Origin of the sequence: Hyalangium versicolor, from assembly GCF_020103695.1 — a bacterium.
GTDB lineage: Bacteria > Myxococcota > Myxococcia > Myxococcales > Myxococcaceae > Hyalangium > Hyalangium versicolor.
The window spans coordinates 115343-171798 of the sequence record NZ_JAHXBF010000014.1; the positions used below are offsets into that span (position 1 = coordinate 115343).

Genomic DNA, 56456 nt, shown 5'->3' on the forward strand with positions numbered 1-56456 from the left:
CGTCCTCGGGGGCAACCTTCAGCTCATAGAGCCGGGCGCCGTCCACCTCGGACACGCGCAGCCCCACCTGGTCCGGTTGGTCGACCAGGGCCCGCGCCAGATAAGTAAGGAGTTGCTCCACGTCCGGTCAGGCCAGCTGACTCAGGCAGTGGGGGGCGTGGCCTTGGCCGCGCGCTTGATGAGGTCAGCCACCGTCTCAGAGGGCGTCGCGCCCGTCTTCAGCCAGTACTCCAGCCGCTCCTTGTTGAACTCCACCTTCGGGGGGCTCAGGTTCGGATCGTAGGCGCCCACGGCCTCGATGAACTTGCCGTCCCGGGGGTTCCGGGAGTCGGTGGCAACCACGTGGTAGTACGGCTTCTTCTTGGCGCCCGCGCGGGCGAGACGGAGAACGACGGCCATTGAACTGACTCCAGTGAAAACAACCGGTAACGAAAAATAAAGGAGGGGCGCGCTATTAGCGTCCCTCCCTCGGGATTGTCAAGGAAGCTCGGGAGCTTGCGTTGCCTGCGAGGCAGCCTCCCCGCTCCTGTTGGCAAGCTGTCCACAGGCGCCGGCGATGTCTCGGCCCCGGTTCTGTCGGATGAAGGCGGCGATGTGACCGTCAGCGAGGATGGCGCGGAAGGCCTCGGCGCGCTCCTCCATGGTCGTGTGGAACCCCAGACCCGGGTTCTCGTTGTAGGGAATGAGGTTCACCTTGGCGGGGATGTCCTTCAACAGCTCGATGAGCCGGAAGGCGTCCTCGTCCGAGTCGTTGAAGCCCCGGAGGAGCACGTACTCGAAGGTGATGCGGCGGCCCTGGCGCAGGGGGAACTTGCGGCACGCCTCCAAGAGCGCGGCGATGTTCCACTTGCGGTTGACGGGCATCGTCTTGCTGCGCTGCTCGTCCGTGCTGGCGTTGAGCGAGATGGCCAGCTTGACGTCCGTCTCCTGGCCGAACCGCTCGATCATGGGCACCAGGCCCACGGTGGAAACGGTGATGTGGCGATGGGAGAAGTTGGGCCCGTCCTCGGACTGGAGGATGGAGAGCGCCGTCTTGAGGTTCTCGAAGTTGTGCAGCGGCTCGCCCATGCCCATGAACACCAGGTTGCTGAGCGGGCGATAGGTCTCCAGGCCCTCGAGCTGGCGCACCTCGCGGTTCACCGTGTGCACCTGGGCGACGATCTCACCAGGGGTGAGGTTGCGCTTGAGGCCCAGGGTGCCCGTCATGCAGAACGAGCACGCCATGGCGCAGCCCACCTGGGTGGAGACGCACAGCGTCTTCCGATCCTCGGAGGGCATGTAGACGGACTCGATGTAGCGCCCGTCCCGCGTCTTGAAGCGGTACTTGATGGTGCCGTCCACCGAGCGCTGCTCGAGATCCTTCACGAGCGGGACGATCTCGGCGCGCTCCTTGAGCTTCTGGCGCAGCACCTTGGACAGGTCCGTCATCTCGTCGAACGAGCGGACGCCGCGCTGGTGGATCCAGCGGTAGACCTGCCCGGCGCGGAACGCGCGCTCGCTGAGCTGCTCGGTGAGGAAGCGGGTCAGCCCCTCCAGCGTGAGGCTGGACACGTCGACGAGCTTCGCCGGCGCGGGCGCAGGCAGCGGCGTGGTGTCAGGAGTGGCGACAGAGGGCTCGGACATCTGCGGTTTCTAACGGGAGGTAGAGGGGGGAGCCTTCCCACATCTCGGGGCGGCAAGTCAAAGGCGCGCTCGCTCTGCTGCTAGGACTCCAGGTGAACTACATCGGCGCCCCCTACTCTCCTACGAGCTCCTCTCGCCGGCTGAGCGCCCGCAAGCACACGGCCCGGCCCCACGCACGAGGCGCAGGCACCGGGCCGCATGAAGCCGAGCAAGCGCTCTGCTTACTTCTTGCCCTGGTACTCGTACGAGTGGATCTCGGTCTCGCGGAAGAAGTAGGCGACCTCGTTCTTGGCGTTCTCGAGGCTGTCCGAGCCGTGCACCGTGTTCTTGTCGATGCTGGTGGCGAACTCCTTGCGGATGGTGCCCGGGGCGGCGTTGGCCGGGTTGGTGGCGCCCATGATCTCGCGGTTGGCGGCCACGGCGTTCTCACCCTCCAGCACCATGAGCACCACGGGGCCGGAGATCATGAAGCTGACCAGGTCCTTGAAGAAGGGGCGCGCCTTGTGGACGGCGTAGAAGCCCTCGGCCTGCGCCTGGGACAGGTGCTGCAGGCGGATGGCAACGGGCTTCAGGTTCTTCTCCTCGAACTTGGAGATGATCTTCCCGATGATGCCCTTCTCCAGCCCGTCCGGCTTGATGATGGAAAGCGTACGCTCGATGGCCATGTGTCTTCGGTCCTCGTGAGTCTTGAGTATGTGAAAGGTGGAACAGCTAGCGGCTCTTCTTCGGGGCGCCGCGCTTGAGCGCCTCCTGGAGCGTGGTGCCCAGCTCCGTGGGGCTCGCGGCCATCAGGAAGCCCGCTGCCTCCATCGCCTTGATCTTCTCCGCGGCGGTGCCCTTGCCACCGGAGATGATGGCGCCCGCGTGGCCCATGCGCTTGCCCGGAGGAGCGGACTGGCCCGCGATGAAGCCGGCGATGGGCTTGGTGAACTCGCGCGCCACGTACTCGGCGGCGGACTCCTCGGCGTTGCCGCCGATCTCGCCGATCATGATGACCGCGTCCGTCTCCGGATCGGCGTTGAACAGCTTGAGGCAGTCGATGAAGTCCGTGCCGTTGACCGGATCGCCACCGATACCCACCGCCGTGCTCTGGCCCAGGCCGAGCTGCGTGAGCTGGTGCACGGCCTCATACGTCAGCGTGCCCGAGCGGGACACCACGCCGATGCGGCCCGGCTTGTGGATGTGGCCCGGCATGATGCCGATCTTGCACTTGGCGCCCGGGGTGATGACGCCGGGGCAGTTGGGGCCGATGAGGCGCACGCCCGGCTTGCCCTGGAGGTAGCGCTTGGCGCGGACCATGTCGTTGACGGGGATGCCCTCGGTGATGGTGATGATGAGGGAGATGCCCGCGTCAGCGGCCTCCATGATGGAGTCCGCGGCGAACGGCGGCGGCACGAAGATGACCGAGGTGTTGACGCCGGCCTGCTTCACCGCGTCGGCCACGGTGTTGAAGATGGGGACCTTGCCCTCGAAGTCGGTACCGCCCTTGCCCGGGGTGACGCCGGCGACGAGCTTGGTGCCATACTCCAGCATCTGCTTGGCGTGGAACGAGCCCGCCGAGCCCGTGATGCCCTGACAGAGGACCTTGGTGTTCTCGTTGACGAGGATGCTCATGGGTAGCTCTCGGAAGAAGTGGGTGACGGACCTGGCTACTTGACGGCGGCGACGGCCTTCTCCGCCGCCTGCCGCAGGTTGTCCGCGGGGGTGATGGCCAGGCCGGAGTTGCGCAGCAGCTCCTTGCCCTTCTCCACGTTGGTGCCCTCGAGCCGCACCACGAGAGGCACCTTGAGCTGGACCTCCTTCGCCGCGGCGATGATGCCCTCGGCGATGACGTCGCACTTCATGATGCCGCCGAAGATGTTCACCAGCACCGCCTTCACGAGCGGGTCGGCGAGAATGAGCTTGAAGGCCGCCGTCACCTTCTCCTTGCTCGCGCCGCCGCCCACGTCCAGGAAGTTGGCCGGGCTGCCGCCCACCAGCTTGATGGTGTCCATGGTGGCCATGGCGAGGCCCGCACCGTTCACCATGCAGCCGATGTTGCCCTCGAGCGCGATGTAGGCCAGATCCCACTCCTTGGCCTGCGTCTCACGGGGCTCCTCCTCGGCCAGGTCGCGGTACGCCAGCAGATCCTTGTGCCGGTAGAGCGCGTTCTCGTCGAAGTTCACCTTCGCGTCGAGCGCCACCACGCCGCCATCCTTGAGGATGACCAGCGGGTTGACCTCGACCAGCGAGGCATCCGTCTCCACGAACATCTTGTAGAGCGCGGTGCAGAACTGGACGAACTTGTTCACGGTGGGGCCGGAGAGGCCCAGCCCGAAGGCCAGCTTGCGGCCCTGGAAGTCCAGGAAGCCGACAGCCGGATCCACCGCCTCGCGGAGGATCTTCTCGGGGTGGTGGGCGGCGACCTCCTCGATCTCCACGCCTCCCTCCTTGGAGGCCATGAAGGTGATGCGCGAGGTGGCGCGGTCCAGCGTCACGCCGAGGTACAACTCCTGGGCGATCGCGAGGCCCTCTTCGATGTAGACCTTGTGGACCTCCTGACCCTCGGGACCGGTCTGGATGGTCTTCAGCTTCATGCCGAGCATGGCCTTGGCGAGGTCCTTCGCCTCGGCGGGGCTCTTGGCGAGCTTCACTCCGCCGCCCTTGCCACGACCGCCGGCGTGAATCTGTGCCTTGACGACCACGACGGGGGTGGCCAGCTCCTTGGCAGCGGCCTCCGCATCCTTGGGAGACAGCGCGAGAATGCCCCGGGGAGTGGGGACACCGTACTTCCGGAAGAGTTCCTTGCCCTGGTACTCGTGGATCTTCATCGAGGCTCCGGGTGAACAACCATGGCTTGAGGCGTCAAGCGCGGGCAGCGTATTCGCGCAATACGCGCCTGAGTGCAAGGACGTTCACGGGCCTGGGGTGACAGCAACCCCTATGTAGGCATGAGCGAAGCTTCAGCTCGCCGCCTCCGCACATGACACGGCCCTGCCTCGGGCGCATGGGCTCCGAGTGCAGGGCCGATTGAAGCCAGGCTGGCCTTTCGGTCACCCCGGACCGGAGCTCGCCTTGCGCTCCTCTTCCTTGAAGAAGATGTCCTTCACCAGCACCTTCGTCACCTCGCGGTTCATCACCGCGATGGACGAGGTGAGCGGGATCTCCTTCGGGCACACCTTCACGCAGTTCTGGGCCTTGCCGCAGTCCTGCACGCCACCCGGGCCCATCAGCGCCCGCGTGCGCTCCTCGGAGTTCATCTTCCCCGTGGGGTTCATGTTGAACAGGCGCGCCTGGCTGATCGCCGCCGCTCCCACGAAGTCGTTGTCGATCGTCACCTGCGGGCACGCCTCCAGGCAGCTGCCGCAGGTGATGCACGTGGAGAGCACGTACATGAGGGACTGATCATGAGGAGACTGTCGCGGGCCCGGCCCCAGGTTGTGCGTCCCATCCACCGGGATCCAACCCTTCACCCGCTTGAGCGCCTCGAACATCCGGTTGCGGTCCACCGTGAGATCCCGCACCACCGGGAACTTCTTCAGCGGATCCAGGGTGATCGGCTGCTCCAGCTTGTCGATCAGCGCCGAGCAGGCCATCCGCACCCGCCCGTTGATGTTCATCGCGCAGCTGCCACACACCTCCTCGAGGCATGCCGCGTCCCACACCACCGGGGCCACCTTCTTGCCCTGCACCGTGGTGGGGTTGCGCTGGATCTCCATCAAGCACGACACGACGTTCGCGCCCTTGCGATAGGGGATCCGGAACTCGTCATAGTGGCCCTCGTTGCCCGGCCCGTCCTGGCGCCAGATACGAAAGGTCACGGTCTGCGTGGTAGCGCCTGCCTGTGCGTTATCCATGATGCGTTCCCTTGACTACGCGTACCAACGAGGCTCCGGCTCGAGCACCGGGGTGGCGATGTTCTCGTAGGAGATCTGCGGCCCCTCCACCGAGTACTTCGCGATCGTCGTCTTCGCCCACTTCTCGTGGCGCTGCTTCCAGAGATCCATCCACTGCGGATCCTCGCGCGGATCCTTCGACTTCGGCTCCGGCAGCGAGGCGTCCGGCTTGTAATGAGCGCCGCGGCTCTCGTCGCGCATGAGCGCGCCGGTGGCGATCACCTCGCCCAGCTCCAACATGTTCCACAGCTGGTTGGTGAAGGACAGCGCGCGGTTGGCCACGTTGCCCGTATCGAGCACGTTGCAGTTCTTCCAGCGCTCCTTCATCTCGCGGATCTTCTCGACCGTCTTCTTGAGCCGATCGTTGTAGCGGACGACGGTGCAGTTCTCCGTCATCAGCTCGCCCAGCTCCTTCGAGATCTGGTACGGGTTCTCCGCGCCCGCCATCTTCTTGATCGTGGCGAAGCGATCATCCCAGTACTTCTTCGCGTCCGTGAAGTGCCTGGCGCTCTGGGCCTCGGCGGACTTCGCGTTGTTCTTCGCGTACGCCACCATCGCCGGCCCGCCGATCTGCCCCGAGTAGATGCAGGACAGCAGCGAGTTGGCGCCCAGCCGGTTCGCGCCGTGGAAGGCGTAGTCGGCCTCGCCCGCCGCGTACAGGCCGGGGATGTTGGTGGACTGGTTCTTCGGGCTGCCGTCGGCCGGCGTGAGCGTCTTCGGATCCGCCTCGAAGTTCACATACAGGCCGCCCATCGAGTAGTGCATGCCCGGGAAGATGACCATCGGCGTGTGGCGCGGGTCGTCTCCCACGAACTTCTCGTAGATCTCCATCACGCCCTTGATCTTCGCGTCGAGCGTGGGAGCCGGGATATGCGTCACGTCCAGGTACACGCCGTCCCGTCCGCCGATGCCCATGCCCAGATCGCGGCAGACCATGAAGATCTCGCGGGTGGCCACATCGCGCGGAACCAGGTTCTTGTACTTGGGGTACTTCTCCTCGAGGAAGTACCAGCGCTCGCCCTCGGGGATCTCCCGCGGCGCTCGCGTGTCGCCCTTCTTCTTCGGCACCCAGACGCGGCCACCCTCGCCGCGCACCGACTCGCTCATCAGGCGCAGCTTGTCCTCGCCCGGGATCGACGTCGGGTGCACCTGGATGAACTCGCCGTTGGCGTAGATCGCGCCCTCCATATAGGCGCGGCCCGCCGCGGTGCCCGTGTTGATGATGGAGTTCGTCGAACGCCCGAAGACGATGCCCGGGCCACCCGTCGCCAGGCACACCGCCTCGGCGGGGAACGTGCGGATCTCCATGGTGCGCAAGTCCAGCGCCACGCTGCCGATGCACCGGCCGGACTCGTCCTTCACCGTGCCGAGCCACTCCCAGTACTCGTACTTGGTGACCTTGCCCTCGGCCTCGTAGCGGCGCACCTGCTCGTCCAGCGCGTAGAGCAACTGCTGGCCAGTGGTGGCGCCCGCGAAGGCCGTGCGGTGGTGGAGCGTGCCGCCGAAGCGCCGGAAGTCCAGCAGGCCCTCGGCGGTGCGGTTGAACGTCACGCCCATGCGGTCGAGCATGTAGATGATGCCCGGGGCCGCGTAGCACATGCCCTTCACTGACACCTGCTCGGCCAGGAAGTCGCCGCCGCGCAGCGTGTCCTTCACGTGGATGTCCGGGTGATCGCCCTCACCCTTGGTGTTCACCGCGCCGTTGATGCCGCCCTGCGCACAGACCGAGTGCGAGCGCTTCACCGGCACGATCGAGAGGACGTCGACCTGGTGGCCAGCCTCGGCCAGCTTGATGGTCGTCATCAACCCCGCCAGCCCACCACCCACCACTGTGAACCGCGCTGCTGCTGCCATGCATCGTCTCCTTCACTGCCAGGAGCCAGGGGGCCGCCAGCCCGCCAAGCTCGGCGCTCGGCGAGCGCACCACCCCAACCCCTCGGTGCGGGTTCTCCAGGCTAGATAACTTGGCGAAACTCCGCTGCAATCTCGGAGGCACGCGCGATAAGCGCGCGCCATTCACGACATAAGGCCCGCCCTACCCGGGAAGTCCCGAGCGGGGCAGGCCTGGTTTCAAGGCACCGGACTACAGCTTCACGCTGTCGACCGTCTTCTTCACGGACTGGAAGGACTTCTCCAGCGCCGCCTTCTCCGAGTCGTCCAGCTGAACGGTGATGACCTTCTCCACGCCGCCCGCGCCGATCTGCACCGGGGCGCCGAAGAAGTAGCCGTTGATGCCGTACTGGCCCTCGAGCAGGGCCGCGGCCGGGAGGACGCGCTTGCGATCCAGCAGGAAGCTCTCCGCCATGGCGATGGAGCTGGCCGCCGGACCGAAGTAGGCGCTGCCCGTCTTGTAGAGGGCCACCAGCTCGGCGCCGCCCTCGCGGGTGCGCTTGATGATGGCCTCCAGCTTGTCCTTGGGCAGCAGCTCGGTGAGGGGCACGCCACCCACTGTGGCGTGACGCACCAGGGGCACCATGTCGTCACCGTGGCCGCCGAGCACCAGCGCCTCGACGTCCGCGATGGAGGTGTTCAGCGCCTCGGCGACGAAGCACTTGAAGCGGCTGGTATCCAGCACGCCCGCCATGCCCACCACCATGTTCTTGGGCAGCTCCGCGATCTTGTAGAGCGCGTACACCATCGCATCGAGCGGGTTGGCCACGTTGATCACGAAGGCGTTGGGGGCGTGCTGCTTGATGCCGACCGCCACGTCCTTCATGATCTTCAGGTTGATGTCGAGCAGGTCCTCGCGGCTCATGCCCGGCTTGCGCGGCACGCCAGCGGTGATGATCACCACGTCCGAGCCGGCCACGTCCTTCCAGTCCGTGGAGCCGATGACGCGGCTGTCATAGCCGTCCACCGCGGACAGCTGGTTGATGTCCAGCGCCTTGCCCTTGACCAGGCCCTCGGCGGCCGGGATGTCGAAGAGCACCACGTCGCCCAGGTTCTTCTGGACGGAGAGCAGCGCCAGGTTGCCGCCGATCTGGCCACCGCCGATGAGACTGATCTTCTTCTTGCGCGTCTGAGCCATGTGAGTCGTCTCCCAAAAACTACATGTTCTTGATGATGGCCTGACCGAACTCGGAGCACTTCACCTCGGTCACGCTGCCCTGGTTCTCCAGCTTCATCAGGCGGGCGAAGTCGTAGGTGACGGTCTTCTGGGCAATGGCCTTGTCCATGCCCTGGATGATCAGGTCGGCGGCCTCGTTCCAGCCCAGGTGGCGGAACATCATCTCGCCCGAGAGGATCACCGAGCCCGGGTTCACCTTGTCCTGGTCCGCGTACTTGGGCGCGGTGCCGTGGGTGGCCTCGAACACCGCGTGGCCGGACACGTAGTTGATGTTGCCGCCCGGCGCGATGCCGATGCCGCCCACCTGCGCGGCCAGCGCGTCGGACAGGTAGTCACCGTTGAGGTTCAGCGTGGCGATCACGTCGAACTCGTCCGGACGGGTGAGCACCTGCTGCAGGGTGATGTCCGCGATGGAGTCCTTGATGATGACCTTCCCGGCGGCGACCGCGGCCTTCTGCTCGGCGTTGGCGGCCTCCTCGTTCTTGGCGGCCTTGGTGGCCTCCCACTGATCCCAGGTGTAGACCTTGTCACCGAACTCGCGGGCGGCCAGATCGTAGCCCCACTTGCGGAACGCGCCCTCGGTGAACTTCATGATGTTGCCCTTGTGGACAAACGTCACGCTCTTGCGCTTGTGCTCCACCGCGTACTGGATGGCCGCGCGGATGAGGCGCTCGCTGCCCTCCTGCGACACGGGCTTGAAGCCGATGCCCACGTTCTTCGGGAAGCGGATCTTCTTGAACTCCTTCTCGAACTCCTTCTGGAACAGGCCCAGGAACTTCTCCGCCGCGGCGGTGCCCGCCTCGAACTCGATGCCGGCGTAGATGTCCTCGGTGTTCTCGCGGAAGATCACCATGTCCACCTTCTCGGGCGCCTTCACGGGGCTGGGCACGCCCTTGAAGTAGCGCACGGGACGCAGGCAGACGTAGAGATCCAACAGCTGGCGCAGCGCCACGTTGAGCGAGCGGATGCCACCGCCCACCGGCGTGGTCAGCGGGCCCTTGATGCCCACCAGGTACTCGCGGAAGGCCTCGACCGTGGCGTCCGGCAGCCAGTTGTTCACCTGCTTGAACGCCTTCTCGCCGGCCAGCACCTCGAACCAGGCGATCTTCTTCTTGCCCTTGTACGCCTTCTCTACCGCCGCATCGAAGACCGCCTGCGAGGCACGCCAGATGTCTCGGCCAGTGCCATCACCCTCGATGTAGGGGAGGATCGGGTTGTCCGGAACGTTCAGCTTGCCGTTTTGAAGGGTGATCTTCTGGCCAGACGGGGGCGCCATGAGAGAGAGCTCCTGGATAGGTGTGACCGTGTATGCAGGGGGGCGGATAGTCCGGAACCCGCTCCCTCCAGTCAAGCTGTTTGGCCACTGATCAGGCGCCTCTGACTTATCGAAGCCAGAGCCTCAGCAAGGGTTGAACCGTCCTCCCTCCCAAGCTTCCGTGGTTTCATGCGCCCGGGAGGAATGATGCTGAACCGTACACCTGTCTCCGGGCCCTACGTGGCCCTCGTCCTGTCTCTCATGCTGGCTCCCGTAGCGGCCCTCGCTGACGAGCCCCGCAATCCGGAGGAAACCACCCTCCGCCAGCTCATCGCCGCGCAGACCGAGGCGTGGAACCGCCACGACGCCGCGCAGTGGAGCAAGGACTTCGCCCCGGACGCCGACTTCGTCAACATCGCGGGGACCGTCTTCCAGGGCCGCGCGGAGATCGAGAAGCGCCACGCCGGCATCTTCGCCAGCATCTTCAAGAACAGCCGGACCCAGGTGACCGTCCGCCGGCTCGTGTTCCTCGGCCCGGACATCGCCGTGGTTGATACCGATCACGAGGTGACCGGCCATGAGGGGCTCCCCCCGGGAGTGCAGAACACGGAGGACGGCGTGCTCCGGACCCGGATGAGGTACGTGATGCGCAAGGCAGAGGGGAAGTGGCTGATCGCCGCGGGGCAGAACACGGATGTGAAGCCTGCGCCCAAGGCCCCCAAGAAATAGTCCGGGATTTTCGCGGTGCGTCATCGGACCCGAGGGCACGGTGTTCGGCAGCCTGCCCAGGGAACGTCTGGAAGGTGTCAGCCCATTCGGGTGTTTACGCGCGGCGTCGTGATTTCCGGAGATCCTGGGATCATCATGGCGCGCTCACGTGTTCTATACGTGGGGTCTCCAACGGGGGTGCAGTGCCATGGAATGGCTCGAGTTCAATCGGTGGTCCCAGGAGGTGCAGAAGCGCCTCGCGCTCCAGGCCGCGCGCCTGCATGAAGTCTCGCAGAGCCTTCCCAAGCCCACGGTCACCGCCGCGCAGGCCTACCATCTGCAGGCCATGTTGCGGCGGCAACCGTCCACCAACCCCTGGGGGCACCCAAACGCCGAGCGCTGAACTGTCTGGGTGATCAGGCAGCGGTGGAGCGCTGGCGAAGCACCGTGCGCTCCACCTTGCCCATCGCGTTGCGCGGCAGCGCGTCGATGGGCAGGAAGCGCGACGGGACCTTGAAGCCCGCCAACGAGCGCCGGCACCAGCCGTCGAGATCCTCCGGGAAGGCATGGCCGGAGCGGAGCACGACGAAGGCCACGGGCACCTCGCCCCAACGCGCGTCCGGTATTCCCACCACCGCGACCTCCTGCACTGCGGGGTGTGAGGCGATCACCGTCTCGATCTCCATCGGGTAGAGGTTCTCTCCGCCTCGGAGGATCAGATCGGTGCGTCGGGAGAGCACTGTCAGGCGCCCGCGCTCGTCCAGCATCCCCACATCGCGGGTGCGCAGCCAGCCGTCCCGGAGCGTCTCGCGGGTGGCGTCGGGCCGGTTCAGGTAGCCCGCCATCACCGTGGGGCCTCGGACCTCGATGTCCCCTTCCCTCCCCGCTCCAAGCACCTCTCCCTCGGGTCCGACGATCCGTATCGACAGGCCAGGCAGCGCGGGCCCCGCCGTGCGCCCGTCGGCCTCGGAGGGACGCTCCGTGGCCACCTGCGAGCACGCCTCCGTCAGTCCGTAGGTCTGCAGCGCCAGCAGCTTCGCGGCTCGGGCCCGTTCCAACAGCGGCGTCGGCACCGGGCCTCCGCCGATCAGCGCCAGGCGGAAGGTCTCTGGGAGCCGACGGTCCTGGCGATCATCGAGGACCCGTTCCAGCGTAGTGGCCACGAAGCTCGCGTGCGTGACGCCCTCGGCGTCGATGGCTCGGTTCACGGCCCCCGCGTCGAAGCGATCGTGCAGGATGAGGCACCCACCCTCGTAGGCACAGCGCGTGAGCATCGCCAGCCCGCCGACATGGAAGAGCGGCAACGTGCCGAGCCAGCGCGGCGCCGGGTATGCCCCAAGGTTCGCCGCCGAGCACTGGCAGGACGCGCGGAAGTTGCCCTCCGTGATCACCGCGCCCTTGGGCCGCCCCGTGGTGCCAGACGTGAACAGCACGACGCGCGGCGCCGAGTCCTCCAGCGACTCACAGGTCGCCGAGGGCTCCTGCACGGCATCCGCCCACGTCTCCAGGAGTTCGGCTCCAGGGAGGCGATCTCTCAGCGCGCCCAGGGCCAGCATCAGGCGCGGAGACACATCCTGGAGGAGCGGCGCGAGTTCCGCGGAGGTCAGCCGGGCATTGAGCGGCGCGAGCAGCGCTCCCAGTCGGCCGAGCGCGAAGAAGAGGAACACACAGGCCGCGTGGTTGGTCGAGAGCACCACGACGCGGTCTCCCGCTCCAATGCTCCGAGCCTGGAGCGCAGCCACCCAGCGGCCAACCTCCACATCCAGCGTCCGGTAGGTCCAGCGTCGTCCGGCGAAGGTCAGGGCCTCGGCGTCAGGCCAGCGTGAGGCGCCCTCCCGGATGGGACAGCTCTGAGTCATCGCATCATCCTGGCAACCCGAGTCCCGGCGCATCCGGCAATTGGATGCGGCCTCCCACAGGGCGGTAGAGATCCTCCGCCGGATCATCCACCTTGAAGAGCTTCCCCACTCCGAGCCCCGAGGCGAGCTTCCCCGAAGGCAGCGCCGCAGCCAGGTGGGCCGCGCCCGCTCGCGAGACGATCCCATCCAGCGAACTCGTCACGAAAGCCTCCAGCCCTCGCTGATGCGCCTCCCGCGCGAACATCAGCGCGGGCAGCAGCCCTCCGAGCACCATGGGCTTGAGCACGAAGGCCCGCGCGGCCGGCATGCGATCGGCGGTGCCTCCGAGCAGCACGGGGATGGCTTCGGGTAAGGCAAGAGATTCATCCGCGGCCAGGGGGAATGGCGCACGCCGCTGGAGCCGCCAGAGCCCTCGAAGATCTTCCGGCGCCACAGGCTGCTCACACAGCTCGAGCCCGTACCAGCCCAGCCGATCCACCGCGTGCACCGCCTCGCGCTCCGACCAGCCCCCGTTCGCATCCACCCGGATGTTCACCTCGGAGCCCACCGCCTCGCGAACCGCTCGGAGCCGTGCCTCGTCCGCGTCGAGCGGCCGGCCTGCCACCTTCAGCTTGACCGTCCGATAGCCCTCTGCCACCGCCTGGCGAGCCTCCTCGGCCAGCTCCCGCGGATCCTCCGCCGTGAGCAGCGCGTTCACCAGGACCTCCGAGCGCGAAGCCCGGTTGAGCAGCCGGCTCAGGGGGATCTCCCGACGCTGCGAGAGCAGATCCAGCAGCGCCAGCTCCACCGCATGGTCCGCCGCAGGGGCCTCGGGCAGATCATCCTCGACTCGCAGCTGCGCGCCTCTCCACTGTGACGGATCCCCTCGGGGAGCGGCGAAGGCATCCTCGATAGCATCCAGGCTGTCGCTGAGCACCTGGTCCCTCAGCGCCTTGAGGTGGCTGCGAATCACCTGCTCACAGGTGTCCAGGGACTCGGTGCCGAACTCCGGCAGCGGCATGGCCTCGCCCTGCCCCACCCGGCCCTCTTCATCCACGAGCTTCACGAGGAAGCCCTCTCGCGCCGCGTACGTCGCCCGAGCCGTCTTCAGCGGGCGCACGAGCTCCAGCCGCGAGGGCGTCAGCCTCGTCTCGGTGATGTGCATGCGCTCTTCACCTCAGGTAGAGACCCAAGGCGAAGAGTAGCCCGAACACGAGCTGCAGGCGCGCCGTTCCCCCGAGTGCCGGGTTCAACGCCGCCCCCTCGGCTCCGAGCACGAGTCGCAACGGCCCCACGGCCAGCGGCGCGCTCAGGAGTGAGAGAAACACCCACGCGCTGGAGAGCCCGAAGGTGTAGAGGATGAACGGGGTGGCGTAAGAGGCCACCAGCAACACGATGTACTCCGCCTTGCCGGCCCCCGTGCCGAAGCGGACGATCAAGGTGCGCTTGTTGGCCTTCACGTCCGTCTTCGCATCGCGCAGGTTGTTGACGACGAGGAGCGCCGTGCCCAGCGCGCCCACCGGAATGGCGGCGAGCCACGCGGCCGAGCTCACCGTGAGCGCCTGCACGTAATAGGTGCCCATCACCGCCACGAGCCCGAAGAACACGAAGACGAACACGTCTCCCAGCCCATGGTAGGCCAGAGGGGCGGGCCCACCCGTATAGGCATAGCCGCACAGCACCGAGGACAGGCCGATGATCACGATGGGCCAGCCTCCCACCCACACCAGATAGGAACCCGAGAGGATGGCCAGGCCGAAGCACGCCATGGCTCCCGCCAGCACCGTGCTCGGAGCGATGAGCCCGCTCTGGGTGACGCGCACGGGCCCGAGGCGCTCCTCGGTGTCGGCGCCCTTCTTGAAGTCGTAGTAGTCGTTGGTGAAGTTGGTGCCGATCTGGATCAGCAGCGCCCCCACGAGCGCCGCGATCGCCGGCAGCCAGCGGCCCACCTGCTCGCCGAACGCCAGGCCCGTGCCCACCGCCACCGGCACCAACGAGGCCGTGAGCGTCTTGGGCCGGACGGCCATCAACCAGACCTTGAGCGAGGGACGAGGACGGGCCTCACCTCCCGGGACGGGAGCGGCGGGGCTCAGAGAGGGCGAGGCGGCATCGGGCTTCATGGGGAACTCACAGGTGGACTTCGAACTCGGGGGCTTCGTACCAGGGCGTGTGCAGGAAGGAGAGCACTTCGCGCGCGTAGTCCTCCGGCACCTCCAGGTGCGGCACATGCCCGCAGTCCGGGAACGTGTGCCGCCAGACCACGGGCAGCTCGGTGGCCATCTTGCGCGCGATCTGCGTGAACTTCTCGTCCAGCGCTCCGGTGAGCAGCAGCGTGGGCAGGCGCTGGCGGTGCAGCTCCGGCCAGTAGTCCGGCTGGAACCCGAGCCCCAGCCGCCCCAACGCGCCCATCAGACCATCGGCCGTGCAGCTCTTGCGGCGCTCTCGCAGGCCGGCGATCCGCTCGGGAGGCAGGCGCTGGAGGCTCTGGAACAGGGGCAACGACTCCCAATGATCCACGAAGGCGTCCAGCCCCTTGGTGCGCAGCAGGGTGCCGAGCCGGCCGTCCGCCTCCCGCCGCTCCGCGCGCTCGATGCGCCGGTGCAGGCCGGGCGAACCACTCTCCAGGATGAGGCGTCCGAAGCGCTCTGGCTTGTGGAGCGCGGCCCCGAGCGCGATCCGGGCACCCATCGAGTAGCCCAGCAGATCCACAGAGGGCAACCCGAGCTTCTCCACCAGTTGGACCACCGCCTCCACCGTCTCGATGAAGCCCTCGCGGCCCTTGCGCTGGGGCAGCGGCGTCTCTCCATGTCCCGGCAGATCGATCGCGATCGCCTTCACCGCGCTGTGCAGCAACGGGCGCAGGTGATCGAACGACGAGCGGTTGCCGGTGAAGCCGTGCAACATCAACAGCGGCCGGGTTCCCTCTCCCCAGGTGCTGTAGGCCAGCGTCACGCCCAAGGTCCATCTCCCAGCGCAGCCGCCATCCGCGCGAAGAGTTGCCGATGCTCCTCCACGTTGCGCGCCCGATCGGTCCGGACCTCGATGAGGTGCAGCCCGCCCTCCAGCCCGACCTTCACCGAGGCGCGCAGCGCCGGAGCGGAATCCGGACGGTGGAACTCCGCGCCGTAGAGCGACGCCGCGTGCGACAGGTCCACGCCGTGCGGCGTGCCGAAGAGCGGCTCGAAGTGCTCTGTCGTCCCGGCCAGCGGCAGGAAGGAGAAGATGCCGCCTCCGTCGTTGTTCACCACCACCACGGTGAGCGAGAGATCGTGCCGACGCGCGGTGAGCAGTCCGCCCACGTCGTGCAGGAAGGCCAGGTCTCCGGTGAGCAACACCGTGGGCCGCCCCGAGGCCGCCGCCATCCCGAGCGCGCTGGAGATGATCCCGTCGATGCCGTTGGCGCCCCGGTTGGCGAGCACCCGGAGCGGCATGGCGCTGCCCGGCGCAAAGGCGTCCACGTCCCGGATGGGCATGCTGCTGGAGACGAAGAGGTTCGCACCCGACGGGAGCGCGGCGACCACCTCGCGGGCAATGCGTGGCTCGGTCAGCGAGACATCCTCGGCGAACGCGGCCTCGAGCACGTTCCGGATGAGGCCCTCCGCGCGGAGGAAGCCCTGAGCCCAGCTCCCCAGCCCGCGAGACAACCCCCGAGAGAGCGCCTCGCACACGGCCACGGCCGAGCCCTCGATGGCCTGCGCCGCTCGATGAGCGGGATCGAAGAGCGCACCGTCATCGCTGAAGAGCACCGTGTGCGCGCCCGATGCGTCGAGCCACTGCTGCGGCACCTTGGGCGTCAGGCCTCCACCGAAGCGCAGCACCAGCTCCGGCCGCTGCGCCTGGGCAAAGGGAGCGTGGCGCAGCATCGCGTCATAGAAGGAGAGCATTCCGGCCCCTCCTCCGTAACGGGCCTGGGAAGCGGCCTCGGCGATGACCGGATAGCCCGTGGCGTGCGAGAGCGCGGTGATGGCCTCCGCGAAGCCGTCCTCCTCGTCCCGAGGGCCGCAGACGATGAGCCCTCGCTCGGTATCGGAGATCCGCCGGCGGACCTCGTCCAGCGCGTGCGGAGCCGGCTGACGCGCAGCCGGGGCAATGGTGATGATCCCCTTGCCGGCTCGGCCCTCTCGGACAATCGCGGACAGCTTCTCTTCGCCAAAGTCCTGGGGCACGGGAGCCAGCGGCTCCCGGAACGGAACGTTGAGGTGCACGGCCCCACGAGGCGCTCGCAGCGCCACTCCCACGGCCCGAGCCGCTGTGGCGCGCAGGTGGGCCAGGGCCACATCGCTCGCCTCGGGCAGTCCCACGTCCGCGAAGAAGTGGGAGAACTCTCCGAAGAGGCGCCCCTGAGGAATCGTCTGCGGCGCGCCCCACCCTTGCAGCTCCAGCGGCCGGTCCGCGGTGAGCACCACGAGCGGCACGTTCGACATCGCCGCCTCGATCACCGCAGGATAGAAGTGCGCCCCTGCCGTCCCGCTGGTCGCCACCACCACCGCTGGCGTGCGCGTCTGCTTGCCCACGCCCAACGCGAAGAAGCCAGCGCTGCGCTCGTCGATGACGGACCAGACCTTCAGCCCTTCCACCCGAGCGCATGCGAGCGCCAACGGCGTGGAGCGTGACCCCGGGCACACCACGACGTGCCGGACGCCACCATGCACCAGCTCCTCCAACAGAGCCCGTGCCCACAACTGATTGAGGTTCACGTCCGCCATCTGCTCCTCAGCGTGTTCGCCGCCTCCACGCCAGAGACTGCGCCGCCGCTCCTGCTGGCCCGACGATCGTGTTCTACGTCAGTTTGGTCGAACATCCACACGGAGTTCAAAACCGCGTGAATTCCGCTGACGCACTGTGTGTCCTGAACCTGGACTGTAAGTGTTCCTCCGAGGTGCCCTACTCGGCCGTTTCAGCCCATAGAGCCCTCAAGATTTACCGTACTGTCACGTTTTTACTTCCTTCATAGAGGGGGGCTTCATCTATCGTACCCGCCTCCCTTTTCACCCGGAGGATGACATGGAGCAGGCAGCTGCAGAGGCGAACCGGATCGTCGACGAGCACTTCAAGGCCGAGGGGTCCATGAACATCGACGCCATCATGGCGACCTACACGGATGACATCGAATTCGATGTGGGCGGGATGCCGGAGACGTTGCGTGGCAAGCAGGCCGCGGCCGGCTTCTACAAGCAGCTCTTCTCGGATCTGCTGACGGACAAGGTGACGCCGCTGCGCCGCCTGGTCTCGCCGACCTTCGTGATCGATGACGCCATCTACGAGTGTCGCGCGGTGGGTCGGCCGTTTGGCATCGAGGGCAAGGGCCGGCCGGTGAAGTTCCGCTTGATGCACATCTTCGAGATTCGCGACGGCCGCATCTCGCGCGAGAACGCCTGGCTGGACGTGGGCGCCATCCAGCAGCAGCTCGCCTAGCGTTCGTCGGAAATCTCCGGGGCCTGGCTCACTCCCAGGCCCCGCGTCGCGGCGAGCCACTGTGCCCTGGAGCATCCTGGCTCCAGAGCACGGGCCACGGCCGGAACTACTGCGGCAGGCAGAGATACGGCGGCGTCGGCCCCGCGGGACCGTTCGGCTCATCCGCGCGCCAGAGCTGGGTCGACGAGTAGTTGATGACGGTCGGCGTCGGCGGAGCATCGATGGGAGGGAAGAACCAGGGGTGGCCAGTCACCGGATCCGCCGGAGCCGTGTCCTTGAACTCGTAGTGGATCACGGGAGGAGGAGTCCCACTGGCCGCCAGCAGGACCACGGTGATGCCCAGGGGGCTGGTCGCCGCATCGGTCACGATGTAGCCGCGCGTGGAGCGCAGGTTCGCGGGCGGAGTTCCCGGAGGAGCCCAGTCGATGTGCAGCACCCGTCCGGCGGAGGCCTCGACCGTCGTGTCACCCGCGGGTCCACGCAGCAGCGGCGAACCGGGCTGGAAGAGCCAGAAGACAGCCACGTTCGCGAACCGGCCCGGATTGAGCAGATCCGTCACGAGAGTCGGCGTCCCATCCACCACGGACAGGTGCTTGGCCACCGCCTCGAGAATACCAACGGTGCTCAGGCTGGCCGCCTCCTGCACGGCGCAGATGCTGTTGTGCGTGAAGACCGGGCGCAGCGTCACGGTCGGCACGTAGCCGCCCGACGGAATGGCCGGCAGCGGAGGGCCAAAGGGCGGCGGGTTCAGCGTGCCCGTCGGCAGCGCGGTGATGAAGTACGGCGCGTACGTCCGGCTGGCGACAGACGGAAGCGTCCACAAGCCCCCGTCGTCCGCCTGGACGGGATCCGCCGCGGGAGCGCCCGTGGTGGGATCGAACGGAAGAACGGTGGCTCCCTTCAACGACGAGCGCAGGAAGAGCGGGCTGTTGTCGAGGATGAAGGGCGGGATGCCGCAGTTGCCGCAGTTGGCCACGTTCATGAACCAGGCCTCGGGGTCCCACGCGAACCCGGAGACGCGCGAGGTCCTCGGCTGGTACTGGGTGACCTTGGGAACCGGGATGAAGGGGGACTCCGGCGGACCCGCGTTGTCTGAGGTGCAGCCGGCTCCCAGCAGGAGCCCTCCCAGCAGGGCTGCTTTGCGAAAGGTTCGGTTCATGGCGGCGCTTACAACCCTTCGGTGGAGGGAAGGATGTGGGACTTCGGAGGAGTGTTCACGTGGCAGGCCTGCGCGCAGTTACCGAAACGGTTGGGCTCGCCAGTGCTGGAGAACTTCGCCTGGAAGAACTGGTTGTCATGCGCCGAGGGGTGGCACGAGGCGCACAGGGTGATGCTCGGCCGCAGCGTGCTCCGCTTCGTCAGGTGGCACATGGTGCAGTCGCTCTTGTTCGCCGGGTAGCGCGACGACGTCATGTGGATCTTGTGAATGAACTCCTGCGGGCGGTTGTACAAGTCGTTGTTGAACATGTGGCACACCTTGCAGCTCTCCACGTGATCCACCGAGAGGCCGTGGCGCAGGTTGTCCAGCGACAGCACGCCTCGGTGGCAGATCTGGCAGTTGCCCACGTCGCCCGGGTAGGAGGTGCGCTCGGACTGCCCCACCTGGAAGAAGAAGGCGTTGAGCTTGGAGGTGCGCTCACCCATGAAGTAGCGGTTGTTCTTCACCAGGGCCACGTAGGTGCCGGCCTTGGCGTCCTTGGGCAGCGTCTTCGAGATGCGCGTGGGCCACTTCATGGTGTTCATGCCCGTGGGCAGGTGCACCGTGGCCGGCTCATCCGCCAGCGCGTAGAAGAAGTCCGGACCGAAGTACTGCGCCGGAGCGGTCGGATCGCTGCGCACCCGCATGTCCTGGAGCGGGCCGGCGATCTGCACCGCGGGCACCATGTCGTAGTCCATCACCGTGTCCAGCAGGGGGATGAGCGCGTAGAGCAAGCCGTTGGCGTTGTTGCTCGACACCTCGGCACCGCTGGGCAACGTGTCCGCCGGGTGGAGGCGGTTGCCCTCGCCGTCGCGCACGTCCACGAACAGATCCAGCAGCTCACCCGGCTGGTAGTAGTCCAGGCCGTTGACGGGGGCCGCCATGGTCAGGCGCGGCGCCAGACCGAAGCCACACGGCTTGGCGTTGCCCGAGTCATCGGTGCACGTGGCCGGCACGTCCTGCGGGTTGACGTAGGTGACTGGGAAGTAGAACGGGGAGTCCTTCATCTGGCTCCACGTGATCTTGATGGTGCCGTCACCGCGCAGATCGCCCACCTTGAACGTCTTGAAGGGGTTGGTGCTACCAATGGCGTCCATGCGCACCATGGTGCGGAACAGCGGCGGCTCCGGCGGCCAGCCGGGCACCTGCGGAATCGGGCGCGCCACCTGATCGCCAGGGGCCACCGGCGGCATCACCTTCTCCATGCGCCACATGATGCGCGAGTGGCCCGCGGACCAGGAGTCCGCGAGGAACTCGGAGCGCGCGTACGTCACCGGCTCGCCACGCACCACACCATCGAAGTCGAGGATCTCGATGGTGAAGGAGTCATCCGTGGCGGTGCGCCAGTTGGCGTTGTCAAACAGCACCTGGCGCGCCCAGGAGTCGTGGGTGGCGCCAGGGACCGCCGGGAGGAACTTCCACTCGTCCGACACCTGGCTGAGGTTGCTCCAGTCCAGCTTCTTGAAGACCGACTCGTTCTTCATCCACGAGATCGCGGCGGACAGATCGCCGGGCGTCGTGTGCTTGTCGACGACCGTGTCCGTGACGGTGAACTGGTTGAGGAAGTACGTCGTGTTCGCCTGGATCTGGATCCGGCCGGTGGGATCCACCAGCGTCTTGGTGGGCTCATCCAGGGGCGAGGCCAGCGACGGGCACTTGTCCGGATAGGGGAAGAAGGTGGCGGAGTTCTTCGCCGCCATCTGCCCGTTGGGCAGGATGGCGCAGCCGTTGAACATCTGGAGGCTGAGGCGAATGGCTCCCGAGGCCGCCGACTGGTAGGGGTCGAACACCTTGGCCCCTCGTCCGCCGGTGCTCTCTGAGTCAGACACCTTGAGCAAATCGCACCCCAACATCGGTACCAGGAGTGCGCACACTGCGGCTTGGAACAGAATGGATCGCTTCATGGATGGTGGGTGACTCGGAGGTTCCGGGAAAGGACCATGCCTCAGGGAATGTTGGCGGCCTGCTGCTGCACCCACGAGGCCAGGGAGACGGCCTGCGGCTCATCGAGCAGCTGCTCATAGGTGGGCATCTGGGTCCCCGGGAGGATCTTCTCCGGGTTGCGGATCCACTTGGCCACCTCCTCGCTGGACTTGCCGCGAGACTGCTTCAGCATGGCCCGGTACTTCGCGCCCTCACCGTGGCACAGCGCGCAGCCCAGCTGGACGAAGAGCACCTCGGGCTTCTCGCTCTGGGGCGCGGCCTTCACGCGCGGCGCCGCGTCATCCGGCAGGGTCGCGTCGGACTTGGGAACGCTCTGCAGGTACTTGTAGAGGGCCTCCGCGTCCACGTCGTCCAGGCCGCGCACCCGGATCATCGGAGCGCGCAGCGCGAAGCCGTCGCGGGTGATGCCATCGCGCAGCGCGCGGCCGAACTCCGGCAGCGTGTACGCGCCCAGCGCCTTCTCGTGGAAGGTGATGTTGGTGGAGTAGATGCCACCCTGCGGTGTGTCGAAGAACTTGAAGCCGCCCTTGAAGGCGTCCGGCCCGCGGGCCTTGTCGCCGTCGTGGCCCGGCGTGTGGCACTCGGAGCACACGTACACATCGTTGGCCAGGTAGGAGCCGTACTCCACCGTGGGGCCCTTGGGGGGCGCCTGGATGCCCGAGGCCGGCCAGTTCGGGACGGGCGCCAGGCCCATGCCCAGGGCGAACTTGCCCAGCGGCGTGGTCTGCGGGGTCGGCTGTGGCCGCTCGTCCGGGGTGAAGAGCGGGTCATTCGACCGGATGAAGCCGATCACGGCCGACAGATCCTCGTCGGACATCTTGAAGGGGGGCATGACGACCAGGCGACGGCCATCGCGGGCGACGCCGAAGCGGACCGCGCGCGCGATCTTCTCGTCCGGGACGTCCTTGATGCCCGCGGTCGGGTGACCCGTCAGGTTGGCCGAGGTGATGTTGCCGAAGGGCTTGGGCAGGTCCGGCATGGTGCCGCCCGCCGCGTGGTTGCTGCTGTCCTGGACGTGGCAGTCGTAGCAGATGTTCTTGAAGATGTGCTCGCCACGAGCAATCGCCTGGGGATCGGTCGCCGCATGAATCGGAGGAAGCGGCGTGTCATCCACCAAAGTCGAGAGCTTGGAGCTGGCCTTCAAGAACAAGCCGCCTGCCGCTGCTACGACAAGAACGACGAGCCCAATCAGGATTTTTTTCAGCACTGTTCGTGTCCTTGAGCCGTGAGAGTGGGAGGAGGGGGTCGCACACCCGTCCCCTATGTTCCTCAGGTAACAAAGCCGATTACATTACCGAATGCGAGCGAGTCAAGTAAGGCCCCCCCTACCCAGACTCCGCCGCAGGGCCTCCGCCCAAGGGCAACGGGAGAGCAACAGCACGGTGCGCCCGCATGCCCGCCTCCCCCGATCCGCACCACCCGCGTTAGCGCTTTGCACTCGAGCCCGAGAGGGCCTGAAGCATGGCCAGGCTCTTGATTTCCGTCTCGCGCCACTCGGACTCGGGGCTCGACCCCTGAACGATCCCCGCTCCCACGAAGAGCCGGGCGTGGGAGCCCCGGACCAGCGCCGAGCGCAAGGCCACCGCCATATGGGCTCCGGCTGGCCCTACCCAACCCACCGGCCCCGCGTACCAACCCCGATCCAGTGCCTCGGCCTGGCGCAGGAACCCCAGCGCCGCCTCTCGGGGGACGCCCCCTACCGCAGGGGTCGGGTGCAGCGCCTGGACCACATGGGCCGGGCTCACCGAGTTGCGCAGCTCGGCGCGGATGCCGGTCCGCAGGTGCACCACATTCTTCAGCGGCAGAAGCGACGGGGAGGAGTCAGCGGAGACCCGGACCGCCAGGGGCCTGAGGGCCGAGAGGATGTAGTCCACCACGGCCTCGTGCTCGCGGCGGTCCTTGTCACTGCCGCCCAGCCCCTCGGCCAGCGTCGGCGCCGCGGAACCCGCCAGGGCCTCCGTCTCCAGCGTCCGCCGGTCCACTCGGCACAACGTCTCGGGCGTGGCGCCCAGGAATGCCACGCCTCCCGGCGCGTGGAACATGAATGTGACACAGCGCGGATTCTGCTCGCGCAGGCGCGCCACCACGTCCACCCGGTTGAAGGGCCGAGAGCCCTCGGCCTCCACCGCCCGGGCCATGACCACCTTGCGCAGCCGCCCGGAGGCGATCTCTTCCAGCGCGCCGCCGACACGGGCCTCGAAGTCCTCGCGAGAGGCCGACAGCTCGAGCGAGACCGGCTCGCTCCGCGGATGGTAGTAGCGGGTCGGAAAGCTGTCGCACACCTGCTTCAGCCGGGCGCTCACCCCAGCCTCCTCCCCTCCCCCTCGCCACGGCGCCAGCACCATCACCGCGAGCTGCTTGCCCACGCGCCACACCAGCAGCTCGGGCAGCGTCCAGCGCGCCACGCCGTGCGCCTTCCACGGCTCACTGCTGGGGGAAGTCAGATCGAAGCGCATCCCGCCAAACCACGGGCCGGGGATCCACTCGGGGCTCTGCCCGATCCACCGCAGCTCCATGCTCGAGCCCAGCATCCCGAGGATGTGGATGGCCTCGGCCGCGTCGTGGGCTTGCAGCACGGACAGCTCGCCCCACCCCGCCACCGCTTCCTGCGTCTGAGAACGCTCCCAATAGAACGAGGGCTCGCCCAGCACCGCGGCGCCCGCCAGCGGATCGGCCGCATCCAGCAGGGCCATTTCCGCCACCCAGCGCTCGGCCTGATCAGCGTGGAGCTTCATTATCGGCACGTTCTCCGTGAATGCCGCAAACCTTGCGTTGACCTCGGTGTCTCTCGTAATACTCGATTTCTTACAAATGTGTATACGCAGTGGACTTGTATCAGCGAGCTTTTCTCCGTGGAGGCCATGTGGGCGGAAGGGGGACTGATCAGGGCGTTCAGGGTGCCTCCAAGACGGGGCCGAATCGCGCGCGGAGAGAGGTGCGCCCCGAGGGCACGCGTATCACCGTGGGCCGGGTGGAGATCGGCGGCCCCGGCTTCGTGGTGATGGCGGGCCCTTGTGCCGTCGAGGACGCGGAGCAGACGGAGCAGTCGGCAGCGGCGGTGGCGGCGGCAGGAGCCCATGTGCTGCGCGGCGGCGCCTTCAAGCCCCGCACCAGTCCGTATGCGTTCCAAGGGCTGGGTGAACCCGGGCTGCATTTGCTGGCCGAGGCGGGCCGGCGCCACGGGCTGCCGCTGATCAGCGAGGTGATGGATACGGCCCAGATCCCGCTGCTGATGGAGTACTCGGACATCCTCCAGGTGGGCGCGCGGAACATGCAGAACTTCAGCCTGCTGCGCGCGCTGGGCAAGGTGCGCAAGCCGGTGCTGGTCAAGCGCGGGCTGGCCGCCACCATCGAGGAGTGGTTGCTGGCGGCGGAGTACGTGCTGGACGGCGGCAACGAGCAGGTCCTCTTGTGCGAGCGCGGCATTCGCACCTTCGAGACCGCGATGCGTAACACATTGGATCTGGCGGCGGTGACGTATGTGAAGCAGCGCTCGCACCTGCCCGTCATCGTGGATCCCTCGCACGCGACGGGGCATCCGGGGCTGGTGGTGCCCATGTCCCTGGCGGCGGCGGCAGCGGGCGCGGACGGGCTGCTGGTAGAGGTACACCCGTGGCCCGAGCGAGCGCTGTGTGACGGCGCCCAGGCGCTCACGCCCGAGCGCTTCCAGGACTTGATGAATCGGCTCCCCGCCGTGCTGGGCGCCGTGGACCGCTTCCTCTGGAAGGATTCGCCCGTCCCAGCTGTGGGAACGCGATGAGCACCAACTTGCGACAATGGGTAGCCCATCCGACGACGCTTGGGACATCCTACGCCCATGTCGGAACAGTCCGCTGATGCGCGGCGCCTCATCCTCGTAGAAGTCCTCGACAACCTCGATCCGCGCCTGCGCCACCAGTTGCACGCGGCGCTCACCCAGGAGGCGCCGGGCACGCTCCCCGCGCCTGGGCAGACCGTCGTGATCGCGGGACACCGCGCCGCGGGAAAGACCCGGGTGCTCCCCCTGCTCTCGCGGCTGCTCGGACGAGAAGGGATAGACCTCGACAAGAGCCTGGAGAAGTCCTCGGGGCGCTCGCTGCGCACCTGGGTGGCCGAGGATCCGAAAGCGTTCCGAGCCGCCGAGCGCCAGGCCCTCCTGGGAATCGCTCCTGGGAGCCTGGTGTCCGTGGGCGGAGGGTTTCTGTCCCACCACCCGGACGCCCTGGAAGGCATGTTCACCCTCGTCGTGCCGATCTCCTTCGAGACGTACCGGGAGCGCCTGCTGGCCGACAGCTCCCGTCCCCGGCTGAGGCCCGGCGTCTCCTTGGATGAGGAGATCGCTTCAGTGTTCCATGAGCGCGAGGCCCTGCACGCCCGTGTCCCCTCCATTCCTCTTGTGGACTTCCTCCGCGGTTTCTGGCGTGAGGAAGGTTCATGAGTTCCGCCCTTCGAGTGGTGACGCTGCCTCCCACGCTCTCCGGAGCCGAAGCGGTGCGCTTTGCTCAAGAGATCCGCCACCGGGGCGCCAACGTCCTCGAGATCCGGACGGATCTGCACGCGCCCACGGCCGTGGACATCCCGGCACTGGCCCGGGAGCTGCCGCTGCTCGTCTCCGAGCGGGGACAGCCTCTTCCCCCGCTCTGGGTCGAAGCCTCCACCTACGTGGACCGGGATGTGACCGTGTCCGTCGATGCGCCTCCGACGAAGCTGGTGGCCTCGCACCACGCCGAGCGCCCGCTCTCCACTGCGGAGGCCCTCGCGCTCTGGAACCAGGATCTGCCCAGGAACGCCTTCGTCAAGCATGTCGAGCCGCTCGGCTCCCTGGCGCGGATCCCGGAGCTGTTGGAGACCCAGGCCCGGCTGATCGAGCGCTTCGGCGCCGGCCGGGTGACGGTGCTCGGAATGGGGCCGGTGGCGCTCCCGGTGCGCGCCGTGCTCGCCCAGCGCAATGCCCTCGACTACCTGGCGGCCGGAGGCAACTGGAACTCGGCTCCCGGACAGCGGCTCCTGGATGATGCGGTCCGCGAGGCTCGCGCCGCGGGAACAGCCACGAGCCTGCGCCGAGGCATCCTGGGGACCTCGATCGTCCACTCGCGATCGCCCCGCATCCACAGGCAGCCCTTCGATCGCATCGACATCCCCGAGGAGGGTCCCGTCGAGGAGCTGGTCGACGCGCTGATCCCCCACTACGCCGGCTTCGCCGTCACCAGCCCCTTCAAGCTGCGCCTGGCCAGGCACACCCGCTCTCCGCTGGAGGCCATCAACACGCTCGTGCGCCGGGGCACCCGCTGGGAGTCCTTCAACACCGACGTTGAGGGGGCACGCGCTGTCCTGAAGCGGCTCGGGGTGCGAGAGGCGTTCGTGCTCGGGGATGGAGGCTCCACCGCGGCCCTGCGCTCCGTGGCGGGAGACGTAGGATGCCAGCTGCGCATCCTCAAACGCGCGGACATCCGTGAGCCGCTTTCGGGCGCTGGCGTGTGGACCTGGCCGGACCGGATCCCCGCCCCCGAGGAACTGCGTTTCGACGGGGCCCGCGTAGCGGTGATTGCTTATGGAGCCCCCGGCCGGCGCGTGGCCAAGGAGATCTCGCGCCGAGGAGGCACACCCGTCATGCTGGGGGCTGCGTGGTTCATCGCGCAGGCCCGACGCCAGCGCGAACTCTGGGAGACTGCGACATGAATACTCTGGGAATCCTCTTCCGCCTCACCACCTTCGGTGAGAGCCACGGCGTCGCGCTGGGCTCGATCATCGATGGCTGTCCCGCCGGCGTTCCGCTGACCCGGGATCAGATCCAGGCCGCGCTGGACCGCCGCCGTCCGGGACAGTCCTCCATCACCACCGCCCGCGCCGAGCCGGATCAGGTGGAGATTCTCTCGGGAGTCTTCGAGGACAAGACGCTGGGCACGCCGATCGCAGCCATCGTGCGCAACACGAACCAGCGCTCGGGGGACTACGACAAGCTGAAGACGGTGGACCGCCCGGGCCACGCGGACGCCGTGTGGCGCGAGCGCTACAAGCACCGCGATCACCGGGGCGGCGGCCGCACGAGCGGGCGCGAGACGCTCTGCCGCGTCATCGGCGGCGCGGTGGCCGAGGCCTTCCTGGCGCGCGATCTGCCTCGGGTGAGCACGGTGGCCTGGGTGTCGCAGGTGGGAGACCTCGTCGCCGCGGTGCCGGAGCCCGGTATCACGCGGGCGCAGGTCGACGCGCACGCCACACGCTGCGCGGATCCGGTGGTGCGCGAGGAGATGTCCAAGCGCATCCTGGCGGCCAAGGAGGCCGGAGACAGCCTGGGCGGCTCCATCGACATCCGCGTCGAGGGTCTGCCCGTGGGGCTCGGTGAGCCCATCTTCGGCAAGCTCAAGGCGCTCATCGCGCAAGCGCTCGGGAGCGTGGGCGCGGTGACAGGCGTCGTGTGGGGCCCGCCGGATCTGCTGGCTCGCATCGAGCAGCCCGGCAGCGTCTTCCACTCGCAGAAGGAGATGTACGGCGGCATCCAGGGAGGCCTGGCCAACGGCGAGCCGATGCAGTTGCGCGCCTTCTTCAAGCCTCCCGCCACGCTCGCGGAGCACGCCAAGGGCGGCCGTCATGATCCGTGCATCATGCCGCGCGCGGTGCCGGTGCTCGAGGCGATGGTCTCCATGGTGATCGCCGATCTCGTCCTGCAGATGAACGCCTTCCACCACACCGCATGAGCTTCCTTCCTCCCGGCGCGTACAAGCCCGCAGTCGATCACTGGGGTTCCTTCCAGAAGCTGTCGAAGCGCCTGCCCGAGGGCAGCCTGGCCGTCGTAGACAAGACGGTGGTCGGGTTCCACCCGGGCCTCATCCCCGCTCTCGAAGCGCGCAACCCCCGCGCCATCGTCCAGATCACCGGCGGCGAGCGGGCGAAGAACTTCGCCTCCCTGGAGAAGGTGCTCTCCGAGAGCCTGTCCCTGCCCCGCTCCGGCACGCTGGTGGTGGTGGGCGGAGGCACCCTCGGAGACGTAGCCACGGTGGCCGCGCACCTGCTCAAGCGGGGCGTGCGGCTGGTGCAGGTCCCCACCACCCTGCTGGCGGCGGTGGACAGCAGCCTCGGCGGCAAGGGAGCGGTGGATCTCACCCTGCGCGGGCGCGTGGTGAAGAACCCGGTGGGTGTCTTCCACTACGCGGACGAGTCGTGGATCTGCCCGGAGCTGTTCACCTCGCTCTCCGAGGATCAGCACCGCGAGGGCGCCATCGAGGCCTGGAAGATGGTGGTCTGCCTCGACGGTCCCCTCTTCCGCCGCTACATGCGCAAGGCGCCCGCTCTGGACAAGCTGGTGAAGGACGCGCGCCGGCTCAAGGAGAGCGTCTGCTCGCAGGATCCTTATGAGCAGACAGGCCTGCGCCGGGTGCTCAACTTCGGTCACAGCTTCGGCCACGTGCTGGAGAGCCTGTCCCGATTCAAGCTGTCCCACGGAGATGCCGTGGGCCTGGGCATGCTCTGCGCGCTGGATGTCGGCCGCGCCATGGGCGTGACGCCCGAGAAGGTGGCCACCCAGGTCGAAGAGGCGCTGAAGCAAGGCCCCGGCGTGCTCGGCCGGGACCGAATCGCCTCACTCATCCGCCGCACGCCGCTGGGCGATGTGGTGGAGCTGCTCGCCGCCGACAAGAAGGCCGGCAAGTCCGGCGAGCTGCGCATGATCCTCCTCACCGCCATCGGTAGCTTCGAGATCCTGGACGTCTCCGAAGCCACCTGGCGCAACCTCTGGCCCGCCTGGAAGCAGGGAATCCGCCCATGAGCCAGCTGCACGTCGACCCCTCCCACCTCAAGCCCGCGAGCCTCACTCCCCCGGTGTCCAAGTCGGACGCGCAGCGGGCGCTGGTGCTCGCGCACCACACGGGCCACTGGCCCCTCGCCGCGCTCCAGTCCGAGCCCGAGTCCGATCTGCCCGCCGACGTCCGCGTCCTCAAACGAGGCGTGGACGCCCTGCGCCTGCCCGCCGGCCCCGTCCGGGACGTGGACTGCGCGGACGGCGGCGCCCCGTTCCGCATCCTCGTCACCCAGTCCGCGGTGACTCCGGGTGTCCACGTGCGCCTCACCGGCACGCCGCGCCTGGGCGAGCGTCCCCATGGCCCGCTCTTCAAGTCGCTCCAGGAGGCCCTGGGGCCCGCGGGCCTGAAGCTGACCGAGGGCAAGCCCTGGCCCGTGGAGATCCAGGCCCCCACCCGCACCGCCGATCCCGTGTTCCGGGTCCCCGGCGACCAGAGCAGCCAGTACGCCTCCAGCCTGCTGCTGGGCTGCGCGGCCCTGTTCCTGCGTGAACACCGCCCCTGGAGCGTGGAGATCCAGGGCACGCTCACGAGCGCCGGCTACCTGGAGCTCACCGTCTCCTGGCTGCGCCGCTTCGGCTTCACCGTGGAGGAGACCGGCTCGCGCTTTACCGTCACGGCCCACCAGGCCTCCAAGAGCGCTCCGCCGATGCCGGGAGACTGGTCCTCGCTGGGCTACCTGCTCCTCATCGCCTGGCGCACGGGCGGCAGCGTGGAGCGCGCGGATCCCTCCAGCGCCCACCCGGACCAGGCCATCCTGTGCCTCGTCCAGCCCGCGGGCCTCACGCCCGTCCCAGGGCCGGACCTCACCATGCGCATGGAGGGCAAGGCCCGCGCCGGGCTGGTCGCCTCCGGCAAGGAGTGCCCGGACCTGCTGCCCACCCTCGCCGCGCTTGCCTGTGTGCTCCCGGGCCCCTCCACGCTCACGGATGTGGGCATCCTCCGCCTCAAGGAGAGCGATCGGCTGGAGGGCATCCGGACGCTCGTGGCCGCCTACGGAGGCACTACCACTCTGGACGGAGAGACGCTGACCCTCACCCCGCCCGCCGCCCCGCCTGCCCACTTCGCCATGGACAGCAAGGGCGACCACCGGCTCGCCATGGTGTCCGCCACCCTCGCCATCCTCTCTGGGGCGAAGCTGACACTCACCGGCCCCGAGTGCGTGGAGAAGAGTTTTCCGGGCTTCTGGCGGCAGGTGGAACGGGTGGGTGTACGCCTAACTGAATGATCCTTCAAGTCGCAGTGTCGGGGGCATGCCAGGGCCTATCTTTTTTGTTGAAAGCACTCTGTTCCCCGTGAAATCTCCTGCCCATGCCCAAGGACACGCTGACGATCACGGACAACCGGACCGGGAAGACGTACGAGGTCCCGATCGAGAATGGCTGTATTCGCACCCACGCGCTCAGGCAGATCAAGGCCAGTGACGAAGACTTCGGTCTGATGGGTTACGACCCAGCGTTCCTCAACACGGCCAATTGTCGCAGCGCCATCACGTACATCGACGGCGACAAGGGCATCCTCGAGTACCGCGGCTACCCCATCGAGCAGTTGGCCGAGAAGTCCTCGTTCCTCGAGGTGGCCTACCTGCTGCTCAACGGCGAGCTGCCCACCCCCAAGGAGCTCGAGCAGTTCATCCACCTCGTGACGCACCACACGTACGTGCACGAGAACATCAAGACCTTCATGGACGGGTTCCGCTACGACGCGCACCCCATGTCCATGCTGGCCTCCACGGTGGCGGCGCTCTCCGGCTTCTACCCGGACGCCAAGAACACCAAGGACGAGCAGAGCCGCCGCATCCAGATCACCCGGCTCATCGCCAAGCTGCCCACCATCGCGGCGTTCTCCTTCCGCCACAGCATGGGCCTGCCGTACATCTACCCGGACAATGATCTGTCCTACGTCGCCAACTTCCTGGCGATGATCCGCCGCATCGGCACGGCCACCTACAGGGTGCACCCCACGCTGGAGCGCGCCCTCGATCTGCTCTTCATCCTCCACGCCGACCACGAGCAGAACTGCTCCACCACGTCGGTGCGCACGGTGGGCTCGTCCGAGGTGGATCCGTACTCGGCGGTGAGCGCGGGCATCGGCGCCCTCTACGGCCCGCTGCACGGCGGCGCCAACGAGGCCGTGCTCCGCATGCTGCGCGAGATCGGCCACGTGTCGAAGATCCCCGACTTCATCAAGGCGGTGAAGAGCGGCGAGGGTGAGAAGAAGCTCATGGGCTTCGGCCACCGCGTCTACAAGTCGTACGATCCGCGCGCCAAGGTCATCAAGCGCGTGGCCGACGAGGTGTTCGAGATCACGGGCAAGAACCCGCTGCTGGACATCGCCCTGGAGCTGGAGCGCATCGCCCTGCAGGACGAGTACTTCGTCAAGCGCAAGCTCTACCCGAACGTCGACTTCTACTCGGGCCTCATCTACGAGGCCATGGGCTTCCCGGTGGAGATGTTCCCCGTCCTCTTCGCCATTCCGCGCACGGTGGGCTGGTGCGCGCAGTGGGAGGAGATGGTGAAGGATCCGGAGCAGAAGATCGCCCGTCCGCGCCAGATCTACACCGGCTCCAAGCGCCGCGAGTACGTCCCCATGGACAAGCGCGCCGCCAAGTAGTCCCGGCGCGCCACACCGTGGCCTGAGGCATTCGAGGGGCGAGGGACTTCAGTCCCCCGCCCCTTTTGCTTTCCCCTCCCCTCCCGCTCAGCCCGACTGGGCCTCGGCGGAGTGGGCGGCGCCCTCCGCGTACAGCGCGTCGATGACGGAGGCGTACTTCTTCTCCACCGCCGTGCGGCGGACCTTCAGCGTGGGCGTCATCTCCCCCTCATCGATGCTGAAGTCCCGCGGGAGGATGGAGATGCGCTTGATCGTCTCGAAGCGGGCCAGGAGCGGGTTGACGTCCCGCTCGATGGCCTGCTCCAGGTACTGGCGCAGACGGGGATCGCTGGCCAGGGCCTGGACATCCTCGGGCCAGCCCTTCTCCCGAGCCAGCTTCTTGGCCGCCTCCGCCTCCAGCGTCAGCAGCGCCACCAGGTAGTTGCGCCGATCGCCGATGACGACCGCCTGGCTGACCGGGGAGATGCCCTTGAGCAACGCCTCGATGGTGGCGGGCGCCGTCTTCTTGCCGCCGGAGGTGACGATGATCTCCTTCTTGCGGCCGGTGATGTGCGCGAAGCCCTCGCCGTCCAGCATGCCCACATCCCCCGTGTGCAACCAGCCATCCTCCAGCAGCTGCGCGGTGGCGGCGGCCTCGCGGTAGTAGCCTTGGCACACGTTGCCGCCCTTCACGAGGATCTCCCCATCCTCGGCGATGCGGACCTCCACCCCCACCATGGGCCGGCCAATGCTGCCCAGTTGGGTGGCCTCCACCGTGTTGAGCGTCCCCGGTCCAGTCAGCTCCGACATGCCCCACACCTCGCGGAGGATGAGATCCAGCGAGGCAAAGAAATCCAGCACGTCCTTCCCGATCGGCGCCGCGCCCACGGAGAAGTACTCCACCTTGTCGAAGCCGATGCGCTCATGGAGCGGCGCGAACACGAGCTTGCGGGCCAGCTGGTACTGCGCCTCCAACAGCACGGGCACCTTCTCGTGGCGCAGCGCCAGCGTGTGGTACTGCGTGGCCACCCCTCTCGCCCACGCCACCACCTTCTGGCGCAGCGCGGGCTGAGCGCGGAAGCCCTCCTCCGCCTTCGCCTTGAACTTCTCGTAAACCCGAGGCACGCCGAAGAAGAAGGTAGGCCGCACCTCCTTCAGGTTCTGCGGCACCGAGTCGAACGACTCGGCGAAGAACACCTGTCCCCCCAAGAGCAGCGGACCGTGGATCGACAGGACCTGCTCGGCGATGTGCGACAGCGGCAGATACGACAGCAGCCGCCGCTCCTCGCCAAAGTGCACGGCCTGGATCAGCTTCTCCGTCGTCCACACCAGGTTGTGGTGGCTGAGCATCACCCCCTTGGGATTCCCCGTAGTCCCCGAGGTGTAGATGAGTGTCGCCAACCCGTCCGTCCGCAGCGCATTGACGCGCTCCCAGTAGGGGCCCTCGTCCGCGCCAGTGCCCAATTCCAGCACGTCCACGTAGCGCAGCACGCCCTCGGGCAGCTTCTCGGGCGGATCCATGACGATGATGTGACGCAACCGGGGCAGCCGCTCCTGGAGCGCCATCACCCCGGAGAGGTACTTCTCGTTCTCCACAAGGACGAACTCCGCCTCGCAGTGCTCGAGGATGTACTGGATCTGCTCCCCGCTGCTGGTGGTGTAGATGCCCACCGGCGCGCCCCCCAGCGCCATGGCCGCCAGATCCGCCACCACCCACTCCTCGCGGTTGAAGCTCTGGATGGCGAACACGCCCTGGGCCTTGAAGCCCAGCTTGAGCAGCCCGAGCGCGAACCGGGTGACGCGCTGGGCGTACTCGCGCCAGGAGGTGGGAACGTACGTCTTGCCCCGCCGCCTCCAGAGCGCCGGCCGGTGCTCGTGCCGCGTGGCCTGCTCGTGGAGGACATGCACCATCGTCTTGGCCTGTTCCATAGGGTGGGTGAGGCTACAGAAACCCAGCGGCGGGAACCATGCCATCCAGGCCACCTGAAGCGTCTCGGGCGTTGACAGGTGACTGGGGGGCTATGTATTCCGCGCAGCGACCATGAGCATCGACTTCACCTGTCAGAAGTGCGAGGCGAGCTTCGAGTTGGACGCGCAGGATCTCATCGAGGGCACCGAGAAGCTGGTCTGCCCCCACTGCGACGCGAAGGCTCCCGCCAACCTCTCCGAGGACTTCGTCGCGGCGCTTACGGAGATGCGCGCTCAGATCGCCGTGATGAGCAAGAAGTTCTCCGTCAGCATGACGCTCGAGTCCGAGGACCTCGAGGACGAACTCGAGGAGGAGGACGACGACGAGGAGGACGACGAGTCCGAAGAGGACGATGACGATCTCGACGAGGACGAGGACGAGGACGTCGAGGACGACGAGGACTACGACGAGGACGAGGACGACGAGCGCTGAGCGCCGCGTCTGCCTGCCTGCCCTCCTGCCCGGGGGGCTGGCTAAGTGGCCGTCGAGCGGCCGGGCATATTCCCAGGCCTCGCCGTCTACGACCCGGTGCGTACGTTTGGTGAGTGAAAACACCGAACCGCGCCGGTCTCTTTCTTGCTCCCATCTCCGCCGTCGTGCTGGCGCTGGTGGGGTTGTTGTTCCTCCCCGCATTCTCGGCCCAGCCGGCGTTTGCTGCGCCTCGGCCCCTGGCTGCTGTCGGTCCTGAACCCTGCGTCACGGAGGAAGGCGGCGATCCCGCCGCGTGCAAGGAGCTCATCGAGCTCATCGTCCGGGACGTCGTCCCGCTGGAAGAGGCGCAGACGCACGCCGTCGTGCTGACCACGGCGGACGGCACGATCGTCCTGCCCGTCTTCGTGGACGAGGCGGCGGCCGTGGCCATCGCCTTCCGTCTGGCTCACATGGAGCCCCCGCAGCCGCTCGCCCAGGATCTGCTGGACGACGTGGTGGTGAAGCTGGGCGCCCACGTCACCGAGGTCCGCATCGACGACCTGCGAGGCGACATCTACACCGGCCGCGTGTTCCTCCAGCAGGGCAAGAAGCGCCTGGAGCTGGATGCTCGCCCCGCGGACTCCATCGCCATGGCGCTGGACGGCAACGCCCGCATCCGCGTCACGCGCAAGGTGCTGACGCAGGCCGGCATCAACCGCGATGACATCGACGCGCTGCACGGTAACGAGGGCCCGGGCGTGGGCGGCAGTGGTCCGGCCGAGACCGAGTCCGAGGCGGAGCCCGTCCCCATGGGCCACCCGACCCGGCACAAGGAGATCAGCCTCTAGCCGGCGCCATCCGAGCGGCTCGACACGTGAAAGCCCGGCCCCCCCTCCCAGGGTAGCCGGGCTTTCTTGTGCCGCGCGGGCAACACATTCGCCTCGGAGGATCGTGGCTGTCAAGGGACCCTCCCCCCGCCTAGGATGAGCCGCCCATGCACAAGGCGAAAATCATCTGCACGTTGGGCCCTGCTTCGGACACTTCGGAGGTCATCGAAGGGCTCATCCGGGCCGGCATGAACGTGGCGCGGCTCAACTTCTCCCACGGGACGCAAGAGGATCACCGCAGACGGGTGAACACGATTCGCAAGGTGTCCCGCAAGCTCGGGATTCCCGTCGCCGTCCTCCAGGACGTGCAGGGGCCGAAGATCCGCCTGGGCAACTTCGAGGGCGGCCAGCTCGTCGTGAAGACGGGGCAGACGGTCACGGTGACGACTCGCGCCGTCCTGGGCCAGGGGACGATCATCCCGACGCCCGTGCGCTCGCTGCCGAAGGATGTGAAGCGCGGGGATGCCATCCTGCTGGATGACGGGCGCGTGCGACTGCGGGTGCTGCGCGTATCAGGGCGGGATGTCACCGCGAAGGTGGAGGTGGGCGGGCTGCTGAAGGACCACAAGGGGCTCAACCTCCCGGGCGCGGCGATCTCGGTGCCCACCATCACGGAGAAGGACGCGGCGGACCTGGCGTTCGGCCAGGAGCTGGGCGTGGACTACGTGGCGCTCTCGTTCGTGCGCTCGGCGGCCGACATCAAGGAGGCGCGCGAGCACGTGGCCAAGCGCAACACGCCCCTCATCGCGAAGATCGAGAAGCCTCAGGCGGTGGAGAACCTGGAGGCCATCGCCTCCGTGGCGGACGGGGTGATGATCGCCCGCGGGGACCTGGGCGTGGAGATGCCCCTGGAGCAATTGCCGGGCATCCAGAAGCGAGCGGTGGCCGAGGTCAACCGCATGGGCGGCCTGGTCATCGTCGCCACGGAGATGCTGGAGAGCATGGTGGGCAACCCCCGCCCCACGCGTGCCGAGGTCTCGGACGTGGCCAACGCGATCCTGGACGGCGCGGATGCGGTAATGCTGTCGGGCGAGACGGCTGCGGGGCGCTACCCCATCGACGCGGCGGCCACCATGGCGCGCATCGTGGAGGAGACCGAGCGAGGGTCAGCCTCCAGCCTGCGGCCCTCGTTGCTGCTCGAGCGCAAGGAGGATTTGTCCACGGGCGTGGCGGCGGCGGCGGTGGCGGCGGCCGAGCAACTCGGCATCGACACCATCATCACCTACACCGAGCGAGGCCATACCGCGCGGCTCATCTCCGAGTTCCGCCCCCGGGCGCAGATCATCGGCCTGACGCCCAACCCGGAGATGGTGAACCGGATGGCGCTCTACTGGGGCGTGAAGGGACTGCAGGTGGGGCGGCTGCAGAGCACGGATGCGATGCTCAAGCAGGTGCGCCGGCTGTGCCGCGAAGAGGGCCTCTGCAAGGTGGGACAGCCCGTGATCATCGTCGCCGGGGTGCCGCTGAACGAGCCCGGGCGGACGAACATGATGTCGATCCACCGCATCTGACCGAGGGCCACGGGAGCTGTTCCCGTGGCCACCGCTGCATCACAACGTCTTATTCTGGAAGTCGTAGAGCTTCTCGACGGCGATCTGCCGGTAGCGCTCGACCTTGAGCGCCCGCATCGCGCAGTCCCAGACCAGCTCCTTGGCGGGGCGGTCCGGCTCCTTCTTCTTGCGCCGCTTCACCTCGGCCTTGATGGCCTTCACCGCCACCTTCGGGTGGTAGCAGAAGGCCGCCGAGAACAGCAGGTGCCCTCCGAAGGGAATCAGCCGCGCCTCGATGACGTCCCCGGACTCCAGGCCGGCGATGGTGCGCCGCTCGGTGACGTCGAAGTCCTTGCCAGAGAACAGCTCGCGCAGGCGGATGACGCCCTTGCCCAGCTTGCGGACCTCGAACAGCCCGTGCACCGTCTCCGTGAAGCTGCGGAAGGCGTTGGCCTCCTCGGGGGGCGCGGACTGCAGCCGCTGCTCGTAGAGCTCGGTGGCCGGCGTCTTCCCGGTGAACGGCGAGACGCGATCGTAGAGGTAGTAGTCCAGGAAGGACGCCATGCGGAGCTCGAAGATCTTGTCGTCCTCGAACACCTCGCCGGTGAGGCGGAAGTACTCCGCCTTGGCCTCGAGGAGGTCCGCCTTGCGCGGCTCCTGGCTCCCGAAGGCGATGAGCTGGTCCAGGTACGGCTGATACGACAGCGGTGAGGCGGAAGGAGCGTCCATGGGGCGCGGAGATCCTACTCTGCCATCAGCCGGGCGAAACGCTTGAAGAGATAGCGCGCGTCGTGAGGGCCGGGAGAAGACTCTGGGTGGTACTGGACGCTGAAGGCCCGAGCGTCGGGAATGGACAACCCCTCCACCGTGCCATCATTCAGGTTGATGTGGGTGACCACGGCCCGGCCCTTGAGGCTGGCATCGTCCACGGCGAAGCCGTGGTTCTGCGCGGTGATCTCCACCTTCCCGGTTGTCAGATCCTTCACGGGTTGGTTGGCGCCGCGGTGGCCGAACTTCATCTTGTACGTGCGGCCACCCAGCGCGAGCGCGAGGATCTGGTGCCCCAGGCAGATGCCGAAGATGGGCACCTTGCCGAGCAGCGAGGCCACCGTCTTGTCCGCGCCCTTCACGGCGGCCGGATCGCCCGGGCCGTTGGCGAGGAAGACGCCGTGCGGCTTGCGCGCGAGCACCTCGTCAGCGGACGTGTTGGCGGGGACCACGGTGACGCGCATGCCCTCGTCCACGAGGAACTGGAGCATGGAGCGCTTGAGGCCGTAGTCGTAGGCCACCACGTCGAAGCGCATCTGCGGCGCGGGCTTCGTGCCACCGAACACGTCCGGGGACGGAGTGGTGAAGGCGTAGGCTTGCTTCGTGGAGACGCCGGTGGCCAGGTCCAGGCCCTCCATGCCGTGCGCGTTCTTGGCGCGCTCGACGAGGGCCGCGGTGGAGTGGTTCTCGCTGGAGATGACGCCCATCTGCGCGCCGTGCGTGCGCAGGTGGCGCACGAGCCGCCGGGTGTCGAGCCCCTCGATGCCGCCCACGTTGTGGCGCTTCAGGTACGCATCCAGCGACTCCTTGGAGCGCCAGTTGGAGGGTTGCGGGGTGTAGGAGCGCACCACCATGCCCACCGCGTGCGGGTGGACGGACTCCTCGTCCTCGGGGTTCGCACCGATGTTCCCCATCTCGGGGTACGCCATGGTGACGATCTGCCCCACGTACGAGGGATCCGTGAGGATCTCCTGGTAGCCGAACATCGACGTGTTGAAGACGACTTCGCCGACCATCTCACCCGTGGCGCCAAAGGAGCGCCCCTCGAAGATGGTGCCATCCGCCAGCGCGAGCACTGCCCGCTTCATCACCGGGCCTCCTTGATCTGACCGTCCGAGAAAACGAGCCTTCCGCCCACCCAGGTCTGGGTGACGCGCCCCTTGAGCAATCGTCCGTTGAAGGGGGTATTCCGACTCTTGGAGAAGAACCGCTCCGCGTCCACCGCCCACTCCGTCTCCGGGTCGACGAGCACGACGTCCGCCGGAGCCCCAGCCGCCAGGTGGCCGCCCGGCAGGCCGAATGCTCTGGCCGGGCCATCCGTGAGCAACTCCACGGCCTTGCTCGGGCTGAGCACGCCGTCGTGGACCAGGGCCAACGTCAAGCCGAGCGCCGTCTCCAGGCCGACCACGCCGTTGATGCCCTTCTCGAACTCCACCTGCTTGTCGAGCACCCCGTGCGGGGCGTGGTCCGTGGCGATGGCGTCAATCGTGCCGTCGGCCAGGGCCTCGCGAAGAGCTTCCACGTCGCGGCGCAGGCGCAGCGGTGGGTTCATCTTGGCGTGGGTGTCGTACTGGGCCACCGCCGTGTCATCGATCGTGAAGTGGTGCGGCGTGGCCTCTGCGGTGACGCGCAGGCCGCGCTTCTTGGCCTCGCGGACCAGACGCACGCTGCCCTCGCAGGAGAGGTGCGCGATGTGCAGGCGCCCTCCCGTCTCCTCGAGCAGGACGATGTCCCGCGCCACCATCGCGACCTCAGCGGAGGGAGGAATGGGCAGCAACCCGAGCCGCGTGGCCGTGGGGCCCTCCGTCATCGCGCCCTTGCCCGAGAGCGTGAGGTCCTCCTCGTGGACCATGACGGGGATGTCGAAGAGCGTGGCGTACTGGAGCGAGCGCCGCATGAGGGCGGCATTCATGACGGGGCGCCCGTCGTCGGTGATGCAGACGCAGCCGGCGGAGACCAGCTCGCCCATCTCGGCGAGCTCCTCGCCCTTGAGGCCCTTGGTGATGGCTCCCGCGGGGTAGACGTGGCAGAGCCCAGCGCTGCGAGCGCGGGAAAGCACCAACTCCGTCACCAGCGCGCTGTCATTGACGATCTTGGTGTTGGGCATGGCCACCACCCCAGTGAAGCCTCCCGCCACGGCGGCGCGGCACCCGGTGAGGATGGTCTCCTTCCCCTCCTCGCCCGGCTCGCGCAGGTGCACATGCAGATCGATGAAGCCCGGCAACACCCAGCGGCCCTGAGCCTCCACCACCTGCGCACCGGAAACCTGGAGCGGGGCCTCGGAGACCTGGGCCACCTTCCCGTCCCGGACGAGCACATCGCGCACACCGTCGACGCCGTTGCGCGGATCGATGACCCGGCCACGGCGGAAGAGCACCAGGCCGCTCACGAGCACACCTCCAGGATGGCCCGGCGCACGGCGACCCCGTTGGCCACCTGCTCCAGGATGACGCTGCGAGCCCCGTCCGCCACCGCGGGCGCCAGCTCCACACCGCGATTGATGGGGCCCGGGTGCATGATCAGCGCCCCAGGCTTCATCCGGTCAGAGCGGGCCGGGTTGAGCCCGAAGAGCCGGGCGAACTCGCGCGTGGAGGGAAAGAAAGACTCCGTCTGACGCTCGACCTGGAGCCGCAGACACATCACCGCGTCCGCGTGAGGCAGTGCCTCGTCCAGCTTCGTCGTCACCTCCGCGCCCATGTCCTTCAAGCCCACGGGCAGCAGCGTGGGCGGGCCACACACGACCACGCGGGCCCCGAGCGCCGTGAGGCACAGGATGTTCGAGCGCGCCACGCGGCTGTGGAGGATGTCCCCGACGATGAGCACGGTGCGGCCATCCAGCGGGCCCCAGTGCCGGCGCAGCGTGAAGGCATCCAGCAAGGCCTGCGAAGGGTGCTCGTGGGTGCCATCCCCGGCGTTGATGACGGCGCAGCGCACGTGGCGCGCGGCCAGGTGCGGAGCACCCGAGGAGCGGTGGCGGATGACGAGCGCCACGGGACCAGTGGCCTCGATGTTCCGCACGGTGTCCAGGAGCGTCTCTCCCTTGGACACCGAGGATCCCTGAGCCGTCCAGTTGAGCACCTGGGCGCCGAGTGACTTGGCGGCGATCTCGAAGGAAGTACGGGTGCGGGTGGAGTCCTCGAAGAAGAGGTTGGCCACCACCTTGCCCTGAAGAATGGAGGAGCTGGCCGAGCCGCCCGGTAGATGGGCCTCAGCCCGATCGAGCAGCGTCTCGATCTCCTCCCGCCGCCAGCCGTCGATTCCGAGCAGGTGTCGCATAGAGCCGGGGCTGCGCCCTAGCAGTGCCGACGCGGAGGGTCAAGCATCAGCGGCTTTCTCACCGAACAGGCTCGAAGAACCGGTCGAGTCGCAGGCCGGTTCCGTCGAAGAGGCCACTCAACACGCCTCCGTAACCCAGGGACAACCACACCACCATGGCCTTGCCCTTGATGTTGCCGTAGGGGACGTAGGCCGGCGGGTGACCCTGGCCGACGAAGCCGACGCGACTGTCGGAGCTGTTGTCGCGGTTGTCGCCCATGACGAAGACGTGACCCTCGGGGACGATGAACGGGCCCTCGTTGCGCGGGGTGACGGGGCGCGGACTCTGGAGCACCGCGTGGTTCACGCCGTCCAGGGTCTCCCGGTAGTAGACCACCTCGTCATCGGCCCACTGCCCTCCCTCCAGGTTGTGGACGATGAAGTCCTTGGACACGAGGTCGCGGCGCTGCGGCACACCGTTGACGTAGACCTGCTCGTTGACGAGCTCGATGCGGTCGCCGGGGATGCCGACGATGCGCTTGATGAAGTCCTTGTCCGTCTCGATGGGGTTGTTGAAGACGATCACGTCCCCGCGAGCCGGCGCCCGGACGATCTGGAACGGGACCTTGTTCATGAACGGGATGCGCACCCCGTAGATGAACTTGTTGACGAAGACCTGGTCACCGATCTCCAGCGTGGGGAGCATGGAGCCCGAGGGGATGCGGTACGGCTCGATGAAGATGGTGCGGATGAGCAGCGCGATGAGCAGCGCCTTCACGAAGCCGGACACCGTCTCCCAGCCGGACTGCTTGCGGTAGGCACCCAGCAGCTCCTCGTGGAGCTTGTCGAGTGCTTTGACTTCCTTCTCCAGCCGGGGCACGTCCGCGGCCAGGGAGGCGTCCTCCACCCGCATGGCCTGCTCAGCGATGCGCTCGGTGGTGCCATCCAGGAGCTTGCCGGGCACGCGCGCGAAGATGCGCTCGGCCTCGTGGAACAGCTCGCGCGCCTCGTGGCGACACTTGCGCAGCGCCTGCTCGCGCTTGGAGGACAGGCGCCAGCCGAGCAGCGCTACCCAGTAGAAGAACATGGCCGCGCCGAAGAACTGCATGGCGGGCTTGGCCCAGCTGGCGGCGGCCGGAGAGCTCTCGATGACGAACAGGTACGGGATGAACATGATCCCGACGAGCGTCAGCGGAGCCCAGAGGCTGGTGAGCAGTTGCCGCCAGGCCAGCAGCCGCCGGGCCCGGAGCTGCTCCGGGGTGCGGCGGGCGGTGATCGCCTCTCCCAGCTTGATCGGCGTGGACGCGGCGGTCATCTACTCCTCCGTCTTCAGCACCGCCAGGAAGGCCTCCTGGGGGATCTCCACCGTGCCCACCTGCTTCATGCGCTTCTTGCCCTCCTTCTGCTTCTCCAGGAGCTTGCGCTTGCGGCTGATATCACCGCCGTAGCACTTGGCGAGCACGTTCTTGCGCATGGCGGAGATCGTCTCACGGGCGATGATCTTCGCGCCGATGGCCGCCTGGATGGCCACCTCGTACATCTGCTTGGGGATGACTTCCTTGAGCTTCTGGCACACCTCGCGGCCGCGGATGTATGCGCGCTCGCGGTGGACGATCACGCTGAGCGCGTCCACGGGATCGCCATTGATGAGGATGTCCAGCCGGGCCAGATCGGCCTCGACGTAGCCTGCCAGCTCATAGTCGAGGCTGGCGTAGCCGCGCGACACGCTCTTGAGCTTGTCGAAGAAGTCGAACACCACCTCGGCCAAGGGCATCTCGTACGTCACCTGCACGCGCTGGCCACTGGAGCCCAGATACTTCATGTCCTTCTGGACGCCGCGCCGATCCTGACAGAGCTTGAGGATGGCCCCCAGGTGCTCGTTGGGCACGTGGATGTGGCAGGTGAGCATGGGCTCTTCGAACTTCTCGATGTTCTGCACCGGCGGCAGCTTGGCCGGGTTGTCGATGAGGAGCGTCTCACCCTTGCTGGTGGTGATGCGGTACACCACCGAGGGCGCGGTGGTGATGAGATTCAGGTTGTACTCGCGCTCGAGGCGCTCCTGGACGATCTCCATGTGGAGCAGGCCCAGGTAGCCGCAGCGGAACCCGAAGCCCAGCGCCGTGGAGGACTCGGGCTCATAGGTGAAGGCCGAGTCGTTGAGCGTGAGCTTGGCCAGCGCGTCGCGCAGGTTCTCGTACTCCGCGGAGTCCACCGGGAAGATGCCGCTGAACACCATGGGCTTCACTTCCTTGAAGCCCGGGAAGGGAGCATCCGTGGGGCGCGCCTCCTCGGTGACGGTGTCACCGACCTTGGCGTCCTGCAGCTCCTTGACGTTGGCCACCAGCACGCCCACTTCACCGGCCATCAACTGGGGCACCGGCCGGGAGAAGGGGTTGAACACACCCAGCTCCTGCACCTCGAAGACCTTGTTGTTGCTCCACAGCTTGATCTTCTGCTTGAGCTTGAGCACGCCCTCCAGCACGCGCACCAGCGTCACGACGCCGCGGTAGTTGTCGTACCAGCTATCGAAGATGAGGGCCTTGAGGGGAGCGCTCGGCTCGCCCCTGGGCGAAGGGATGCGCTGCACCACCGCCTCGAGGATGTCCTCGATGCCGATGCCCTCCTTGGCGGAGGCAGGCACGGCCACCGAGGCGTCGATGCCGATCACGTCCTCGATCTCGGCCCGGGTGCGCGCCACGTCGGCGCTGGGCAGGTCGATCTTGTTGATGACCGGGATGATCTCGAGGTTGTGGTCCAGGGCCATGTAGACGTTGGCGAGCGTCTGGGCCTCGACGCCCTGGCTGGCGTCCACCACGAGGAGGCAGCCCTCGCACGCGGCCAGCGAGCGGGAGACTTCGTAGGCGAAGTCCACGTGTCCCGGGGTGTCGATGAGGTTGAGGACGTACTGCTTGCCGTCCTTGGCCGTGTAGTTCATCCGAACGGACTGGGCCTTGATGGTGATGCCCCGCTCCCGCTCGATGTCCATGTTGTCCAGGAACTGGGCCTGGGCCTCTCGCTTGCTCAGCGTCCCCGTCTTCTCGAGGAGACGGTCGGCCAGCGTCGACTTGCCATGGTCGATATGGGCGATGATGCAGAAGTTGCGGATGTGGGCGTTCTCGGCCGGCATGGATTCAGGGCTCTTCGGTGTGCGTCGAAGCGCGCGTCAGTAACACTGAACCCGTACAAAATCCATGCATCCGCGCGTCCGCTGACCAGACTTCCAGTCAGCGGAGTGCCTGTCATGTCGGGCACTTGGCTCGCTGCGGCGTAGCCAGACGCCCTACCCGGCCGCCCGGGAAGGCTCACGGGCCTTGGCGCGGAAGTACTCCACCGTCTTGCGGAGCCCGTCGGCCAGGGCCACGGTCGGCCGCCAGCCGAGCACCTTCTGCGCGAGCGCCGGAGTGATGCACGAGCGGCGCTGCTCGCCCGGCTTGCCCGGAGCGTGGGTGACGGGAGTGGTGGAGCCAGCGCCCTCGGCCAGCAGGGCGTAGAGGCGGTTGATGTCCGTCTCGATGCCGGTGCCGATGTTGATCGCGCCCACGTAGTCCTTCTCGAAGGCCAGCAGGTTGGCCCGGGCCACATCCGGCCCGAAGACGAAGTCGCGCGTCTGCCCGCCGTCACCGAAGATGGTGCACTCGCGGCCGGCGACGAGGCGCTGGGCGAAGATGGCCACCACGCCAGCCTCGCCGTGCGGATTCTGCCGGGGACCGTAGACGTTGGCGTAGCGCAGGGCCACGTAGTCCAGCCCGTATTGGGCCTTGTAGTAGCCCAGGTAGAGCTCGCCCGAAGCCTTGGACACACCGTACGGAGACACGGGGCGCGTCGGATGGGACTCGGGCGCGGGGAAGATGTCCTGCTCGCCGTAGATGGCGCCGCCGGTGGAACTGAAGATGACCTTCTTCACGCCGGCGGTGCGCGCGGCCTCCAGGAGATTGAGGAAGCCCAGGATGTTGGCGTCGGCGTCGAAGCGGGGATCCTCCACGCTGCGACGCACGTCCATCTGCGCGGCCAGGTGGCAGATGGCCTGTGGGCGCTCGGAGCGGATGAGCTCAGCGGCCTCGGGGCTGCGGATATCCAGCACCGCCAGCTTCACGCGAGGGTCCAGGTTCTCCCGTCGACCACTCGACAGGTTGTCGAGGGCGACCACCTCGTGTCCCGCGCGCAGGAACTCATCGCACACGTGGGATCCGATGAAACCCGCACCTCCCGTCACCAGCACTTTCACGCTGACACTCCCGCCACCGCCCGTGGCTCTCAAAAGTCCAGAATCGTCGCCAACTTAAGGACCGCCGGGTGGGCGGGCAATGGCGCGGAAGTAGGAAATGGTCTCCCGAAGACCTTCCTCCAGGGGCACTCTCGGCTCCCACCCCAGCAGGGTGCGGGCCCGGGAGATGTCTGGCTGGCGCTGCTTGGGATCGTTCTGGGGCAACGGGCGGTGGATGATCTTCCCTCCCCCGCCCGCGATGGCGCGCACGGCCTCGGCGAACTGGAGGATGGTCATCTCCCGAGGGTTTCCGATGTTCACCGGATCCGTCACATCGGACTGGGCGAGCCGCACCAGCCCGTCCACCAGATCCTTCACGTAGCAGAACGAGCGCGTCTGCGTGCCATCGCCGAAGACGGAGAAGTCCTCGCCGCGCAGGGCCTGGCTGACGAAGGCGGGCACGACGCGTCCGTCATTGAGGCGCATCCGCGGCCCGTAGGTGTTGAAGATGCGGACGATGCGCGTCTTCACTCCGCGCACGCGCCCGTAGGCAGAAGTGATGGCCTCCGCGTAGCGCTTGGCCTCGTCGTACACCGAGCGCGGGCCAATGGGGTTGACGTTGCCGTAGTAGCCCTCGTGCTGAGGGTGCACGAGCGGATCGCCATACACCTCCGAGGTGGAGGCCATGAGGAACACGGCCCCCTTGGCTTCGGCCAGCCGCAGGCCGTTCTCCGTGCCGATCGAGCCCACCCGGAGCGTCTCGAGCGGCAACTGGGCGTAGTCGATGGGAGAGGCCGGAGAGGCCAGATTGAAGACGTAATCCAGGGGGCCCGCGACGGAGAGCCCCTCCACGATGTCTTGCTTGAGGAACTCGAACCCTTGCCGCCCGCGCAGGGTGCGCAGGTTCTCGTCCGCTCCCGTGATGAAGTTGTCCACCGCGACGACCGCAGCACCGTCGTCCAGCAACCGCTCGCACAGGTGGGATCCTACGAAGCCCGCTCCGCCGAGCACCGCCGCCCGCTTGCCTCGCATTCCTGTCACCCGCCCCTTACTCCGTGAGCTCGTCGAACGTGGCCTGGCCGGGCAGCTGCGCCTTGTACTTGTCGAGCACCAGATCGATCCCCTGCCGGATGTACTCGGCCACGGGCACCTTGGTCTTCTGGTTCAACGCCTTGAGGCGCTCGTTCTGCTCGGGGGTGATGTAGATGGTGGTGCTGATCTTCTTTCGAGCCATGGCGATATGTGAAAATATATGGAATGACGTGGCCCGTGAAGGAAACGGCTGCGCCCCCCGTGGGTGGGCCGATCGAGCCCTCCGGGAGCAGGCATGTCATCAATGAAATCGTGGGCTTACGCGAGCCTCTGGGCACTCGCCGTGCTGGCTGGGTGCTCGGGGGACAAGGCCGGAAAACGGCCTGCGACGGAGGCCGAACCGATCGGAAACCAGCCCACCGCGCGCGAGTCGATCCGGCCGCCGCGGGACAAGAACGAGAAGGTGAAGGAGCTGGATCTCAACCGGGACTACAAGCCGGATGTGTGGCTGTACACGGTGGAGGACAAGGGTCCGGACGGGCAGCCGCGCGAGCGCAAGGTGCGCAAGGAGATCGACTTCAACGGGGACGGCCGGGTGGACATCACCCAGTACTTCAACGAGCGCGAGGAGAAGGTCCGCGAGACGATGGACCAGGACTTCGACGGCAAGGTGGACTCGACGCTGCTGTACGAGAAGGGCGTGAACGTGCGCACCGAGCGGGACGTGGACGGCAACGGCCGCACGGACGTGTGGCTCTACTACGAGAAGGGAAAGCTGGCCCGCAAGGAGCGCGACACGAACGGCGACGGCAAGGTGGACAACTGGGAGTACTGGGAGAACGGCCAGGTGGATCGGATTGGCGATGACCTGGACAGCGACGGGAACGTGGATCGCTGGACGAAGAACCCCAACGCTCAGTAGGTCGCGAGGGCCCTCCCCCACTCCGAACAACGGGAGGGCCTGCGCACCGGGCTGTGGCTACGGCTTGCTGGTGCCGACGCGGCCGTACGAATCCTCGAGCCGGACGACGTCATCGAGCTCGGGGGTGCTGACCTCGAGGATGTCGCAGTCGGTGAGGGCGACCATGCGGTGCTTCATGAGCGGCTTGATGTGGTAGCTGTCTCCGGGATTCATCTCCTTCTCGATGAGCCCCTGGCCCTCGTCGACGACGAAGAGCAGCTTGCCGCTCTGGACGTGGATCGTCTCGTCCTTCTTGTTGTGGTACTGCAAGCTGAGCTTGTGCCCCTGCTTCACGTGCAGGAGCTTGCCTACGTAGCGCTCGGTGTGAGCCCAGATCAGCTCATGGCCCCAGGGCTTCTCCACCCGCCTCGTCGCTGTCATGTCGCTTCTCGTTCTTCCTGTCCCGCTCTAGTTCGCTCCGGCCACGAACGCATCGAGCTGGGTTTCACGCTTGAAGTCCGCCAGGTACCGCGTTGCAGCATCCTTGGAAGGAAAGCTGCCCATGCGGACACGGTACCATGTGCCCTTGTGGGGCACCTCGGCGGCGACGATATAGGGGGCATAGCCCCTGTCGCGCAACCGGGCGGCGAAGCGATCAGCCTCCGCCTTGGTCTGGAAGGCGGAGAGCTGGAGCGTGAAAGCGCCTCCAGGAGCGGCCTCCGCGGGACGCTGCGTGGCCCGGGCAATGGCCTCCTTCAGGCCCCCGCTCGGCGGCGGAGTGGTCGTCCGGGTGGGAACGGACTCCTCGGCCGCCGGACCGGGAGCAGGCTTGGAAGCGGCGGCGGCGGCGGCGGTGGGAGCAGGCTTCTCGGCGGGAGCGGGCTTCTCAGCGGCGGCAGGGGCCGCGGGCTGCGGGCGCTTCACCGCGGCGAGCGCGGCGAGCTCTTCATCCGCGGGGTTGAGAGCAATCTCGGAGTTGCCGGCGGGCTTGTCCGCGGGCTTCTCGGCAGCGGGAGCAGGCTTCGGGGCTGGAGGCGTGGGAGCGGCGGCCGTGGCCGTAGGCTTCGCCGCCGGAGCAGCGGCGGGAGCAGCGGCCGCTGCGGCGGGCTTCGGCGCGGGAGCCTTTGCGGGCTTGGGCTCGGGCTCAGCGGGCGTGGCGGACTTGCGGGTCAGCTCGTCCTGGAACGTGAGCGGAGGCTCCTTCTGGACCTCCTGGAGCGCCTGGGCATTGGCGTCGAGCGCCGAGAGCAGGTCGGGCGCCTCGGAGGCCTGGGCGTTGCCAGCGAGCTTCTTGCCCACGACGACGCCGAGCACGAAGACGGCACCCATCACGACGATCCCGGCGATCAACAGGCTGACGATCTGCCGGTTGTCGAGGGAGACGTCGAACTTCTCCTTCATCCGATGAGTATCCCGCATGGTCGTGGCGTTCCTCGTGCGCTGGCGATCGGCCGGGCTGATCCCGTGTTGCGGCCTGTAGCGCCAACGGTTCGGAAGGTACGCTCCACCTCCGGGTCGGTCAAATTCGCGGAGCCTCCCCACCCGTTACGCCCGGGTGCGTATTGAGCGCCGAGGCCCCCATCACGGAGGTGGAAGGCAAACGGAGGGGGAGGCGCGAGACAGGCTCTGGAGCTGGAAGGGCGCGGTTGATGCGCTCACGCAGTTCCTTGCCGGCGGCGAACGACACGGCGAACCTGCGCGAAAGCGCCACGGGAGCCCCCGTCTTGGGGTTGCGGCCGATCCGGGCGGGGCGAGCCTTGAGACAGAAGCAGCCGAACCCGCGCAGCTCGATGCGCTCTCCAGCCTTCAGGGCCTGGGTCATCTGTTCGAAGATGGCGTTGACGACCGCCTCGATCTGCCGAGGATGGAGCTGAGGCGCCTTCTGCGCGATGCGTTCGACGAGCTGGCTCTTGGTCATGTTCCCCCACTCTACAAACCCGGGGTGACACGACTCCGCGCCCCACGGCGGATCAGCGCAGGCGCAGATCCATGGGGCCCTCGATCTTCAGGGCGTTGCCCGCGGCCGTGTGGATCATCACCTCGGCGTCATCGGGGAGGATGAGGCGCACGGTGCGCCCGAGCGGAATCTGTCGGTCCTCGAGCAGCACCGCGGTGGTGAGATCATCTGTCTCGGCGACCGCGAAGCCGTCGGTCACCTCGACCGTGATCCCGTCATCTCCGAGCGGCCCCGCATGGATGTACGGGACCTTGGGGCGAAAGGGAGGCGCGGGCAGCGGCTTGGAGGGGCCGTCGGGCCGGGGACCCGAGGTGAGCTTCTCCATGCCGTTGGGAGTGAAGAAGGCCTTGAAGTAGTCGCTCGTGGTGAGTTGGGTGTTGGCCTTGGGCGGGGTGATCTCGACGTTGGTGTAGCGCGCCGCCACGAGCCGCTGCGCGGGAGGGATTTCCTGGAAGATGCCCTCGGTCCACCGCCGGGTGGGGAGGTTGGACCCGAGCAGCTTCGCCTCATCCGCATCGCCCACGTCGAGCTCGTCCCCGTTGTCGAGGAAGCGCAAGCCCCCGCCGAAGAACTCGAGGAGCGCGGGGCCCGTGGCGAGGATGTGCTCATCCGCGCGGAGGTGCGAGCCCACGGGGATGGGGCGCTTGTCCTTGCCGACGACACGCAGCACAGGGGCCCCCGCGGCGTGCAGTCCCGCGATGGGCTTGTCCGATGGCTTCTTGCAACCTCCGGCGAGTGCGAGCACCGCGATCACGAGAAGGACGGGTCGACGCGCCATGCTCACCTCCTGCCGGATCAGACGATCCAGCCTCCGCCGAGCACGCGGTCTCGATCGTAGACCACGGCGGCCTGGCCGGGAGTGACGGCGCGAGCCGGCTCATCGAGCTTCACGGAGACCAACCCGTGAGGAGAGATCTCCACGCGACCCGGAGCGCCCGCGTGACGGTGGCGGATGCGGACCTCGACGGTCTGCTCCGGCGGCGGAGGCGCATCTACCCAGTGCGGCTGGAGCAACCCGAACGAGTCCCTCCCGGAGGCGGCAGCGGAGCCGACGACGACACGGTGGGTCTCGGGCTCAATGCGCTGGACGTAACGGGCCTCCCCTCCTCCGAGGTTCAGGCCGCGGCGCTGGCCGACGGTGAACCGGTGGATCCCATTGTGGCTGCCGAGCACCTGGCCCTCGGTGTCGACGATCTCTCCAGCAGGCTGCGGCCCAGCCACTTTCTCCACGAAGCCTGCGTAGTCACCATCCGGCACGAAGCAGATCTCCATGCTCTCGGGCTTGTGGCTGGTGGGCAGGGAGTGGCGCTCGGCGACGGCGCGGACCTCGGCCTTGGTCATGTCACCGACGGGGAAGAGGACGTCGGACAGCTCGTTCTGGCCAAGCGTGAAGAGGAAGTAGCTCTGGTCCTTGGCGAGATCACGCGCTCGGCGGAGTACGAAGCGCTCGCCCTGCTGCTCCACCTGGGCGTAATGGCCGGTGGCCAATCGGGCGCCAAGCGCACGTGCACGCTTGAGGAGGAAGTTGAACTTCACGTCCCGGTTGCAGCCCACGCAGGGGATGGGGGTGCGGCCACCGAGGTAGGACTGAACAAAGGGGTTGATGACGCGGTCCTTGAAGATCTCCTCGGCGTTGGCAACGTAGAAGGGAATGCCGAGTGTCTGGGCGACGGCGCGCGCGTCATCGATATCATCGGGACTGCAGCAACTGCCGCACTGGGCCTTGCCCTCATAGGACCAGACCCGCAGGGTGATGCCGATCACCTCGTGACCCTGCTCCTTGAGGAGCGCGGCGGCGGCCGAGGAGTCCACTCCACCGCTCATGGCAACGACGACTCGCATGACGTCCTTCCTACACACCGGCCCATCCGGTTGCGAGGCTTCGACGAGAGCCTCGAAGGCTTCCAGACAGAGCGCACACCCGCACCTCTCTGAAGAGAGGGCTGGAAAGAGGGTTTAGCGCCACTGTGCTCCTCCGGGAAGAGGAGAACACGGATCCTCGGGGCCAGGGTGGGCTCAGCGGCCCTTCCCTGCCTGCCAGGAACGCAGCAGTTCCTTCAACCTCTCGGATTGGTTGAGGGAGGGATCGTCGAGTACGGACTCGAGGAGATACCGGGTGGCCTCTCCGACCACCTTCGAGGGCCCGACACCCAGCGTGGCCATGATGTCCCCGCCCGTGAGCGCGAGTTCCTTGGCACTGAGCGGAGGCCTCGCAGCGGCCAGGGTCCGAAGCCGCTCCTGGAGCCGCAGGAAGTCGGGGAGCCGTTCCGGTGCACGCACCTGGATACGGGCGTGGGCGACCGAGAGCAGGGGCTCGACATACTCGAGCCCTAGCCGGGCGAGCAGGCGCCGGAGCGCGGGAGCGGAGTCTGCTGTGCGCTTCTCCAGGGCAGCGTGCTCCACGAGGAGCCCCACCGTATCGGCGACCTTGTTGGGGAACTTCAGCCGGATGCCGATGTCACGAGCTTGAGGACCAGTGACGAGATCGGCCAGTAGTGCGGCGAGCCGGAGTTCCACCTCTGCGGGAGCCACATGGGCTGCGGCACGGGCCTGACGTGCGGCATCGGCATCCGCTCGCGCCAACTCGGGGAGGAAGACCTCCAGGAGTCCCGTCTCCGAGAGCAGCACGAGACCGGACTCAGCGCGTGGGGAGAGGAGCAGCTTGACGAACTCCTCGCGGACACGCTCGAGGGCGACCTTGCGGAACACGGGGAGCGTGGGAGGAATGGCGGCTCGGGTGGCGGGCTCGAGCGTGAAGCCGAGCACGGCAGCAAAGCGCACGGCCCGCATGGGACGCAGACCGTCCTCGGAGAAGCGCTCGTGGGGGTCGCGGACACACCGGATGACGTGGGCCTGGAGATCCGCCTGTCCGCCGAACGGGTCGACGAGCTCCTTGCTGAGGGGATCGTAGGCCATCGCATTGATGGTGAAGTCGCGGCGCGAGAGATCCTCGGTGATGTCGCTCTCGAACTTGACGGAGCTGGGGCGGCGGCCGTCGTGATAGTCGCCCTCGCTGCGGAAGGTGGTGACCTCCACGTGGGTGCCACCACTGAGGACGGTGACGGTGCCGTGCTGGATGCCGGTGGGAATGACCTTCTTGAACGCGCCCTGGACCTCGTGAGGGTGCGCGCTGGTGGTCACATCGAAGTCCTTGGGAGGGACGCCTCGGACCATGTCGCGGACGCAGCCGCCGACGAGGAAGACGGCGAAGCCCAGCTCGCGGAGACGGCGGAGGACATCAAGGACCGGGCGCGGGATGTCCGCGTTGTGGAGATTCGCGAGCATCAGTCACGCCGCAGGAGAAAACGAAGTGACCCCGACAGGAATCGAACCTGTGGCCTGCGGTTTAGGAAACCGCCGCTCTATCCAACTGAGCTACGGGGCCAGATGACGGGCGGTTTATAGCAGGTCGACCGATCGGCGCAACGAAAGCCAGATCTCCACAACCGAGCCCTGTCCGCTACCACGGGGCTCTGGCATGTCAGCGTCTCGGAGACAACGTTCTACTCCTCGGGTCACTGCTGGCTGGACTCCGCCGTGACTCCCGCATCACTCCCCAGCCGCCGCTTGAGTGCGTCCAAACCCTTGCCCCCCGTCTCGCGGACTCTGTCCAGCAGGCCGTCGGCCTCGTGCGAAACCTTCTCGGGAGTGATCTCCCCAACACCCTGGCGCACCCGGTCCATCCAGACAATGGGGGCGTAGATCTGCTTCGCCTTCTCCGGCCCTAGCACGGTGACAAGGATGTTCTCTACCCCACCCGCCCGCGCGATCAGCGCCTGCCCCAGAATCACCGCTGCACGTTGTTGCTGTAACACGGGCAGCGAATCCCCGTGCCGACGCATCTCCTCGGCGCTGGCTCGCATCTCCTCGCGCTCCTTCTCGCCGAGGTAGGAACTGCCCGCCAGCTTGTCGAGGTACTTCGCCGACTCTTCATAACGCTCGCGCCGGAAGTGGATGAAGGCCCAGCCCCACCACGTCAACTCGTTCTCCACTCCCAGCTTCTCCAGCGAACTCAGGCCCCTCTCGATGTCCTCCTCGGCGGCACGCTCCCGCTTGAGCCCCATGCGGTTCCAGGCCCGCAGGAAGTAGCCCGCGGCGAGCAGCGTCTCTCGCGACTGCTCTCGGGTGGCCCCTCGGACCGCGGGAAAATCTTCCGCCGGAATCGCCTCCGCCTCGGAGAGAAAGGCATTCAGCTCCTCCTCGGCCGCGTAGTGATACCCCGCCTCGCAGAATGACAAGCCCCGGTTGGCTCGGACGGCCACGCGCAGCACGGGCGACCATGAGGGCTGGGGCGTCGCACGCGACAGCTCGTAGAACACCAGCTCCGAGGCGGGCAGCCGGTTGCCCCGGTCGGCGCTGTCCAGCACGATCCAGATGCTTGCCATGAGGGCGTGTTCCTGTCCTGCGTCGTAACCCGGCAACAGTGGCGACTGATTCGGCATCCACTTCGACCAGATCAGGGGGAACTCGTCCTCGTCGCGCTTCTGCAGCGTCTTGCGCGCCTTGTAGAACGCGATGCCCAGGTCGAGGTAGCTCTGGGCCGCACGCCGGGTCTCCTCATCCGTCAGTGGCTTCTCGGGCAGCGCACGCGTCTCGGCCAGTGCCTTCCAGAGCAGCGCGATCTCTTCCGGCGCGTTCGGTTCACCCTGCGCCCGTATCGTCAGCTTGAGGGCACGGTAGGGCACGAGCGTCACGGAGTCTCGAATGCGCTTCTCGATCTCTGCCCGCTCCTTCGCAGCTCGTTCGGCGTCCGAGGCTCGGCAGCCCCCGCACGCACTGAGGAACACGAGCACGAGCGCGGCGACGCGGGTCCGCACACGGTGCGGGGAGGAGCATGGGCGCAGCAAGCCCTGATCAGACGACATCTCGGTAGGTGTCCTCATCGGGTTCTCCCCAGCAGGCTACCTCACCTTCGAGTGATTCAATGCCTGCCTGCTCCAGTGGTGGAGCATCCGCAGGGGGGACAGCATGAGCATGAGAATCGGGGGTTCTTCCTTCTCCAGGCCGGCCGAGGTTCGCTCGGAGCCACAGAAGGTGCAGCAAAAGGCCGAGCAGCCCCAGCCTTCTTCTTCCTTCCAGAACGGCGCCTCGAGCTTCGAGTCTGGACGCCGCGCCCCCGTGGCGCTGAACGTTCCACCCCCTCCCCCACCCGTGCAGACTCCGCAGGCCAGCTCCCTGCGCACCGAGCGCCTGGGAGACGGACGAAGCAACTGTCTGGAGAAGGCCGCCACCCTGGCCCGGCCCGGCGACAGTGTGGTGCTCTTCAGCGACAAGCGCGACAGCGTGGGCCACGCGGTGGTGCAGCACCCGGACGGCTCGGTGACGGATCCCAACCGCCCCACGCAGAACTACTCGAGCATGCAGGCATGGCAGCAGGCCAATCCGCAGTACCAGTCACCCGTCTCGGTGCCGCAGGAGACGCTGTCACGTGTGCTCTCACTGCCTCCCGGAGCCCAGCGCGATCAGGCCCTGAAGGAGGCAGGATTGAGCGCCGTGGCGGGCCGCAACGTGGCCGATGGGCCCGCCCCCGGGACGCTGGGCGAGCTGGGCTACCTCACCGTTACCGTCTCCGGCGGCCTCAACATCCGCTCCAACCCCCAGGTGTCTGATCAGACATGGTTGGGCAAAATCCCTGCCGGTACCGTGCTGGTCGTCCAGCCTCCTCCGCCGGGCGTGACTCCCCCAGACGACGGGAAGAACTGGACCTATGTCCGAAGCCCTCCGCTGCAACCCAACGGTCAGCCCATCGAAGGCTGGGTCAGCGCCGATGCTCAATACGTCGAGAAGAAGGGCCCTCCCTCTCCCAGCACCACAGGCACCACGCCATCCACAGGCAACACCACCCCCGTGACCACTCCGACCCCGGTCACCTCCGTGCCCGTGACGGCAGGCACTCCCGCGGAGACCGCCGCAGCCATGTTCACGGAGGCCCAGGGCCGTCTCAATACCGAAGCCCCCCCAGACACCACGTGGGACTACAGGTGCCTGCCGTTCGTCTCCGACGTCGCGCAGGCCACCGGCATCAAGGATCCGGCGCTCACCTACTCCCAGACTCCCAAGGACGTGATCGCCACCCTGCAGAGCGAGGGCAGGCTCCATCCCATGAGCGAACCGCCTCCCCCAGGCGCCATCGTCCTCTGGGACAAGGGAGGGTACCCAGACACCAACGGTAACTACGTCCAGACTGGCCATGCAGCCATTGCCACTGGCGATCCCTCCAAGCCCTACATCACCACGAAGGTCTCGGACGAGAGCGGAGTGACCCAGCGCGGCATCAACTCGCTCGAGGCGGATGCCCAAGGCAACTGGTCTCCGACTCCTCCCGTGGGCTGGTTCATCCCCGAGAACCCGAGCTGACCTCGCGCTCGTCAGGCACCAGCAGCGCGAGCAGCGTCGAGAGCGGCACCTGCTCCCGGTCCTCCTGGCCTTCCCGAATGAAGACCAGGGGGTCGCTCGGCTCCGGAGAATCCAGTCGGATGACCAGCCACGCGCCGCCCTCGCCCAGCATGGCCGCGCCGAACTCCTCCGCTTTCGACAGAGGCGTCGGCATGAACTTCAGCTGGGAGATGTCGCGCATCAGGTCGCCTCCCCGGAAGCGCGCGTCCGGCCACCGGATGTCATACAAGAAGGCGCGAATAGGCTCCGGGAGATGCCGGCCCGCGAGGCGCTGAGGCTTGACGAAAACCGGCTTCCGGTAGACTCCGCCGAGCCGCCCCACCTGCCGAAGGACAGCGGGAGCCGGGCGGCCGGTGGCGCTCGAAACGGGCGGGCTCAGGGTGGGCTCGCTTCGGTCGACGAACGTCTGCAGCATTCCCAACATCGTGCTCGCAACGCCCAGCAGCACCCCAGCGAACAGACCTGCCGCATTCCACCGATTGGCCCCGTCCCAGAACGAGAGGAGAAAGAGCGCACCGCTGACGACTGCCAGGATCAACATGGCCGAGCCTCAATCACGGAAAAGAGGCTGGGGATTCACCCAGATCCCAGCGATCATGTCCAAGCCCTGCCAAGGAAGAGAGCCCTTACCTCCCTCGCCGATGTGCATTCCGTTCGGTGAGCCCTCCCTCAGTCCCGAGCCTCCATCACCTCCGCCGGCTCCTCCAGTCCGAGGGGCACCACGCGCTGGCACCGCACTTGGAGTGACTGTCCCCGAGGCCGGCACACCGCCAACGCCGCCTGGTGCCGCGCCGAGGGCCGAAGCTGGACGAACTGCCACCGCTCAGGCTCGTCTCGCAACCGAGGATCGAAGGAGATCGTCGGAAGCCGCCCGGGCCGCAACTCGAACGCGAAATGCGCCAGCGGCAGCGAGAGTCCCATCCCTCGCGCCTTGATGTACGCCTCCTTCAGGGTCCAGTACTCGAAGAAGCGCTCCTGCTGGCGCTCCACCGGCAGCGCTCGGAGCGCCTGCGCCTCGGAGGGCGCGAAGTAGTGGTCCGCCAGGCTCACCGTCTCGCCCGGGCGCAGCGCATCCTCCACATCCACGCCCACCTCCGCCCCATGCGCCACCGCCACCACCGCCATCCCGTCCGTATGGGAGAGATTGAAGTGGAGCCTCGGTAACCCCTCTCCGTGCACCTCCGGCCGGCCGTACTCGTTGGTGCGGAAGGACCACGCCTCCGGCGCCACGGGCGCGTACCGGCTCAACGTCAGCCGTACCAGCGCATGTGAGACCAGGTACTGCCTGCGGTGCTTTTCGAAGTGGAACCTTCGCTGCTTCTCACGCTCCTCGGGGTTCAGCAGCCCCAGGTACGCCTCGAGCAGCCGAGGCTCGGAAATCTGCTCGGGTTCCACGATCCAGACGTGGACCTCGTCTGGGGCCAGGGACATCAACGCCGACGGCGAAGGACTCGACGACATGGCGGCCTAGCGAAGCAGGCTCCCCGCCTGCTTGTCATCTCCGAGCAATCATTCGGTTTTTCCGATGTAATCCAGCCAAATTTCCTATTTGCCGAATATTCAGCCGGTTCCTATTTCCAAGGTTGGCCCTCACCTTTCAACGGTGCCCCGTTGACTGGCCCCCGTATCCGGAGACGCATCGACCATGGAAATTCAGAGTGTTGGCAGCCCATTGCTCTGGGCGGGGTTCATCGCCTTCGTCCTCGCCATGCTTGCCCTGGACCTGGGCGTGTTCCACCGCCAATCCCATGAGGTGCGCTTCAAGGAGGCGCTCGTCTGGAGCGGCGTCTGGGTGTCGCTCGCCCTGCTCTTCAACCTGGGAATCTGGTGGCACTTCGGCACCGAGCCGGGCGTGCAGTTCCTCACCGGCTACCTGATCGAGAAATCACTCTCGATCGA

The 56456-nt window shown here is 67.3% G+C and carries 54 protein-coding genes and 1 tRNA gene (2 of these 55 running past the window's edge); 16 read left to right on the forward strand and 39 right to left on the reverse strand.

Going from position 1 to position 56456, the window contains the following annotated elements; translation table 11 throughout:
• The 10 genes from KY501_RS27890 to icd all read right to left on the reverse strand — a co-directional run.
• Positions 1-121, reverse strand: the start of a protein-coding gene (locus KY501_RS27890; RefSeq protein WP_224366504.1) for a KH domain-containing protein. It extends 173 nt beyond the left edge of the window; the window shows 121 of its 294 coding nt (coding positions 1-121); it begins with the start codon at positions 119-121; its stop codon lies off the left edge, out of view.
• A gap of 20 nt (positions 122-141) precedes the next feature.
• Positions 142-399 (reverse strand): 30S ribosomal protein S16, encoded by a 258-nt coding sequence (gene rpsP / locus KY501_RS27895; protein WP_224366505.1) that lies wholly within the window; start codon positions 397-399, stop codon positions 142-144.
• A 78-nt stretch (positions 400-477) separates the two neighbouring features.
• Entirely contained in the window at positions 478-1623 is a 1146-nt protein-coding gene (rlmN, locus tag KY501_RS27900; RefSeq protein ID WP_224366506.1) for a dual-specificity RNA methyltransferase RlmN, read from the reverse strand.
• A gap of 221 nt (positions 1624-1844) precedes the next feature.
• Positions 1845-2288, reverse strand: a complete 444-nt coding sequence (gene ndk / locus KY501_RS27905; RefSeq protein WP_224366507.1) for a nucleoside-diphosphate kinase — start codon at positions 2286-2288, stop codon at positions 1845-1847.
• A gap of 46 nt (positions 2289-2334) precedes the next feature.
• Positions 2335-3237: a succinate--CoA ligase subunit alpha gene (gene sucD / locus KY501_RS27910; RefSeq protein WP_224366508.1), complete on the reverse strand. Its 903-nt coding sequence runs from the start codon at positions 3235-3237 to the stop codon at positions 2335-2337.
• Positions 3238-3272: 35 nt separating this feature from the next.
• Complete coding sequence (sucC, locus tag KY501_RS27915; protein WP_224366509.1) at positions 3273-4433, reverse strand: ADP-forming succinate--CoA ligase subunit beta; 1161 nt, start codon at positions 4431-4433, stop codon at positions 3273-3275.
• A gap of 222 nt (positions 4434-4655) precedes the next feature.
• Positions 4656-5459, reverse strand: coding sequence for a succinate dehydrogenase iron-sulfur subunit (gene sdhB / locus KY501_RS27920; RefSeq protein WP_224366510.1), 804 nt, complete (start codon positions 5457-5459; stop codon positions 4656-4658).
• Between the two features lie 15 nt (positions 5460-5474).
• Positions 5475-7352 carry a succinate dehydrogenase flavoprotein subunit gene (gene sdhA / locus KY501_RS27925; protein ID WP_224366511.1) on the reverse strand — a complete coding sequence of 626 codons (1878 nt, stop codon included), beginning with the start codon at positions 7350-7352 and terminating at the stop codon, positions 5475-5477.
• A gap of 229 nt (positions 7353-7581) precedes the next feature.
• Positions 7582-8526 carry a malate dehydrogenase gene (gene mdh, locus KY501_RS27930; protein ID WP_224366512.1) on the reverse strand — a complete coding sequence of 315 codons (945 nt, stop codon included), beginning with the start codon at positions 8524-8526 and terminating at the stop codon, positions 7582-7584.
• A gap of 19 nt (positions 8527-8545) precedes the next feature.
• Positions 8546-9841, reverse strand: coding sequence for an NADP-dependent isocitrate dehydrogenase (gene icd, locus KY501_RS27935; protein WP_224366513.1), 1296 nt, complete (start codon positions 9839-9841; stop codon positions 8546-8548).
• Positions 9842-10024: 183 nt separating this feature from the next.
• Here icd and KY501_RS27940 point away from each other — a divergent pair, with 183 nt between their 5' ends.
• Positions 10025-10549: an SgcJ/EcaC family oxidoreductase gene (locus KY501_RS27940; RefSeq protein ID WP_224366514.1), complete on the forward strand. Its 525-nt coding sequence runs from the start codon at positions 10025-10027 to the stop codon at positions 10547-10549.
• Between the two features lie 187 nt (positions 10550-10736).
• Complete coding sequence (locus KY501_RS27945; protein WP_224366515.1) at positions 10737-10931, forward strand: hypothetical protein; 195 nt, start codon at positions 10737-10739, stop codon at positions 10929-10931.
• Positions 10932-10944: 13 nt separating this feature from the next.
• Here the strand turns inward: KY501_RS27945 and menE are convergent, their stop codons facing one another.
• Genes menE through menD form a run of 5 tightly spaced genes read right to left on the reverse strand, consistent with a single transcriptional unit; the run spans position 10945 to position 17072 of the window.
• On the reverse strand, positions 10945-12387 hold the full coding sequence (gene menE, locus KY501_RS27950) for an o-succinylbenzoate--CoA ligase (RefSeq protein ID WP_224366516.1): 1443 nt from the start codon (positions 12385-12387) through the stop codon (positions 10945-10947).
• A 4-nt stretch (positions 12388-12391) separates the two neighbouring features.
• Complete coding sequence (menC, locus tag KY501_RS27955) at positions 12392-13531, reverse strand: o-succinylbenzoate synthase (RefSeq protein WP_224366517.1); 1140 nt, start codon at positions 13529-13531, stop codon at positions 12392-12394.
• Positions 13532-13538: 7 nt separating this feature from the next.
• Positions 13539-14486, reverse strand: a complete 948-nt coding sequence (locus tag KY501_RS27960; RefSeq protein ID WP_224366518.1) for a 1,4-dihydroxy-2-naphthoate polyprenyltransferase — start codon at positions 14484-14486, stop codon at positions 13539-13541.
• A 7-nt stretch (positions 14487-14493) separates the two neighbouring features.
• Complete coding sequence (gene menH, locus KY501_RS27965; RefSeq protein WP_224366519.1) at positions 14494-15324, reverse strand: 2-succinyl-6-hydroxy-2,4-cyclohexadiene-1-carboxylate synthase; 831 nt, start codon at positions 15322-15324, stop codon at positions 14494-14496.
• Positions 15315-17072, reverse strand: a complete 1758-nt coding sequence (gene menD, locus KY501_RS27970; protein WP_224366520.1) for a 2-succinyl-5-enolpyruvyl-6-hydroxy-3-cyclohexene-1-carboxylic-acid synthase — start codon at positions 17070-17072, stop codon at positions 15315-15317. The genes menH and menD overlap by 10 nt, the downstream gene beginning before the upstream one ends.
• A 298-nt stretch (positions 17073-17370) precedes the next feature.
• On the opposite strand from menD, the gene KY501_RS27975 reads away from it, so the two are divergent.
• On the forward strand, positions 17371-17781 hold the full coding sequence (locus KY501_RS27975) for a nuclear transport factor 2 family protein (RefSeq protein ID WP_224366521.1): 411 nt from the start codon (positions 17371-17373) through the stop codon (positions 17779-17781).
• A 106-nt stretch (positions 17782-17887) separates the two neighbouring features.
• Here KY501_RS27975 and KY501_RS27980 read toward each other — a convergent pair whose 3' ends face one another.
• The 4 genes from KY501_RS27980 to KY501_RS27995 all read right to left on the reverse strand — a co-directional run bounded on the left by KY501_RS27980 (position 17888) and on the right by KY501_RS27995 (position 23658).
• The gene (locus KY501_RS27980; protein WP_224366522.1) at positions 17888-18940 is read right to left on the reverse strand and encodes a hypothetical protein; all 1053 of its coding nucleotides are present in this window, start codon (positions 18938-18940) and stop codon (positions 17888-17890) included.
• 8 nt (positions 18941-18948) lie between these two features.
• A complete protein-coding gene (locus KY501_RS27985; RefSeq protein ID WP_224366523.1) occupies positions 18949-20883 on the reverse strand; it encodes a hypothetical protein in 1935 nt (644 codons plus the stop codon).
• Positions 20884-20924: 41 nt separating this feature from the next.
• Entirely contained in the window at positions 20925-22067 is a 1143-nt protein-coding gene (locus tag KY501_RS27990) for a c-type cytochrome (RefSeq protein ID WP_224366524.1), read from the reverse strand.
• A gap of 280 nt (positions 22068-22347) precedes the next feature.
• Positions 22348-23658 (reverse strand): isochorismate synthase, encoded by a 1311-nt coding sequence (locus KY501_RS27995; protein ID WP_224366525.1) that lies wholly within the window; start codon positions 23656-23658, stop codon positions 22348-22350.
• A 128-nt stretch (positions 23659-23786) separates the two neighbouring features.
• Between KY501_RS27995 and aroF the strand changes: the two genes are divergently transcribed.
• The 7 genes from aroF to KY501_RS28030 all read left to right on the forward strand — a co-directional run bounded on the left by aroF (position 23787) and on the right by KY501_RS28030 (position 31308).
• The gene (gene aroF, locus KY501_RS28000; RefSeq protein ID WP_224366526.1) at positions 23787-24683 is read left to right on the forward strand and encodes a 3-deoxy-7-phosphoheptulonate synthase; all 897 of its coding nucleotides are present in this window, start codon (positions 23787-23789) and stop codon (positions 24681-24683) included.
• Positions 24684-24740: 57 nt separating this feature from the next.
• Entirely contained in the window at positions 24741-25340 is a 600-nt protein-coding gene (locus KY501_RS28005; protein WP_224366527.1) for a shikimate kinase, read from the forward strand.
• Complete coding sequence (locus tag KY501_RS28010; protein WP_224366528.1) at positions 25337-26581, forward strand: shikimate dehydrogenase; 1245 nt, start codon at positions 25337-25339, stop codon at positions 26579-26581. Before KY501_RS28005 ends, KY501_RS28010 begins: the two co-directional genes overlap by 4 nt.
• Positions 26578-27597: a chorismate synthase gene (gene aroC / locus KY501_RS28015; protein WP_224366529.1), complete on the forward strand. Its 1020-nt coding sequence runs from the start codon at positions 26578-26580 to the stop codon at positions 27595-27597. The genes KY501_RS28010 and aroC overlap by 4 nt, the downstream gene beginning before the upstream one ends.
• Complete coding sequence (locus KY501_RS28020; RefSeq protein ID WP_224366530.1) at positions 27594-28664, forward strand: 3-dehydroquinate synthase; 1071 nt, start codon at positions 27594-27596, stop codon at positions 28662-28664. Before aroC ends, KY501_RS28020 begins: the two co-directional genes overlap by 4 nt.
• The gene (locus KY501_RS28025) at positions 28661-29923 is read left to right on the forward strand and encodes a 3-phosphoshikimate 1-carboxyvinyltransferase (RefSeq protein WP_224366531.1); all 1263 of its coding nucleotides are present in this window, start codon (positions 28661-28663) and stop codon (positions 29921-29923) included. Before KY501_RS28020 ends, KY501_RS28025 begins: the two co-directional genes overlap by 4 nt.
• Before the next feature lie 83 nt (positions 29924-30006).
• Entirely contained in the window at positions 30007-31308 is a 1302-nt protein-coding gene (locus KY501_RS28030) for a citrate synthase (protein WP_224366532.1), read from the forward strand.
• Positions 31309-31395: 87 nt separating this feature from the next.
• On the opposite strand, the gene KY501_RS28035 is transcribed toward KY501_RS28030, so the two are convergent.
• On the reverse strand, positions 31396-33261 hold the full coding sequence (locus KY501_RS28035; RefSeq protein ID WP_309243001.1) for an AMP-dependent synthetase/ligase: 1866 nt from the start codon (positions 33259-33261) through the stop codon (positions 31396-31398).
• Positions 33262-33328: 67 nt separating this feature from the next.
• On the opposite strand from KY501_RS28035, the gene KY501_RS28040 reads away from it, so the two are divergent.
• The 3 genes from KY501_RS28040 (at position 33329) to pyk (ending at position 36065) form a co-directional block, all read left to right on the forward strand.
• Positions 33329-33688 (forward strand): hypothetical protein, encoded by a 360-nt coding sequence (locus KY501_RS28040; RefSeq protein WP_224366533.1) that lies wholly within the window; start codon positions 33329-33331, stop codon positions 33686-33688.
• A gap of 113 nt (positions 33689-33801) precedes the next feature.
• Complete coding sequence (locus KY501_RS28045) at positions 33802-34515, forward strand: bifunctional nuclease family protein (protein ID WP_224366534.1); 714 nt, start codon at positions 33802-33804, stop codon at positions 34513-34515.
• 146 nt (positions 34516-34661) lie between these two features.
• On the forward strand, positions 34662-36065 hold the full coding sequence (gene pyk / locus KY501_RS28050; protein WP_224366535.1) for a pyruvate kinase: 1404 nt from the start codon (positions 34662-34664) through the stop codon (positions 36063-36065).
• A gap of 39 nt (positions 36066-36104) precedes the next feature.
• On the opposite strand, the gene KY501_RS28055 is transcribed toward pyk, so the two are convergent.
• The 9 genes from KY501_RS28055 to KY501_RS28095 form a co-directional block, all read right to left on the reverse strand.
• Entirely contained in the window at positions 36105-36773 is a 669-nt protein-coding gene (locus tag KY501_RS28055; RefSeq protein ID WP_224366536.1) for a DUF7986 domain-containing protein, read from the reverse strand.
• A gap of 14 nt (positions 36774-36787) precedes the next feature.
• Positions 36788-37900, reverse strand: a complete 1113-nt coding sequence (gene carA, locus KY501_RS28060) for a glutamine-hydrolyzing carbamoyl-phosphate synthase small subunit (protein WP_224366537.1) — start codon at positions 37898-37900, stop codon at positions 36788-36790.
• Entirely contained in the window at positions 37900-39201 is a 1302-nt protein-coding gene (locus KY501_RS28065) for a dihydroorotase (protein ID WP_224366538.1), read from the reverse strand. Before KY501_RS28065 ends, carA begins: the two co-directional genes overlap by 1 nt.
• Positions 39198-40088, reverse strand: coding sequence for an aspartate carbamoyltransferase catalytic subunit (locus tag KY501_RS28070; RefSeq protein ID WP_224366539.1), 891 nt, complete (start codon positions 40086-40088; stop codon positions 39198-39200). Before KY501_RS28070 ends, KY501_RS28065 begins: the two co-directional genes overlap by 4 nt.
• A 58-nt stretch (positions 40089-40146) precedes the next feature.
• Positions 40147-41382 carry a signal peptidase I gene (lepB, locus tag KY501_RS28075; protein WP_224366540.1) on the reverse strand — a complete coding sequence of 412 codons (1236 nt, stop codon included), beginning with the start codon at positions 41380-41382 and terminating at the stop codon, positions 40147-40149.
• Positions 41383-43194 (reverse strand): translation elongation factor 4, encoded by a 1812-nt coding sequence (gene lepA / locus KY501_RS28080; protein ID WP_224366541.1) that lies wholly within the window; start codon positions 43192-43194, stop codon positions 41383-41385.
• Between the two features lie 153 nt (positions 43195-43347).
• Complete coding sequence (locus KY501_RS28085) at positions 43348-44292, reverse strand: NAD-dependent epimerase/dehydratase family protein (RefSeq protein ID WP_224366542.1); 945 nt, start codon at positions 44290-44292, stop codon at positions 43348-43350.
• Between the two features lie 54 nt (positions 44293-44346).
• Positions 44347-45303: a UDP-glucuronic acid decarboxylase family protein gene (locus KY501_RS28090; RefSeq protein ID WP_224366543.1), complete on the reverse strand. Its 957-nt coding sequence runs from the start codon at positions 45301-45303 to the stop codon at positions 44347-44349.
• 16 nt (positions 45304-45319) lie between these two features.
• Positions 45320-45505: a ribbon-helix-helix domain-containing protein gene (locus KY501_RS28095; protein WP_224246170.1), complete on the reverse strand. Its 186-nt coding sequence runs from the start codon at positions 45503-45505 to the stop codon at positions 45320-45322.
• Positions 45506-45607: 102 nt separating this feature from the next.
• Between KY501_RS28095 and KY501_RS28100 the strand changes: the two genes are divergently transcribed.
• Positions 45608-46225 (forward strand): hypothetical protein, encoded by a 618-nt coding sequence (locus KY501_RS28100; RefSeq protein ID WP_224366544.1) that lies wholly within the window; start codon positions 45608-45610, stop codon positions 46223-46225.
• A 57-nt stretch (positions 46226-46282) separates the two neighbouring features.
• Here the strand turns inward: KY501_RS28100 and KY501_RS28105 are convergent, their stop codons facing one another.
• The 8 genes from KY501_RS28105 to KY501_RS28140 all read right to left on the reverse strand — a co-directional run bounded on the left by KY501_RS28105 (position 46283) and on the right by KY501_RS28140 (position 53044).
• The gene (locus KY501_RS28105; RefSeq protein ID WP_224366545.1) at positions 46283-46645 is read right to left on the reverse strand and encodes a cupin domain-containing protein; all 363 of its coding nucleotides are present in this window, start codon (positions 46643-46645) and stop codon (positions 46283-46285) included.
• Positions 46646-46672: 27 nt separating this feature from the next.
• Complete coding sequence (locus tag KY501_RS28110) at positions 46673-47623, reverse strand: SPOR domain-containing protein (RefSeq protein WP_224366546.1); 951 nt, start codon at positions 47621-47623, stop codon at positions 46673-46675.
• 100 nt (positions 47624-47723) lie between these two features.
• Entirely contained in the window at positions 47724-48122 is a 399-nt protein-coding gene (locus tag KY501_RS28115; RefSeq protein ID WP_373691647.1) for an integration host factor subunit beta, read from the reverse strand.
• Between the two features lie 52 nt (positions 48123-48174).
• On the reverse strand, positions 48175-48939 hold the full coding sequence (locus tag KY501_RS28120) for a hypothetical protein (RefSeq protein ID WP_224366547.1): 765 nt from the start codon (positions 48937-48939) through the stop codon (positions 48175-48177).
• Positions 48940-48956: 17 nt separating this feature from the next.
• A complete protein-coding gene (mnmA, locus tag KY501_RS28125) occupies positions 48957-50003 on the reverse strand; it encodes a tRNA 2-thiouridine(34) synthase MnmA (protein WP_224366548.1) in 1047 nt (348 codons plus the stop codon).
• A gap of 174 nt (positions 50004-50177) precedes the next feature.
• Entirely contained in the window at positions 50178-51446 is a 1269-nt protein-coding gene (locus KY501_RS28130) for a CCA tRNA nucleotidyltransferase (RefSeq protein WP_224366549.1), read from the reverse strand.
• A 26-nt stretch (positions 51447-51472) separates the two neighbouring features.
• Positions 51473-51546, reverse strand: a tRNA-Arg gene (locus tag KY501_RS28135).
• A 130-nt stretch (positions 51547-51676) separates the two neighbouring features.
• Complete coding sequence (locus KY501_RS28140; RefSeq protein WP_224366550.1) at positions 51677-53044, reverse strand: hypothetical protein; 1368 nt, start codon at positions 53042-53044, stop codon at positions 51677-51679.
• An 85-nt stretch (positions 53045-53129) separates the two neighbouring features.
• Between KY501_RS28140 and KY501_RS28145 the strand changes: the two genes are divergently transcribed.
• The gene (locus tag KY501_RS28145; protein WP_224366551.1) at positions 53130-54518 is read left to right on the forward strand and encodes a hypothetical protein; all 1389 of its coding nucleotides are present in this window, start codon (positions 53130-53132) and stop codon (positions 54516-54518) included.
• Here KY501_RS28145 and KY501_RS28150 read toward each other — a convergent pair.
• Together KY501_RS28150 and KY501_RS28155 are read right to left on the reverse strand one after the other, a co-directional pair.
• A complete protein-coding gene (locus KY501_RS28150) occupies positions 54496-55098 on the reverse strand; it encodes a hypothetical protein (protein WP_224366552.1) in 603 nt (200 codons plus the stop codon). The genes KY501_RS28145 and KY501_RS28150 overlap by 23 nt on opposite strands.
• 128 nt (positions 55099-55226) lie before the next feature.
• On the reverse strand, positions 55227-56018 hold the full coding sequence (locus tag KY501_RS28155; RefSeq protein WP_224366553.1) for a 4'-phosphopantetheinyl transferase family protein: 792 nt from the start codon (positions 56016-56018) through the stop codon (positions 55227-55229).
• 184 nt (positions 56019-56202) lie between these two features.
• Between KY501_RS28155 and KY501_RS28160 the strand changes: the two genes are divergently transcribed.
• Positions 56203-56456, forward strand: partial view of a TerC family protein gene (locus KY501_RS28160; RefSeq protein ID WP_224366554.1) — the beginning only. 727 nt of this gene lie beyond the right edge of the window; 254 of the gene's 981 nt are visible here — the first part of the coding sequence; its start codon is at positions 56203-56205; its stop codon lies off the right edge, out of view.

Bases quoted from the DNA above. Each gene is read 5' to 3' on its own strand.
- sucD (WP_224366508.1), bottom strand. From the start codon at position 3,237: ATGAGCATCCTCGTCAACGAGAACACCAAGGTCCTCTGTCAGGGCATC.
- sucC (WP_224366509.1), bottom strand. From the start codon at position 4,433: ATGAAGATCCACGAGTACCAGGGCAAGGAACTCTTCCGGAAGTACGGT.
- KY501_RS28070 (WP_224366539.1), bottom strand. From the start codon at position 40,088: ATGCGACACCTGCTCGGAATCGACGGCTGGCGGCGGGAGGAGATCGAG.
- KY501_RS28035 (WP_309243001.1), bottom strand. From the start codon at position 33,261: ATGGCATGGTTCCCGCCGCTGGGTTTCTGTAGCCTCACCCACCCTATG.
- pyk (WP_224366535.1), top strand. From the start codon at position 34,662: ATGCACAAGGCGAAAATCATCTGCACGTTGGGCCCTGCTTCGGACACT.
- menC (WP_224366517.1), bottom strand. From the start codon at position 13,531: ATGCACATCACCGAGACGAGGCTGACGCCCTCGCGGCTGGAGCTCGTG.
- KY501_RS28105 (WP_224366545.1), bottom strand. From the start codon at position 46,645: ATGACAGCGACGAGGCGGGTGGAGAAGCCCTGGGGCCATGAGCTGATC.
- menE (WP_224366516.1), bottom strand. From the start codon at position 12,387: ATGACTCAGAGCTGTCCCATCCGGGAGGGCGCCTCACGCTGGCCTGAC.
- KY501_RS28115 (WP_373691647.1), bottom strand. From the start codon at position 48,122: ATGACCAAGAGCCAGCTCGTCGAACGCATCGCGCAGAAGGCGCCTCAG.
- rlmN (WP_224366506.1), bottom strand. From the start codon at position 1,623: ATGTCCGAGCCCTCTGTCGCCACTCCTGACACCACGCCGCTGCCTGCG.
- mnmA (WP_224366548.1), bottom strand. From the start codon at position 50,003: ATGCGAGTCGTCGTTGCCATGAGCGGTGGAGTGGACTCCTCGGCCGCC.
- KY501_RS27945 (WP_224366515.1), top strand. From the start codon at position 10,737: ATGGAATGGCTCGAGTTCAATCGGTGGTCCCAGGAGGTGCAGAAGCGC.
- carA (WP_224366537.1), bottom strand. From the start codon at position 37,900: ATGAAGCGGGCAGTGCTCGCGCTGGCGGATGGCACCATCTTCGAGGGG.
- menD (WP_224366520.1), bottom strand. From the start codon at position 17,072: ATGGCGGACGTGAACCTCAATCAGTTGTGGGCACGGGCTCTGTTGGAG.
- KY501_RS27975 (WP_224366521.1), top strand. From the start codon at position 17,371: ATGGAGCAGGCAGCTGCAGAGGCGAACCGGATCGTCGACGAGCACTTC.
- lepA (WP_224366541.1), bottom strand. From the start codon at position 43,194: ATGCCGGCCGAGAACGCCCACATCCGCAACTTCTGCATCATCGCCCAT.
- KY501_RS27980 (WP_224366522.1), bottom strand. From the start codon at position 18,940: ATGAACCGAACCTTTCGCAAAGCAGCCCTGCTGGGAGGGCTCCTGCTG.
- KY501_RS28025 (WP_224366531.1), top strand. From the start codon at position 28,661: ATGAGCCAGCTGCACGTCGACCCCTCCCACCTCAAGCCCGCGAGCCTC.
- KY501_RS28090 (WP_224366543.1), bottom strand. From the start codon at position 45,303: ATGCGAGGCAAGCGGGCGGCGGTGCTCGGCGGAGCGGGCTTCGTAGGA.
- KY501_RS28100 (WP_224366544.1), top strand. From the start codon at position 45,608: ATGAAATCGTGGGCTTACGCGAGCCTCTGGGCACTCGCCGTGCTGGCT.
- ndk (WP_224366507.1), bottom strand. From the start codon at position 2,288: ATGGCCATCGAGCGTACGCTTTCCATCATCAAGCCGGACGGGCTGGAG.
- KY501_RS28030 (WP_224366532.1), top strand. From the start codon at position 30,007: ATGCCCAAGGACACGCTGACGATCACGGACAACCGGACCGGGAAGACG.
- KY501_RS28110 (WP_224366546.1), bottom strand. From the start codon at position 47,623: ATGCGGGATACTCATCGGATGAAGGAGAAGTTCGACGTCTCCCTCGAC.
- KY501_RS27985 (WP_224366523.1), bottom strand. From the start codon at position 20,883: ATGAAGCGATCCATTCTGTTCCAAGCCGCAGTGTGCGCACTCCTGGTA.
- sdhA (WP_224366511.1), bottom strand. From the start codon at position 7,352: ATGGCAGCAGCAGCGCGGTTCACAGTGGTGGGTGGTGGGCTGGCGGGG.
- KY501_RS27940 (WP_224366514.1), top strand. From the start codon at position 10,025: ATGATGCTGAACCGTACACCTGTCTCCGGGCCCTACGTGGCCCTCGTC.
- KY501_RS28055 (WP_224366536.1), bottom strand. From the start codon at position 36,773: ATGGACGCTCCTTCCGCCTCACCGCTGTCGTATCAGCCGTACCTGGAC.
- KY501_RS28010 (WP_224366528.1), top strand. From the start codon at position 25,337: ATGAGTTCCGCCCTTCGAGTGGTGACGCTGCCTCCCACGCTCTCCGGA.
- lepB (WP_224366540.1), bottom strand. From the start codon at position 41,382: ATGACCGCCGCGTCCACGCCGATCAAGCTGGGAGAGGCGATCACCGCC.
- KY501_RS28040 (WP_224366533.1), top strand. From the start codon at position 33,329: ATGAGCATCGACTTCACCTGTCAGAAGTGCGAGGCGAGCTTCGAGTTG.
- KY501_RS28095 (WP_224246170.1), bottom strand. From the start codon at position 45,505: ATGGCTCGAAAGAAGATCAGCACCACCATCTACATCACCCCCGAGCAG.
- rpsP (WP_224366505.1), bottom strand. From the start codon at position 399: ATGGCCGTCGTTCTCCGTCTCGCCCGCGCGGGCGCCAAGAAGAAGCCG.
- KY501_RS28145 (WP_224366551.1), top strand. From the start codon at position 53,130: ATGAGCATGAGAATCGGGGGTTCTTCCTTCTCCAGGCCGGCCGAGGTT.
- aroC (WP_224366529.1), top strand. From the start codon at position 26,578: ATGAATACTCTGGGAATCCTCTTCCGCCTCACCACCTTCGGTGAGAGC.
- KY501_RS28005 (WP_224366527.1), top strand. From the start codon at position 24,741: ATGTCGGAACAGTCCGCTGATGCGCGGCGCCTCATCCTCGTAGAAGTC.
- icd (WP_224366513.1), bottom strand. From the start codon at position 9,841: ATGGCGCCCCCGTCTGGCCAGAAGATCACCCTTCAAAACGGCAAGCTG.
- KY501_RS28140 (WP_224366550.1), bottom strand. From the start codon at position 53,044: ATGAGGACACCTACCGAGATGTCGTCTGATCAGGGCTTGCTGCGCCCA.
- KY501_RS28020 (WP_224366530.1), top strand. From the start codon at position 27,594: ATGAGCTTCCTTCCTCCCGGCGCGTACAAGCCCGCAGTCGATCACTGG.
- sdhB (WP_224366510.1), bottom strand. From the start codon at position 5,459: ATGGATAACGCACAGGCAGGCGCTACCACGCAGACCGTGACCTTTCGT.
- KY501_RS28130 (WP_224366549.1), bottom strand. From the start codon at position 51,446: ATGCTCGCGAATCTCCACAACGCGGACATCCCGCGCCCGGTCCTTGAT.
- KY501_RS27995 (WP_224366525.1), bottom strand. From the start codon at position 23,658: ATGAAGCTCCACGCTGATCAGGCCGAGCGCTGGGTGGCGGAAATGGCC.
- mdh (WP_224366512.1), bottom strand. From the start codon at position 8,526: ATGGCTCAGACGCGCAAGAAGAAGATCAGTCTCATCGGCGGTGGCCAG.
- KY501_RS28150 (WP_224366552.1), bottom strand. From the start codon at position 55,098: ATGTTGATCCTGGCAGTCGTCAGCGGTGCGCTCTTTCTCCTCTCGTTC.
- KY501_RS27960 (WP_224366518.1), bottom strand. From the start codon at position 14,486: ATGAAGCCCGATGCCGCCTCGCCCTCTCTGAGCCCCGCCGCTCCCGTC.
- KY501_RS28155 (WP_224366553.1), bottom strand. From the start codon at position 56,018: ATGTCGTCGAGTCCTTCGCCGTCGGCGTTGATGTCCCTGGCCCCAGAC.
- KY501_RS28120 (WP_224366547.1), bottom strand. From the start codon at position 48,939: ATGGCGCGTCGACCCGTCCTTCTCGTGATCGCGGTGCTCGCACTCGCC.